Origin of the sequence: Shinella pollutisoli, assembly GCF_024609765.1 — a bacterium.
GTDB lineage: Bacteria > Pseudomonadota > Alphaproteobacteria > Rhizobiales > Rhizobiaceae > Shinella > Shinella pollutisoli.
Genome location: NZ_JANFDG010000007.1, coordinates 55,871 through 110,822, shown reverse-complemented (window position 1 = coordinate 110,822; position 54,952 = coordinate 55,871). Strand labels below are relative to the sequence as shown.

At 67.6% G+C, this 54,952-nt stretch carries 53 protein-coding genes (2 of these 53 cut by a window edge); 17 read left to right on the top strand and 36 right to left on the bottom strand.

From position 1 onward, the window contains the following. The 9 genes from NNZ72_RS07935 to NNZ72_RS07895 all read right to left on the bottom strand — a co-directional run. A protein-coding gene (locus tag NNZ72_RS07935; RefSeq protein ID WP_257314721.1) for an urease subunit beta crosses the window boundary here: on the bottom strand, window positions 1-267 show its 5' portion. 39 nt of this gene lie to the left of the window's left edge; 267 of the gene's 306 nt are visible here — the first part of the coding sequence; it begins with the start codon at window positions 265-267; the stop codon falls past the left edge of the window. 10 nt (window positions 268-277) lie between these two features. After that, window positions 278-580 (bottom strand): urease subunit gamma, encoded by a 303-nt coding sequence (locus NNZ72_RS07930; protein ID WP_257314718.1) that lies wholly within the window; start codon window positions 578-580, stop codon window positions 278-280. A 20-nt stretch (window positions 581-600) separates the two neighbouring features. After that, window positions 601-1,431 carry an urease accessory protein UreD gene (locus NNZ72_RS07925; protein WP_257314717.1) on the bottom strand — a complete coding sequence of 277 codons (831 nt, stop codon included), beginning with the start codon at window positions 1,429-1,431 and terminating at the stop codon, window positions 601-603. A gap of 109 nt (window positions 1,432-1,540) precedes the next feature. After that, window positions 1,541-2,659: a branched-chain amino acid ABC transporter substrate-binding protein gene (locus NNZ72_RS07920; protein WP_257314715.1), complete on the bottom strand. Its 1,119-nt coding sequence runs from the start codon at window positions 2,657-2,659 to the stop codon at window positions 1,541-1,543. Between the two features lie 109 nt (window positions 2,660-2,768). Then, a complete protein-coding gene (locus NNZ72_RS07915; RefSeq protein WP_257314711.1) occupies window positions 2,769-3,113 on the bottom strand; it encodes a DUF6867 family protein in 345 nt (114 codons plus the stop codon). Window positions 3,114-3,137: 24 nt separating this feature from the next. Beyond that, entirely contained in the window at window positions 3,138-3,863 is a 726-nt protein-coding gene (locus tag NNZ72_RS07910; RefSeq protein WP_257314710.1) for an ABC transporter ATP-binding protein, read from the bottom strand. Continuing rightward, window positions 3,863-4,753: an ABC transporter ATP-binding protein gene (locus tag NNZ72_RS07905; protein ID WP_257314709.1), complete on the bottom strand. Its 891-nt coding sequence runs from the start codon at window positions 4,751-4,753 to the stop codon at window positions 3,863-3,865. The genes NNZ72_RS07910 and NNZ72_RS07905 overlap by 1 nt, the downstream gene beginning before the upstream one ends. Then, window positions 4,753-6,147 (bottom strand): high-affinity branched-chain amino acid ABC transporter permease LivM, encoded by a 1,395-nt coding sequence (gene livM, locus NNZ72_RS07900; RefSeq protein ID WP_257314707.1) that lies wholly within the window; start codon window positions 6,145-6,147, stop codon window positions 4,753-4,755. The genes NNZ72_RS07905 and livM overlap by 1 nt, the downstream gene beginning before the upstream one ends. A 5-nt stretch (window positions 6,148-6,152) precedes the next feature. Beyond that, window positions 6,153-7,055 carry a branched-chain amino acid ABC transporter permease gene (locus NNZ72_RS07895; RefSeq protein ID WP_257314705.1) on the bottom strand — a complete coding sequence of 301 codons (903 nt, stop codon included), beginning with the start codon at window positions 7,053-7,055 and terminating at the stop codon, window positions 6,153-6,155. Between the two features lie 319 nt (window positions 7,056-7,374). On the opposite strand from NNZ72_RS07895, the gene cysQ reads away from it, so the two are divergent. The 4 genes from cysQ (at window position 7,375) to NNZ72_RS07875 (ending at window position 11,228) form a co-directional block, all read left to right on the top strand. After that, window positions 7,375-8,193 carry a 3'(2'),5'-bisphosphate nucleotidase CysQ gene (cysQ, locus tag NNZ72_RS07890; RefSeq protein WP_257314809.1) on the top strand — a complete coding sequence of 273 codons (819 nt, stop codon included), beginning with the start codon at window positions 7,375-7,377 and terminating at the stop codon, window positions 8,191-8,193. 140 nt (window positions 8,194-8,333) lie between these two features. Then, window positions 8,334-9,734, top strand: coding sequence for a KpsE/RkpR family capsule polysaccharide export protein (locus tag NNZ72_RS07885; RefSeq protein ID WP_257314704.1), 1,401 nt, complete (start codon window positions 8,334-8,336; stop codon window positions 9,732-9,734). A 22-nt stretch (window positions 9,735-9,756) separates the two neighbouring features. After that, window positions 9,757-10,551, top strand: coding sequence for an ABC transporter permease (locus NNZ72_RS07880; protein ID WP_257314703.1), 795 nt, complete (start codon window positions 9,757-9,759; stop codon window positions 10,549-10,551). Next, window positions 10,548-11,228 carry an ABC transporter ATP-binding protein gene (locus tag NNZ72_RS07875; protein WP_257314701.1) on the top strand — a complete coding sequence of 227 codons (681 nt, stop codon included), beginning with the start codon at window positions 10,548-10,550 and terminating at the stop codon, window positions 11,226-11,228. Before NNZ72_RS07880 ends, NNZ72_RS07875 begins: the two co-directional genes overlap by 4 nt. Before the next feature lie 9 nt (window positions 11,229-11,237). On the opposite strand, the gene NNZ72_RS07870 is transcribed toward NNZ72_RS07875, so the two are convergent. The 3 genes from NNZ72_RS07870 to NNZ72_RS07860 all read right to left on the bottom strand — a co-directional run bounded on the left by NNZ72_RS07870 (window position 11,238) and on the right by NNZ72_RS07860 (window position 17,556). Beyond that, window positions 11,238-13,265 carry a capsule polysaccharide biogenesis protein gene (locus NNZ72_RS07870; protein WP_257314700.1) on the bottom strand — a complete coding sequence of 676 codons (2,028 nt, stop codon included), beginning with the start codon at window positions 13,263-13,265 and terminating at the stop codon, window positions 11,238-11,240. A gap of 56 nt (window positions 13,266-13,321) precedes the next feature. Further along, complete coding sequence (locus NNZ72_RS07865) at window positions 13,322-14,533, bottom strand: polysaccharide biosynthesis/export family protein (protein WP_257314699.1); 1,212 nt, start codon at window positions 14,531-14,533, stop codon at window positions 13,322-13,324. A 695-nt stretch (window positions 14,534-15,228) separates the two neighbouring features. Beyond that, on the bottom strand, window positions 15,229-17,556 hold the full coding sequence (locus NNZ72_RS07860) for a methyl-accepting chemotaxis protein (protein ID WP_257314697.1): 2,328 nt from the start codon (window positions 17,554-17,556) through the stop codon (window positions 15,229-15,231). A 299-nt stretch (window positions 17,557-17,855) separates the two neighbouring features. Between NNZ72_RS07860 and NNZ72_RS07855 the strand changes: the two genes are divergently transcribed. Beyond that, on the top strand, window positions 17,856-18,809 hold the full coding sequence (locus tag NNZ72_RS07855; RefSeq protein WP_257314695.1) for a ring-cleaving dioxygenase: 954 nt from the start codon (window positions 17,856-17,858) through the stop codon (window positions 18,807-18,809). A 74-nt stretch (window positions 18,810-18,883) separates the two neighbouring features. Continuing rightward, entirely contained in the window at window positions 18,884-19,441 is a 558-nt protein-coding gene (locus tag NNZ72_RS07850) for an NADPH-dependent FMN reductase (RefSeq protein WP_257314694.1), read from the top strand. A gap of 133 nt (window positions 19,442-19,574) precedes the next feature. On the opposite strand, the gene NNZ72_RS07845 is transcribed toward NNZ72_RS07850, so the two are convergent. Together NNZ72_RS07845 and NNZ72_RS07840 are read right to left on the bottom strand one after the other, a co-directional pair. After that, window positions 19,575-21,131 carry a VOC family protein gene (locus NNZ72_RS07845; protein WP_257314692.1) on the bottom strand — a complete coding sequence of 519 codons (1,557 nt, stop codon included), beginning with the start codon at window positions 21,129-21,131 and terminating at the stop codon, window positions 19,575-19,577. Window positions 21,132-21,266: 135 nt separating this feature from the next. Further along, a complete protein-coding gene (locus tag NNZ72_RS07840; RefSeq protein WP_257314691.1) occupies window positions 21,267-21,482 on the bottom strand; it encodes a hypothetical protein in 216 nt (71 codons plus the stop codon). 657 nt (window positions 21,483-22,139) lie between these two features. On the opposite strand from NNZ72_RS07840, the gene NNZ72_RS07835 reads away from it, so the two are divergent. Further along, window positions 22,140-23,561 carry an efflux transporter outer membrane subunit gene (locus tag NNZ72_RS07835; protein ID WP_257314689.1) on the top strand — a complete coding sequence of 474 codons (1,422 nt, stop codon included), beginning with the start codon at window positions 22,140-22,142 and terminating at the stop codon, window positions 23,559-23,561. 131 nt (window positions 23,562-23,692) lie between these two features. Here NNZ72_RS07835 and NNZ72_RS07830 read toward each other — a convergent pair whose 3' ends face one another. Continuing rightward, complete coding sequence (locus NNZ72_RS07830; RefSeq protein ID WP_257314687.1) at window positions 23,693-24,367, bottom strand: FCD domain-containing protein; 675 nt, start codon at window positions 24,365-24,367, stop codon at window positions 23,693-23,695. Window positions 24,368-24,471: 104 nt separating this feature from the next. Here NNZ72_RS07830 and NNZ72_RS07825 point away from each other — a divergent pair, with 104 nt between their 5' ends. After that, window positions 24,472-25,314, top strand: a complete 843-nt coding sequence (locus NNZ72_RS07825; protein ID WP_257314685.1) for a fumarylacetoacetate hydrolase family protein — start codon at window positions 24,472-24,474, stop codon at window positions 25,312-25,314. Between the two features lie 42 nt (window positions 25,315-25,356). Here NNZ72_RS07825 and NNZ72_RS07820 read toward each other — a convergent pair whose 3' ends face one another. From NNZ72_RS07820 to NNZ72_RS07810, 3 genes are all read right to left on the bottom strand, one after another. Beyond that, window positions 25,357-25,518, bottom strand: a complete 162-nt coding sequence (locus tag NNZ72_RS07820) for a hypothetical protein (protein WP_257314683.1) — start codon at window positions 25,516-25,518, stop codon at window positions 25,357-25,359. Window positions 25,519-25,621: 103 nt separating this feature from the next. Continuing rightward, the gene (locus tag NNZ72_RS07815) at window positions 25,622-26,242 is read right to left on the bottom strand and encodes a thermonuclease family protein (RefSeq protein WP_257314677.1); all 621 of its coding nucleotides are present in this window, start codon (window positions 26,240-26,242) and stop codon (window positions 25,622-25,624) included. 48 nt (window positions 26,243-26,290) lie between these two features. After that, window positions 26,291-28,531: a putative bifunctional diguanylate cyclase/phosphodiesterase gene (locus NNZ72_RS07810; RefSeq protein WP_257314675.1), complete on the bottom strand. Its 2,241-nt coding sequence runs from the start codon at window positions 28,529-28,531 to the stop codon at window positions 26,291-26,293. 125 nt (window positions 28,532-28,656) lie between these two features. Between NNZ72_RS07810 and NNZ72_RS07805 the strand changes: the two genes are divergently transcribed. Then, complete coding sequence (locus tag NNZ72_RS07805; RefSeq protein ID WP_257314673.1) at window positions 28,657-29,358, top strand: Crp/Fnr family transcriptional regulator; 702 nt, start codon at window positions 28,657-28,659, stop codon at window positions 29,356-29,358. Window positions 29,359-29,850: 492 nt separating this feature from the next. Here NNZ72_RS07805 and NNZ72_RS07800 read toward each other — a convergent pair whose 3' ends face one another. From NNZ72_RS07800 to NNZ72_RS07780, 5 genes are all read right to left on the bottom strand, one after another. Further along, window positions 29,851-32,334 (bottom strand): cadherin domain-containing protein, encoded by a 2,484-nt coding sequence (locus NNZ72_RS07800; RefSeq protein WP_257314672.1) that lies wholly within the window; start codon window positions 32,332-32,334, stop codon window positions 29,851-29,853. Next, window positions 32,310-34,355, bottom strand: a complete 2,046-nt coding sequence (locus tag NNZ72_RS07795; protein ID WP_257314670.1) for a hypothetical protein — start codon at window positions 34,353-34,355, stop codon at window positions 32,310-32,312. The genes NNZ72_RS07800 and NNZ72_RS07795 overlap by 25 nt, the downstream gene beginning before the upstream one ends. Before the next feature lie 121 nt (window positions 34,356-34,476). Beyond that, window positions 34,477-35,577 (bottom strand): hypothetical protein, encoded by a 1,101-nt coding sequence (locus NNZ72_RS07790; protein WP_257314668.1) that lies wholly within the window; start codon window positions 35,575-35,577, stop codon window positions 34,477-34,479. Window positions 35,578-35,835: 258 nt separating this feature from the next. Further along, window positions 35,836-36,273: an NUDIX hydrolase gene (locus NNZ72_RS07785; RefSeq protein ID WP_257314667.1), complete on the bottom strand. Its 438-nt coding sequence runs from the start codon at window positions 36,271-36,273 to the stop codon at window positions 35,836-35,838. After that, window positions 36,270-36,428, bottom strand: a complete 159-nt coding sequence (locus tag NNZ72_RS07780) for a hypothetical protein (protein ID WP_257314666.1) — start codon at window positions 36,426-36,428, stop codon at window positions 36,270-36,272. Before NNZ72_RS07780 ends, NNZ72_RS07785 begins: the two co-directional genes overlap by 4 nt. A gap of 499 nt (window positions 36,429-36,927) precedes the next feature. Between NNZ72_RS07780 and NNZ72_RS07775 the strand changes: the two genes are divergently transcribed. The 3 genes from NNZ72_RS07775 (at window position 36,928) to NNZ72_RS07765 (ending at window position 38,740) form a co-directional block, all read left to right on the top strand. Further along, entirely contained in the window at window positions 36,928-37,446 is a 519-nt protein-coding gene (locus tag NNZ72_RS07775; RefSeq protein ID WP_257314664.1) for a PTS sugar transporter subunit IIA, read from the top strand. Between the two features lie 89 nt (window positions 37,447-37,535). Then, window positions 37,536-38,297: a spermine/spermidine synthase domain-containing protein gene (locus tag NNZ72_RS07770; protein ID WP_257314662.1), complete on the top strand. Its 762-nt coding sequence runs from the start codon at window positions 37,536-37,538 to the stop codon at window positions 38,295-38,297. Beyond that, window positions 38,294-38,740: a CBS domain-containing protein gene (locus NNZ72_RS07765; protein WP_257314660.1), complete on the top strand. Its 447-nt coding sequence runs from the start codon at window positions 38,294-38,296 to the stop codon at window positions 38,738-38,740. Before NNZ72_RS07770 ends, NNZ72_RS07765 begins: the two co-directional genes overlap by 4 nt. Here the strand turns inward: NNZ72_RS07765 and NNZ72_RS07760 are convergent. The 5 genes from NNZ72_RS07760 to NNZ72_RS07740 form a co-directional block, all read right to left on the bottom strand. Then, window positions 38,734-39,819: an NnrS family protein gene (locus NNZ72_RS07760; protein WP_257314659.1), complete on the bottom strand. Its 1,086-nt coding sequence runs from the start codon at window positions 39,817-39,819 to the stop codon at window positions 38,734-38,736. The two genes, NNZ72_RS07765 and NNZ72_RS07760, sit on opposite strands and share 7 nt — an antisense overlap. A gap of 92 nt (window positions 39,820-39,911) precedes the next feature. Next, complete coding sequence (mog, locus tag NNZ72_RS07755) at window positions 39,912-40,445, bottom strand: molybdopterin adenylyltransferase (RefSeq protein ID WP_257314657.1); 534 nt, start codon at window positions 40,443-40,445, stop codon at window positions 39,912-39,914. Further along, window positions 40,445-41,638 carry a cytochrome P450 gene (locus tag NNZ72_RS07750; RefSeq protein ID WP_257314652.1) on the bottom strand — a complete coding sequence of 398 codons (1,194 nt, stop codon included), beginning with the start codon at window positions 41,636-41,638 and terminating at the stop codon, window positions 40,445-40,447. The genes mog and NNZ72_RS07750 overlap by 1 nt, the downstream gene beginning before the upstream one ends. 94 nt (window positions 41,639-41,732) lie before the next feature. Next, entirely contained in the window at window positions 41,733-41,933 is a 201-nt protein-coding gene (locus NNZ72_RS07745; protein ID WP_257314650.1) for a hypothetical protein, read from the bottom strand. A 77-nt stretch (window positions 41,934-42,010) separates the two neighbouring features. Beyond that, entirely contained in the window at window positions 42,011-42,475 is a 465-nt protein-coding gene (locus NNZ72_RS07740; protein WP_257314648.1) for a YbhB/YbcL family Raf kinase inhibitor-like protein, read from the bottom strand. Between the two features lie 104 nt (window positions 42,476-42,579). On the opposite strand from NNZ72_RS07740, the gene NNZ72_RS07735 reads away from it, so the two are divergent. The 5 genes from NNZ72_RS07735 (at window position 42,580) to NNZ72_RS07715 (ending at window position 47,599) form a co-directional block, all read left to right on the top strand. Continuing rightward, window positions 42,580-42,867 (top strand): RNA-binding protein, encoded by a 288-nt coding sequence (locus NNZ72_RS07735; protein ID WP_257314646.1) that lies wholly within the window; start codon window positions 42,580-42,582, stop codon window positions 42,865-42,867. Window positions 42,868-42,873: 6 nt separating this feature from the next. Further along, entirely contained in the window at window positions 42,874-43,461 is a 588-nt protein-coding gene (locus tag NNZ72_RS07730; protein ID WP_257314644.1) for a cysteine hydrolase family protein, read from the top strand. 251 nt (window positions 43,462-43,712) lie between these two features. Beyond that, on the top strand, window positions 43,713-44,951 hold the full coding sequence (gene aztD / locus NNZ72_RS07725) for a zinc metallochaperone AztD (RefSeq protein WP_257314642.1): 1,239 nt from the start codon (window positions 43,713-43,715) through the stop codon (window positions 44,949-44,951). 85 nt (window positions 44,952-45,036) lie between these two features. Next, window positions 45,037-46,245 (top strand): zinc metallochaperone GTPase ZigA, encoded by a 1,209-nt coding sequence (gene zigA, locus NNZ72_RS07720; protein ID WP_257314640.1) that lies wholly within the window; start codon window positions 45,037-45,039, stop codon window positions 46,243-46,245. A 73-nt stretch (window positions 46,246-46,318) separates the two neighbouring features. Continuing rightward, window positions 46,319-47,599, top strand: coding sequence for an ArgE/DapE family deacylase (locus NNZ72_RS07715; RefSeq protein WP_257314637.1), 1,281 nt, complete (start codon window positions 46,319-46,321; stop codon window positions 47,597-47,599). A gap of 95 nt (window positions 47,600-47,694) precedes the next feature. Here the strand turns inward: NNZ72_RS07715 and NNZ72_RS07710 are convergent, their stop codons facing one another. The 8 genes in view from NNZ72_RS07710 to NNZ72_RS07675 are tightly spaced (at most 55 nt apart) and all read right to left on the bottom strand, a layout consistent with a single transcriptional unit that may run on beyond the window. Continuing rightward, on the bottom strand, window positions 47,695-47,883 hold the full coding sequence (locus NNZ72_RS07710; protein WP_257314635.1) for a tautomerase family protein: 189 nt from the start codon (window positions 47,881-47,883) through the stop codon (window positions 47,695-47,697). Beyond that, window positions 47,865-49,253, bottom strand: a complete 1,389-nt coding sequence (locus NNZ72_RS07705) for a flavin monoamine oxidase family protein (RefSeq protein ID WP_257314634.1) — start codon at window positions 49,251-49,253, stop codon at window positions 47,865-47,867. The genes NNZ72_RS07710 and NNZ72_RS07705 overlap by 19 nt, the downstream gene beginning before the upstream one ends. Before the next feature lie 32 nt (window positions 49,254-49,285). Beyond that, a complete protein-coding gene (locus NNZ72_RS07700) occupies window positions 49,286-50,326 on the bottom strand; it encodes a proline racemase family protein (RefSeq protein ID WP_257314632.1) in 1,041 nt (346 codons plus the stop codon). Window positions 50,327-50,331: 5 nt separating this feature from the next. Then, on the bottom strand, window positions 50,332-51,825 hold the full coding sequence (locus NNZ72_RS07695; protein ID WP_257314631.1) for an aldehyde dehydrogenase family protein: 1,494 nt from the start codon (window positions 51,823-51,825) through the stop codon (window positions 50,332-50,334). 27 nt (window positions 51,826-51,852) lie between these two features. Beyond that, on the bottom strand, window positions 51,853-52,935 hold the full coding sequence (locus NNZ72_RS07690; RefSeq protein WP_257314629.1) for an ABC transporter ATP-binding protein: 1,083 nt from the start codon (window positions 52,933-52,935) through the stop codon (window positions 51,853-51,855). Between the two features lie 17 nt (window positions 52,936-52,952). After that, window positions 52,953-53,747 carry an ABC transporter permease gene (locus tag NNZ72_RS07685; RefSeq protein ID WP_257314808.1) on the bottom strand — a complete coding sequence of 265 codons (795 nt, stop codon included), beginning with the start codon at window positions 53,745-53,747 and terminating at the stop codon, window positions 52,953-52,955. A gap of 1 nt (window position 53,748) precedes the next feature. After that, entirely contained in the window at window positions 53,749-54,624 is an 876-nt protein-coding gene (locus NNZ72_RS07680) for an ABC transporter permease (RefSeq protein WP_257314627.1), read from the bottom strand. 55 nt (window positions 54,625-54,679) lie between these two features. Then, window positions 54,680-54,952: the end of an ABC transporter substrate-binding protein gene (locus NNZ72_RS07675; RefSeq protein ID WP_257314625.1), read on the bottom strand. The gene runs 774 nt beyond the window's last position; only the last 273 of its 1,047 coding nucleotides appear in the window; its start codon lies off the right edge, out of view — the gene reads right to left on this strand; its stop codon occupies window positions 54,680-54,682.

The window sequence follows — 54,952 nt, the reverse complement described above, 5'->3', positions numbered from 1 at the left end:
CTTTCGCGCGCCCACAAGCGGCACGAGGCGGACCGTGCGCGTCTGCCCCGGCTCGAAGCGCACCGCCGTGCCGGCGGGAATGTCGAGGCGCAAGCCCCGCGCCTTCTCGCGGTCGAAGGAGAGGCCGGGATTGCTCTCGTAGAAATGATAATGGCTGCCGACCTGCACCGGGCGGTCGCCGGTGTTGGCGACGATGAGCTCGGTGACCGGCAGGCCCGCGTTGAGTTCGATGTCGCCGGCAGCGGCGATGATTTCGCCCGGGATCATGGCGGCCTCCTCAGCGGATCGGTTCGTGGACGGTCACGAGCTTCGTGCCGTCGGGAAAGGTCGCCTCGACCTGGATGTCATGGATCATCTCGGCGATCCCCTCCATCACCTGGTCGCGCGAAAGCACATGCGCACCCGCCTCCATCAGCTCGGCGACGGAGCGGCCGTCGCGCGCGCCCTCGACGACGAAATCGGTGATGAGCGCGACGGCCTCGGGATGGTTGAGCTTGACGCCGCGCTCCAGCCGCCTGCGGGCGACCATGGCCGCCATGGCGATCAGCAGCTTGTCCTTCTCGCGCGGGGTCAGGTTCATGGACGCTCCTTCGTGCGGGACTAGAGACTCCAGACTTTCGGCATAGAGGCCGGATTGTGCAAGTGCGAAATGATCGGGACCAGCGTTTTTCTGAGCGCGAAGCCGTCCTCGGCGACGAGCCGCACGAGGAGCTTGCCGCGCCAGTGGCTGGCGCCGCCGTGGGCGCCCGCAAGCAGGCGGCTGAGCGGCGCCAGATGACCCTCGGCGGCCGCACCGCAGAAGAGCACGGTCGCGAAGGCCCGCGCGCCGGCGAGCACCGCGCGACGGCCCGCCAGCGCGGCGACGTCGCCGGCAAGATGCACCTCCTCGGCATGGATCAGCCGCCCTTCGCGGCGGATGCGCCAGCGGTCGCGCAAAAGGCCTGCGTTCATCGTCTCGCCCATCGCCTTGCGGCCGAGCAGCACGGCCTCGACGGCGAGCAAGGTGGCGTCGGCGGCAAGCTCCACCTCCAGCCGGCGCTCGAGCGCGGACCGGTCGAACAGGATCGTCTCCTGCGGCAGCCAGTCCGTCCGCGCCCCCGCGCCGACGGAAATCCGCGTCTCGACGGCGGCGGCGGTTCCGCCGGCCGCCTTGTAGATGCGCTCGCAGGCCTGCGTCGTCGCCGTCAGCCGCGTGCCGGCCGCCGCCGCAAGGCTCCAGTCGAGCCGGTCGCCCCCCGTCAGCCCGCCGGCCGTGTTGATCAGCACCGCCTCCATCGCCCCGTCGCTGCCGTGCGGCAGCCGGATCTTCGCGCAGCCCTCCTGGAACAGCACGTCGAGGCGCGTGCCCCCCGGCCCCGCCTTCGTGGCGAGCCGGCCGGTACCGCGCGCCCGCTGCGGGCGGGCATTCTCCGTCTCGATGGGCGCGTCCATGGCGGCGCTTCTCCGGTCGCTCCGCGTCGGCAACGAAAAAGCCCGGCGCGAGGCCGGGCAGGATCGGAAAGGCCGGGCGGCGCGTCGGCCGCCCGTGTCCCCGGGACGATTACTCGTTCTCGACGTAGGTGTACTTGCCGTCCTCGCCCTTCTTCCAGGTGTAGAGGACGTAGTCCGGGCGGGTGATGTCGCCCTTCTCGTCGAAGCCGAGCTCGCCGATCGCGGTCTGGAACGGACCCTTGGACTTGATGGCCTCGGCCACGGCCTGCGGGTCGGTGCCGCCGACAGCCTTCGCCGCTTCCGCGATGACCTGGACGGCCGCGTAGGCATAGAGCGTGTAGGCTTCCGGCTCGAAGCCGGCGGCGCGGAACTTCTCGACGAGTTCCTTGGCGGCTTCGTTCTTGCGCGGGTCGGGCGCGAAGGTCATCAGCGTGCCGTCCACGGCGTCGCCGGCGATCGAGGCCAGCTCGTTGGAGACGATGCCGTCGCCCGAGATGAACTGCGCCTTCAGGCCCTGGTCGGCGGACTGGCGCTCGATGAGGCCGAATTCCGTGTGCAGGCCGCCCCAGTAGACGACCGACACGCCGGCTTCCTTCATCTTGGCGATCAGCGCCGAGAAGTCCTTGTCGCCGACATTGACGCCTTCGTAGACGGCTTCGGTGACGCCGGCTTCGTTCATCGCCTTCTTGGTCTCGTCGGCAAGGCCCTGGCCATACGGGGTCTTGTCGTGCAGGACCGCGACCTTGGCGTCCTTGTAGTTGGCGGCGATGAAGGCGCCGGCTACGCCGCCCTGCTGGTCGTCACGGCCGCAGGTGCGGAACGTGTTCCACAGGCCGCGCTCGGTGTAGGTCGGGTTGGTCGAGGCGGGCGAAACCTGCAGGATGCCGTTCTCGGCATAGATTTCCGAAGCCGGGATGGACACGCCGGAGTTGAAGTGGCCCACCACGAACTTCACGCCGTCGGCGACGAACTTGTTGGCGACCGAAACGCCCTGCTTCGGGTCGGAGACGTCGTCGCCGAGCACGATCCTGACCTGCTCGCCGTTGATGCCGCCGGCCGCATTGAGGTCGGCAGCGGCCTGCTCGGCCCCCTTCTGGAGCTGCGCGCCGAAAGCCGCGTTCGGGCCGGTGATCGGGCCGCCGACGCCGATCAGGATCTCGGCCCATGCAGTGCCGCTGAAAGCGACCATCGCCGCGACCGCAACAGCCGACAATAGAGACTTCTTCATCTTGTTACTCCCAAGTTTCCGGCGGGTCGGTTTGAACCGGTCACGACACCCACCTCCGTCGCGCCGGCTTTGTTATGCCGCGGTCGCGCCGGACCGCGGAGTTCCCTCTTTACCTGGCCTTCCAGGAAAAAGGCGAAGCCTTCTCGTAGAGCCAGTAGTACATCCTCGTCATCTGCTTCGTCCGGTAGAAACGATAGCCGGCGACAGCAAACAACAAAAGCACGACGGTGTCCACGACATAGTATTGCACCGTCAGCATGGTGCCGTGGAACAGCGCATGGTGGATGAAGCGGATCGCGCCGCCGAGCAGCAGGACGTAGAGCAGCAGCGTCGCCATGCTCTGCCAGTTCTCCGCGCAGCTCTTGCCCGTGCGCCAGGCGGTCCAGCCGCCCATGATGACGGTGATGAACAGGAACTGCCAGATCGACGGTTCTTCGTAGAGGATTCCCTGCATGTCACATACTCCCTCTCGGCCGCCTCAGTGCCGTCCGCCTTCGAGATAGGCCGCGCGCACTTCCGGATTGGCCAGAAGCTCCTTGCCCGTGCCGCGCATCGTCACCTTGCCGTTGACCATCACATAGGCACGGTCGGAGAGTTTCAGCGCCGCGAAGGCGTTCTGCTCGACGAGGAAGACGGTGAGCCCCTGCTCCTGGTTCAGCACCTTGATGGCGTCGAAGATCTGCTTGACGATCAGCGGCGCGAGGCCGAGCGACGGCTCGTCGAGGAGCAGCAGCTTCGGGCGCGCCATCAGCGCGCGGCCGATGGAGAGCATCTGCTGCTCGCCGCCCGAAAGCGTGCCGCCGCGCTGCGCCTGGCGTTCCTTGAGGCGCGGGAAGAGCGTATAGATCTTCTCCACGTCCTCGTTGAAATATTTCAGGTTGTCGAGGCTCGCGCCCATCTGCAGGTTTTCGTAGACCGTCATGCGCGGGAAGATGCGCCGGCCTTCGGGCGACTGGGCGATGCGCAGCCGGGCGATCTCGTGGGTCGGCATGCGCGTGATGTCGCGGCCCTCGAAGATGACGGAGCCGGTGCGCGCCTGCGGGCTGCCGCAGATCGTCATCATGAGCGTCGACTTACCCGCGCCGTTGGCGCCGATCAGGCAGGCGATCTCGCCCTTCTTCACCTCGACGTCGACGCCGGCGAGCGCGCGGATATTGCCGTAATAGGTTTCGACGCCCTGAACGCTGAGGAGGGTATCGCTCATCAGTGCTTCCCTCCTTCTTCGATTTCCTCGATCTCTTCGATCACTTCCTCGACCTCTTCGTCCTCGACGCCCAGATAGGCCGCGATGACCTTCGGATCGTTCTTCACGTGATCCGGCGTTCCGTCCGAAATCTTCTGCCCGTATTCCAGCACGACCACGTGGTCGGAGATCTCCATGACCACCGACATGTCGTGCTCGATGAGCAGGATCGACGTGCCGGTGTCGCGGCGGATGCCGGTGAGCAGCTCGTTGAGCGCCAGCGACTCGCGCGGGTTGAGGCCGGCGGCGGGCTCGTCGAGGCAGAGGAACTCCGGCCCCGTGCACATGGCGCGGGCGATCTCCAGGCGGCGCTGCGCGCCATAGGGCAGGTCGCCCGCCGGGTCGTCGGCCCGCTCGATCAGGTGCGCCTTCTCCAGCCAGTGCTTGGCAAGCTCGATGGATGCGGCCGAGGCGTTCTTGTAGGCCGGCAGCCCGAGCAGGCCGAGGATCGTGTAGCCGGATGCCTTCATCAGCGTGTTGTGCTGGGCGACCAGCAGGTTTTCCAGCACGGTCAGGCCGGTGAAGAGCCGGATGTTCTGGAACGTGCGGGCGACCTTGGCGTCGCGCGTGATCTCGAAGTCGGGCATGCGCTCGAGCAGGAAGGTCTTGCCCGAGGCCTGGCGCATCGAGATCATGCCCATGGTGGGCTTGTAGAAGCCGGTCACGCAGTTGAACACGGTCGTCTTGCCGGCGCCGTTCGGGCCGATCAGCGCCGTGATCTCGCCGCGCTGCGCTTCGAAGGACAGGTCGTTGATGGCCATCAGGCCGCCGAAGCGCATCGACAGATGCTCGACCTTGAGGATGGGATCGTTCGTCATCGTATCCGTCGCGGTGTTCGTCTCGGGCGCCATCAGCCGTGCCCTTCCTTGGTGAAGCTGCCGGAGACCGCCTTGCGTTCCTTGAGGAATGCGGTCGGCTCACGGCTGCCGACGAAGCCGCGGGGTTTCCACACCATGACGATCACCATGGCGAGGCCGAAGATCAGCATGCGGTAGAGTTCGGGCGTGAAGTCGGGTCCGAAGATCTGCTTGAGGAACTGCATCTCGCGCAACAGCTCCGTGCCGCCGACCATCACCGCCGCGGCGACCGCGATGCCGACGAGCGAGCCCATGCCGCCGAGGACGACGATCGACAGGATGATCGCCGATTCGAGGAAGACGAAGCTCTCCGGCGAGACGAAGCCCTGGCGCACGGCGAAGAAGGAGCCGGCGAAGCCGCCGAACATCGCGCCGATGGAGAAGGCCGTGAGCTTCGTCGTCACCGTGTTGATGCCGAGCGAGCGGCAGGCGATCTCGTCCTCGCGCAGCGCCTCCCAGGCACGGCCGACCGGCATGCGGCGCAGCCGGATCGTCACGTAGGCGGTGAGCAGCGCCAGCGCCAGGATGAGGTAGAACAGGAAGACCTTGTAGTAGGCCGACGACATCGGCAGGCCGAAGACCTTGGCGAAATTGTTCGCCGCGCCGACGTCGAACGACCAGATGCCGAAGACCGAGGCCTTGGGGATCGACGAGATGCCGAACGTGCCGCGCGTCACCTCGGTCCAGTTGATGAGGACGAGGCGGATGATCTCGCCGAAGGCGAGCGTGACGATGGCGAGGTAGTCGCCCTTGAGCCGCAGCACCGGGAAGCCGAGGATCATGCCCCAGAAGGCGGCAAGGATGCCGGCAAGCGGCAACAGGACCCAGAACGAGAAGCCGAAATGCTGCGACAGCAACGCGTAGGAATACGCACCGACCGCATAGAAGGCGACGTAGCCGAGGTCGAGCAGGCCGGCGAGGCCGACGACGATGTTGAGGCCCCAGGCGAGCATCACGTAGATGAGGATCTGGATGCCGAAATTGTCGACCCACTTCAGCGAGCCCTGCACGCCGAAGATCAGCATGGCGAGGATCGGGTAGAGGATCAGCGCGACGATGGCGATCGCGTTGAAATTGCGCTTGAAGAAGCTGTCCGGCGCGGATTCGTCGCGCACCCTGGCGACGGCCGCCGCCTTGCGCGCGGCCACCCAGGGACGGACATAGGCGACGGTCAGGAAGCGCCCGACCGCGGCGACGAGCACGAAGGTGAGCAGCAGGCCCCAGCGCTGGCGCAGCACCAGCTCGTTGCGGATGTTCTGCGTGGTCTCGAGGCCGACGAAGAGGACGAACAGGCCGAGCGAGACGATGCCGGCATAAAAGCCCTCGCGCAGAGCCCGCGCCGTCAGGGACCCGCCGGCGCTCTCAGGGTTGGTGGTGATGTTGGCCATAGAGATCAAACCTTCTCGACTTCCGGTCGTCCGAGGATGCCGGACGGCTTGAAGATCAGGACGATGGCGAGGATGGAGAAGGTCGCGACGTCCTTGTAGTCGATGGTGAAGTAGGCGGACCACAGGCTCTCGATGAGGCCGATCAGCAGGCCGCCGATCACCGCGCCCGGAAGCGAGCCGATGCCGCCGAGAACCGCCGCGGTGAAGGCCTTGACGCCCGGGATGAAGCCGTCCGAGAACACGGCGACGCCGTAGTACATGAGGTACATCGTGCCGGCGACGGCGGCGAGGCCCGCGCCCATGATGAAGGTGATCGAGATCGTGCGGTCGACGTCGATGCCGAGCAGCGCCGCCATCTTGCGGTCCTGTTCGGTGGCGCGCTGGGCGCGGCCGAGCGACGTCTTGTTGACGATGTACCAGAAGACGGTGAGCAGGATGACGGTCAGGAGCACGATGATGATCTGCTTGAGCGCGATCGAGATGCCGAAGACGTTGTAGACCGAGGACACGAGCGGCGGGATCGGCTTGTTGCGCGGGCCCTGCGTGACCTGGATGAAGTTCGACAGCGTGATCGACATGCCGATGGCGGTGATCAGCGGCGCCAGCCGGAACGAGCCGCGCAGCGGCCGGTAGGCGACCTTCTCGATCGTCCAGTTCCACAGGGCCGCGGTCAGCATCGCCGCCGCCATCATGATCAGCAGCAGGATGACGACCGGCAGGCCGACGAAGATGCTGGTGATGACGAGGAAGATGATGAGAGCGGCAAATCCGCCCAGCATGAAGATATCGCCGTGGGCGAAGTTGATCATGCCGATGATGCCGTAAACCATGGTGTAGCCGATGGCTATCAGACCATAAATGGATCCAAGCGTCAGCCCGTTGACGAGCTGCTGGATGAAATATTCCATTGCCTATCCCCCGGATGCGGTTCCTGGACGGCCGCATCTCTTGTTCTTTCGCCCTTTCCGGGCTGTTAGACGATGCGGATTCCATACCGCTTTCGATACAAAAGGGAAGCCCAAAAAGCCTGCATCGACAATTTCTTTAGCGGGTAACGTTAAATGGCGCTTTTGTCGGCAGGCAAGCCGGAACGGCGGCAGAATGCCCGAAAAGCGGGCCGGATTGCCGCAGGCCCCGGCGGAGGGCGGCAGTTGCTTTCGGGCACCGGCGCGTCTAAGCCAGGACCATCCGCACCGGAAGAACGCCATGCCTGAGACCGGCCAGCCCATGTTGCACCTCTTCGAGACCGCGGCGCTTGCGGCCGGACGGGCGATCATGGAGGTCTTCCGCGCCGGCGCCCACGTGTCGTTCAAGGCCGACCGGTCGCCCGTCACCGAGGCCGACCGGCAGGCCGAGGTCCTCATCCTCGCCGCCCTTTCGCGCGCCTATCCCGACATTCCCGTCGTCGCCGAGGAGGCGGTGGCGGCCGGATGCGTGCCGGACATTTCCAGCGGCCGCTTCTTCCTCGTCGACCCGCTCGACGGCACGCGCGAGTTCATCGGCGGACGCGACGAGTTCACCGTCAACATCGCGTTCGTGACCGACGGCGTTCCGCGCGCGGGGATCGTCTACGCGCCCGCCCGCGGCCTCGGCTACCTCGGCGGAGAGGGCGGCGCGGAGCGGTTCGAGACCGGCGCGGGCTTTGCGGTGCGCGCCCGCCGCCCGGTCGGCTGCCGCAGCGCGGGCGCACAGGTCGTCGCCGTCGCCAGCCGCTCGCACGACACGCCGGAGACCGCCCGCTTCCTCGCACGCAACGGTGTCGCGAGCTCTCAGGCGATCGGTTCCTCCCTGAAATTCTGCCTCGTCGCCGAGGGAAGCGCCGACATCTATCCGCGCTTCAGCAGGACGATGGAGTGGGACACCGCGGCGGGCGACGCGGTGCTGCGCGCGGCGGGCGGCGAGACCTGGACGCTCGACGGCCGTCCGCTTGTCTATGGAAAGCGCAACCGGCCCGCTGAGGCCGATTTCGCCAACCCCGATTTCATCGCCGCAGGCCCCGGCTGGCGCGCGAAGGTCGCCGCCGGCCAGCACGACACCATAGAATAACCAGAATCGGCATCCATGGCTGCATCCGGCCTTCTCCCGGGCCGCGTGCATTACGGTTTGAAAACAGACGCAAATTCAACTATCCTGCGAACGAGTACAGGGCCGGCCCGATCCCGCCCGCTGTTGAAAGAGTGACGCTAGTGCAAGACGAGACCGCGACCGCCGCATCCGACAACCCGTCCAGAGCAGAATCCCGGACGAGCAACCTGCTCGACATCGCCAAGGAACGGGCCATGCGCCGGGCCGAGCGCCAGAAGATCAGGCTGATCCGCCAGGCGACCGGGCGGTCGGTGCCGTCCGACATCGACGACGACGAGGAAAACCTGGGCGTGCGCGCCAGGCCCGCCAGGGAAATCGACATCGTCAACACCGTTCTCCGGCTGCCGGAACTGCCGAAGGAACAGCGTTCCCGGCCCTGGGGCATCATCTCGTTCTTCCTGGCAGCGGTCGTGCCGACCGTCCTTGCCGCGCTCTACTACGCCTTCATTGCCAGCCCGCAATACGTGGTGGAATCGCAGTTCGCCGTGCGCGGCGTCGCGCAGAACTCGCTGAGCGCGCTGGGGCTTGCCGCCCTCGTCAGCTCGACGGCCCAGTCGGGCGATTCCTACGTCGTCACCGACTACATCCATTCCGGGCAGATCCTGACGGACATCAAGGAACAGACGGGCGTCGACATCCGCGATATCTATTCGCAGTCCGACATCGACTTCCTCTATCGCCGCGATGCCAACGAGCCGCTGGACGAATTCCGCGACTACTGGCGCAGCATGGTCAACGTCAGCTACAACTCCACGACCGGCAACGTCACGTTGCGCGTCTTCGCGTTCACCTCGTCGGATGCCAAGCTGATCACGGATGCCATCCTGACCGTTTCCGAGCATCTTGTGAACTCGCTGTCCGAGCGGTCGCGCCAGCGGTTCATCAGCGTCGCCGAAGAGCAGGTCGCACAGGCGGAGGAGCGCCTGCGCAACGTCCGCAACCAGATGGCCGAGTTGCGCCGCAGCGAACAGGCCGTCGACCCGGCCGAGGTCGCGGCGACGGAATCCGCCATCATCGGCGGCCTGGAGAAGGAGCTCGCCTCCCTCAAGACGCGCTACAAGGCCCTGGTCGACACGATCAGCCGCGATGCACCGTCCGCAAAGGTCATGGAGCGCCAGATCACCGCGCTCGAGGCGCAGCTTGCCGAACAGCGCGGCCGCATGAGCGGCAATACCGTGGCGGATCCGAACGAGAAGACCTCGCGCAGCGGCGAGAAGACCGGCCGCGCCCTTCCCGAGCTCATCAGCCGTTTCTCGGAACTCGGCGTCGACCAGGAGTTCGCCGTGAAGGCCTATACCGCCTCGCTTGCCTCGCTCGAAGCCGCGATGGTGGAGGCCCGCAAGCAGGATCTCTACTTCGGCGTCTTCGTTGCGCCGCGCGAGCCGGAGGTGGCGCTTTATCCTCTCTCCGTCATGAACACGTTCATCGTCCTGCTCGGATCGAGCTGCCTGTGGCTCATCGGTTACTTCGCATTCCGGTCGGTCAAGGATCACGCGATCTGAATTCGCACGGATAGGACAGGATATGGCGCTGGTCGCAGACAAGCCGCTCAACTATGCCTTGCGGGAGAACATGAGGGTCGTATCGGCCCTGGTGGTTCGCAGCGCCATCTCGCGCTTCGGCGAAAGCCGCTTCGGTTTCGTGTGGATTCTCCTCGAGCCGGCGTTCTATATCGGCGTCTACATCATGGCGCATACCGTGATGAGGGCCAGCATGCCGTTCGGCGACAGCGCGGTCCTGTTCATTCTCGCCGGCATCTTCGGCTTCCGCATGAGCCGGGGCGTGGCACGCAAGGCCGAGACCGCGATCGCCCACAACCTTCCGCTGCTGACCTACCCGCTCGTCCGCCCGATGGACACCATCGTCTCGGCCTTCCTGCTCGAGGCGACGATCTGGCTGATCATCTGCGCCCTGTTCATCCTCGGCCTGTCCTACGCGCTCGACCGCACCATCATCGCCTATCCGGGTGAACTGACGACCTGCCTGCTCGCGATCTTCTTCTTCGCCTTCGCCACCGCGACGTTCAACGCGACGGTCGGCGCGCTGGTCCCGCGCTACATGATGTTCGTCAACATGCTCAACATGCCGTTGATGTTCATCTCCGGGGTGTTCTTCCTGCCGTCAAGCTTCCCGCCGGAACTCCAGTGGTACATTTCCTGGAACCCGTTTCTCCACTGCGTCGAATGGTTCCGCATGGCGACCTATCTCGACTATCATCCCGTTCTCGACAAGAGCTACCTGCTCGCCGTTTCGACCATTCTGCTGACGGTCGGCCTCACGCTCGAGCGCCTTCTGCGCAACAGGATCATCAACGCATGATCATCTTCGACAACGTCAGCAAGGCATTCCCGAGGCCGGACGGCGGGAAGAAGGTCATCCTGGACCGCTTCACCGCCGCCTTCCGCCCCGGCGTCAATATCGGCATCCTCGGCCGAAACGGCGCGGGCAAGACCACGCTGATGAATCTCATCTCCGGCGGCGACCTGCCGGATTCCGGCCGCATCCTGCGCGAGGGCAAGATCTCCTGGCCGCTCGGCTTCAGGGGCGGCGTGCACGGCAAGCTGACCGGCGCGCAGAACACCCGCTTCATCGCCGACATCTACGGCAAGAACCGCAACAGGGTCCTGGACTTCGTCGCCGAGTTTTCCGAGCTCGGCCCTTATCTCGACATGCCCGTGCGCACCTATTCCGCCGGCATGCGGGCACGCCTCGCCTTCGGCATCTGCATGGCGATCGAGTTCGAATATTACCTGATCGACGAAGTGATCGCCGTCGGCGATGCCACCTTCAAGAAGAAGTGCAAGGCGGTGTTCGAGCAGCGCCGCGAGAACGCGACCCTGCTTCTCGTCTCGCACTCCTCCGGACTGCTGCGATCCTTCTGCGACATCGGCGGCGTCCTTCACAACGGGCAGCTCACCTTCTACAACGACATCGAGGAAGCGATCGGGGTGCACGAGGACCTGCTGCGCATATCCGAGGCGCGCAGGCGGGCCTGAGCCGCCTTCCTAGCGCCGCCAGTCGCGCAGGCGAACCTCGACGCGAGTGACCTCCTGCACCACGCCGCGCCATGCCGCCCCGACCAGCGACTGACGGCGGGCGGCGGGACTTGCGGCGATCTCCTCCACCAGGTCCTCCGGCCGGCAGGGCAGACGGCTCAGCGGATGGACGTAGAAGGGATAGAGGATCAGGCTCGCGGCGACCAGCGTGTCAAGGTCGATCCGCCGCCGGCGCCGCGGAATGGCCAGGCGATCGTCCGTCAGCCCCCAGCCCGCGTAGAACGGCGCCCCGTGCGTACCCACCGGCTTGCCGCGCAGCAACGCCTCGAAGCCCGCAAGCGAGGTCATCGTTTCGATCCGGTCCGCCCAGGCGATCCAGTGCAGGATATCGCCGGACCGCGCGACCACGTCCGCCGCGTCGGGAACGGAGCCGCCGCTGCGCATGCCCGACACGACGTCGGGATGCTCCTTGTAGGCGATGAACGCGTCCGGATAGAGCGCCCGGACGGCCCGCACCAGCGCGGCGTTCGAGCGCACGGCCGGCGATCCGAAGCGGATGGAGGCATCCTTCTCCACCTGTCCGGGCACGAGGATCCGCAGGCGGCCATCGGCGACCGCCGGCAGGTCCGCTGCCGTGCCGAGATTGTACTTGGAGACGCCGCGCCGGACGAGCAGGTGCGCGAGCCGGCGGGCGCGCGCCTTCAGCACCTCGTCGAAGTCCCCGTGCGCGATGATTGCCTCGAGCCGGCTTTCCCCGCGGGCGTCGTAGTAGATATGCGGCCCGTCGACGGCGATGGAGGACGGCACCGTCAGCGTCACGCCCAGCCCGCGCGACCGGATGAACCCGTCCTCGATGCGCATGGCGGCGACACTCTCCGGCAGCGGCCTGTCGGAGCCCCAGACGGCGACGATGCCGTCGCCCGCCCGCGCCGCACGGACGGCGGCGCGCAGCGACCGGTGATGAACCGGCGGGCCGCCGAGCCCCGTCAGGAACGGCGTCATCGCCCTGCGTTTCCAGGAGGACAGGCCTGCCGAGAAGACCGGCCTGTCGAGGCGGCAGCGCTGGTCGCGCACCGTCACCGCCTGCTCGATGGCCCGCTCCAGGTTGCAGCGCTCGCGCGTGTGCAGGTCGAGATAGTGGGAATAGTCCAGGAATGCCGCATGGAAGACCTGCTCCAGCGATGCCGGTCTCCGGCCGGGAGGCGATGCCGCATGATCGAGGGTGAGGCCGCGGCCGGAATAGTAGGTCGTGCCGAAGCAGTGGACCGTCCGTCCCGCCATCAGCGCCTCGAAGCCGAGCTGGCTGGAAACCGTGTAGACGCTTTCCGCCGCCTCCAGGAGCGGCCATGGGTTCATGCGCGGCGGCACGACGATGTCGAGGCCGAGCTCGGCGGCCGCGCGGCGCAGCAGGCTGCGCTCGCCCGCCGCCGGATGGGTCCGCACCGCAAGCATCCGGCCGGGATAGGTTTCCGCGGCATGGACAAGCATCTCGCGGAAGCGTTCCGGCCCCGCCCCCGCACCGGCGATGGAGGCGTCGCCGGCCACCTGGTCGACGAGCAGCACGAACGGCCGCCCCTCCGGCAGGCCTGCCTGCTCGCAGGAAAGCAGCGGGCTATTGTTGTATTTGGACAGGCGCTCGCCGCGCAGCAGATCGATGAGGCGACGCGCGCGGGCGAGCGCGGCCTCGTCCCGCACCGGATCGTCCAGCAGGCGTTCCAGCCCGCTCGGCCGCGCCGCATCGAAATAGATGCCCAGCCGGTCGACGACGAAGGAATGAGGCGGATCGGAGCGGCCGGGGGCGAAGCCGCGCAGGAAACCGTCCTCGAGCGTCACGGCCTCCCTGCCTCGCGTCGCCGCGAGACGAAGCGCCCGCAGGCCCGACGGACGCCGGCCCCAGCCGACGAACCCGTCGACCCGTCCCGGCCGGAAGAACGGCCAGGCGACGATCTCGGCATCGAGCACGCGCGCGATATCCGCACGCTGGCGCCAGAGGCCGTGCGAAACGACCGCGTAGGTTTTCCGGCCTTCCTCAGCCATGCCGCCCTCGACCGATCGAACCCGCGGAGGGCGGCCGCGCCCGGCCGCCGTCACACTTATTGGCTGATCCGTTTCACGTTATAAGCCACGGACGACGAGCCGGATACCAGGTTCAGGAACTTGGCGAAGTCCGTCGCGAAGTGGCGGGCGAGATAGATGACGTCCTTGTTGCGGACCGGGAAGGTCTGCGCGACGATATAGCTCTGCGTCTCGGCCAGGTTGAGCCTGTAGACGATCGGATAGCGGCCTTCGCGGTCGGCGCTCATGCCGCGGGCGATGAGATCGCGGAAGCGATCGTCGCCGACGACGCTGCGATAGACGTCCTCATACTCGTAGCGGAAGACGAAATAGCCCTTGGGATCCGCCGTCGCCAGGTTGCCGCCGCCGGCGAGCGCCGCCGCCTCGACGAGGCTCAGGCTGGCAGCCTTGAACGGAATCTTGCCGCTCACCTGTGTCTGGCCGAGCGCCGAGAAGGTCTGCGGATCGTAGGTCACGAAGAGCTGGTCATCCGGCTTGATGATGACGTCTTCCTTGGGATTGTCCACCAGCGACTGCAGCAGCACGGTCCCCGAGCGGCCGTTGCGCTTGAGCGTGACATAGGTGTCGTACGGCGGCTTCGCCGGCCCGCCGGCAAGCGCCAGGACCTCGGTCAGGTGCTGGGCGCTGAGCCCGAGCGGCACGACGGATGCATTACGCACGTCGCCGAGCACGGAAACGGTGCGCGACGCATTCTCGGCCATCGAGACGATGACGTCGGGCTCCACGGCCTTCGCCTTCAGCGCATCGACGATCGTCGCGCGCGCGGCGTCGAGCGTCATGCCGGCGAAACGGACGGAGCCGACATAGGGGATCTGGCCGTGCCCGTCGGGCTGCACGACGACCGGAATGGTCGTCGACTTGTGATCGGCGGTCGAGAAAAGGCCGTCCGGCCCCGCTTCGAAGATCGTCACCTGAAGCTTGTCGCCGATGCCGATGACCGGCGTGCCGCTGCCGCCGCCGAAGCCGAAGGTCCTGGCGAGGCTCGGCTGGCCGAAGGCCGTCACGTTGTTGGCAACCCGCTGGTCGATGTCCACGACGTCGAAGACGATCTTCGTCTTCGGAATTTCATAGGCCCGACCGTCGGCACCGGCCGAGATGACCTCCTGCGTCAGCGGGCCGTCGCTCGGCACCACGCAGCCTGCAAGCGTCAGCACGACCCCGATCGACAGAACGCGCGCGAAAGAACCCAAGCCCTTGAGCGCCCCGCCCAGGTTATCCATTCCGGTCATCACAATGCATTTCCCTTTGGCCGCTCCCCTGCGAGGGCGGGTACCCCGGCGACTGCCCGTCGCCGCGACATGGCATAGGCAACAAGATCGAACGTCCCGTCAAGTCGCATCCAGTAGAATCCCGTCCCGCGCGGCGTTTCCCCGTGGCCTCGCCAGCACCTTGGCGCAAAGGTCTTGCACATTCGTTAGGAGCTGAAAAGACGTATCGCTCTTCATCCTTTAGAATCAAACTTTTCCACGATTCTTTTTCCGTGCGCTGCGGCATAAAAACCGCAGTCCCGGGCGGCAGACCGCCGCCGCGCCGCCGCCGGACGGGCCCTTCTTCCACGAATCAGCCGACGGGGCGCCGCGAAAACAGGAAAGCCGCCGCCGGCATCGAACCTCGCTCGGTTCCGTCATGCCGGCCGGCGGCCTTGCCGGAGCGTCATTCGTTGGACGCTTCTATCTGGATCCCCTCTGGACCCGTTTTTCAGAAAGCAGAATGCGTGCCAGTTCAGAGGCGCCGCGAATAACGAAGCGATATCAAGCCCCCGGGCATGTCCGCGCCCGCGTCGCCCCTGCCGGCGGCGCGACACGATGACGCTTTCCTGGGCAGGCCGCAAAATCGTGCGCCACATTCCGCCTTCGTCGGCGCCAACGGGAAGGCGGCCCGCTTCCGCGGACCGCCGTCCTGCTCCGGTTTGCGGAAATCCGGATCAGAACTCTTCCCAATCCTGCGCGGCGGCAGCGGCGGTTGCCGTCTGCCCTCCCCCGCCGAAGGCGCGGGCGAGCTTGCTGCCGAGGGCACGCGCGCCGGAGACGACCGGGCGCGGCTCGGGCGCCGCGGCGACCGGCGCCGGACGCGCGGAGGTCGAGCCGTCGCCGAGGCGGAACTGGGCGATCAGGGTGTTGAGCGCCGTTGCCTCGTTCGCCAGCGAATGGCTCGCCGCCGTCTGCTCCTCGACCATCGCTGCATTCTTCTGCGTGCCCTGGTCGATGGCGTTCACCGCCGAGCTGATCTCGTTGAGGCCGGTCGACTGCTCGCGCGCCGAGCGCACGATGGCGGCGACGTGCTGGTCGATCTCCTGCACCTGGTTGACGATTTCCGACAGCGACGAGCCCGTTTCGCCGACCAGCGTGACGCCGGTATGGACCTGCTCGCCGGACTTGGTGATGAGCGCCTTGATCTCCTTGGCGGCATTGGCCGAGCGTTGCGCGAGCTCGCGGACTTCCTGGGCGACGACCGCGAAGCCCTTGCCGGCTTCCCCGGCCCGCGCGGCCTCGACGCCGGCGTTCAGCGCCAGCAGGTTCGTCTGGAAGGCGATGTCGTCGATGACGCCGATGATGTTGGAGATCTCGCGCGAGGAGCTCTCGATGCCGCTCATGGCAGTGACGGCGCGGCGGACGACCTCGCCCGACTTCTCCGCGCCGGCGCGGGTGCGCTCGACGAGCTGGCCGGCATCCTCGGCCCGGCGGGTCGCGTCCTTGAGCGAGGTGGTGATCTCCTCCAGCGCTGCCGCCGTCTCCTCGACGGAGGCGGCCTGCTGCTCGGTGCGCTTGGCAAGGTCGTCCGAGGCCGAGCGGATTTCCGCCGACCCGGCCTGGATCGCCTGGGCATTGCCGCCGACGGCCTTGAGCGCCGCCTGCAGCTTCTCGACGGCCGCGTTGAAGTCGTGGCGGGTCTGGTCGAGCGAGCCGGCGAAGGCGACCTCGATGCGGTGCGTCATGTCGCCGTCGGCAAGCTTCTGCAGGCCTTCGGCCAGCGCCTCGACGGCGACGCGCGTCTGGTGCTCGCGCTCGGCGGTCTCCTCGGCGCGCTGGCGCCGCTCCTCCTCGGAAAGGGCACGGCTCTGCTCGGCCTCGCCTTCGAGACGGATCTTGGCGAGCGTGGCATCGCGCAGCACGGCGAGCGAGCGGGCCATCTCGCCGATCTCGTCCTTGCGCTCGGATTCGCTGAGGTCGATGTCAGTGCGGCCGCGCGCGATCTCGCTGGTGGCCGTGATGACGGTCTCGAGACGCTTGCGGAAACGGGCGGCGAGCAGCCAGCCGATCGCCACCATCAGCCCCGCCGCGATCGCGATCACGATGATGGAAATGAGCGCGAGCGAGGTGAGCTTTGCGAACAGCACCGATTTCGGCACGGAGACGACCGTGTACCAGGTCGTGTCCTCCAGCAGCCGGACCGGCATGGCGACCGCGATATGCGCGACGCCGGCCGCATCCGTGATCTCGGACGCCTTCGCCGGATTGGCAAGAAGCCCCTCCCAGGCGGCGACGTCGAGGCCGGAATCCTTCAGCGGCTTGCCGAGCGCATCGGTATCGGGATGGCTGACGATGCTGTGCTCCTTGCTGAGCAGCGCGACATAGCCCTCGCCGAGCGGCCTGATCTCGGCCATGTCGGCCGCAAGGGAATCGAGCGCGACGTCGACGCCGGTCTCGCCCCTGAACACGCCGTCATAGAGCAGCGGCACCATGAAGGAGGTCATCAGCACGGTCTTGCCGTTGATGACATAGCTGTAGGGCTCCGTCAGCAGGTCCTTGCCCGTCGCCTTCGGCACCTGGTAGTAGTCGCCGGCGCCGGGCGTCTCGTAGTCGACCAGCGCCTCCATGCCGACCTTGCCCTCGGAGCGCACGAAATAGGGGATGTAGCGGCCGGTGTCGTCGTGCGCCGGCGCGTTGCGGTATTCCTCGTCCCTGCCGTCGAAGGCGTTCGGCTCCCAGCCGGTGCTGACGCCGAGCGCGAAGGGATTGTCCGCCATCAGGCGGTTGAAGGCGATGTTCATCCTCTCGCGGCTGGGTGCCTCCGTCGCCTTCTCCGCATAGAGCATGGAGCGCATGTTCCAGCTCAGCGCCTTGATGCGGGCGAAATAGGTCTCGACCCTGGCGGCGCTCGCCTCGGCGGCGTTCACCATTTCCGAGAGGGACCGCTCTTCCACGGCCCGGTAGGACAGCCAGAGCAGCACGCCCGCCGTCGCGACGGTGGTGGCAACGCCGGCCGCCACGATCGCAAGCATATTCCGGGCAGTCGCAGTCTTCGGTAGCATGAAACATCTCCTCGCGGTCGGGCGGAAGGCTCCGCGCCGGCCAAGTTCATGAACGAATGGGGACATGCCGGAAACCGGCGCAATACGGACGAAGTCATTTCGCGACGAAGGAAGGTTGGCAGGCGGCGGTTTATGATTCACTAAAAAGTGAGCGGGATTTGTTGCAAAACCGGGCAATTCCGGCCGTTCGACAAAGCTGAACGATCCGTTCGCCGCTCCCGGCCTTTCCGCCGGGTGCCTCAGAGGCGATATTGACGCCCAAGGAAAGGCCCCGACGTCGGCGCCAAGGAGACCGCATCATGACCCTCCATCTCACGGGCATTCACCACCTGACGGCCATCACCGCCAACGCGCCGGAGAACCTGCGTTTCTATACGAGGGTCCTCGGGCTCAGGCTCGTCAAGAAGACCGTCAACCAGGACGATACCAGCGCCTACCACCTCTTCTATGCCGACGGGCTCGCCTCGCCGGGCACCGACCTCACCTTCTTCGACTGGCCCGTCGGCCACGAGCGGCGCGGCACGCACAGCATCTCCCGCACCGGACTGCGCGTCGCAAGCCGCGCGACGCTCGTCTGGTGGAAGGCGCGCTTCAGCGATCACAGGGTGAAGGCCGGCGAGATCCGCGAGATCGGCGGCCGCGCCTCGCTCGATTTCGAGGACGGCGAGGGCCAGCGCTTCCGCCTCGTCGTCGACGAGAGCGGCGCGCCGTCCCATCCCTGGGAGAAGAGCCCGGTGGCGGCAGAGCACCAGATCAAGGGTCTCGGGCCGATCACGCTCAGCGTGCCGGACCTCGCCAATACCGAGGCCGTGCTGCTCCATGTCATGAACATGACGAAGACGTCGACCTATCCCGCGCCGGAGGGCACGGGCGAGGTCCATGTCTTCTCGATGGGCGGCGGCGGGCCGGCGGCGGAGCTGCACGTCGCCGTCGAGCCGGACCTGCCCGTCGCCCACCAGGGTGCCGGCGCCGTGCACCACGTCGCCTTCCGCGCTCCGGACGTCGCGGCGCTCAATGCCTGGACGGAACGGCTGCGCGGCTTCCGCCTGCCGTCCTCGGGCGAAGTGGAGCGCTACTATTTCCGCTCGCTCTATTTCCGCGAGCCGAACGGCATCCTGTTCGAGATCGCCACCGACGGTCCGGGCTTCGCCGTCGACGAGCCGCTGGAGAGCCTCGGCGAGAGCCTGTCGCTGCCGCCCTTCCTCGAGCCGCGCCGCGCGCAGATCGAGGCCCGGCTGAAGCCGCTCCGGTAAACCCGTGGACCGGCCCCGGCGGAACCCGATGGCTCCGCCGGGGTTTTGCTTTTTACATTTTCCAGGAGAGCCGCATGACAAGACTGGTGGGACTTTCGGGCAGCCTGCGCAAGGCGTCGTTCAACACCGCGCTGCTGCGCGCCGCCGTCGGGCTTACGCCGGACGGCGTGGAGATCGTCGAGGCCTCGATCCACGGCATTCCGCTCTATGACGGCGACCTGGAGGCCGAGCACGGCGTCCCCGAGGCCGCCACCCGCCTGAAGGACCTTGTCGCGGAAGCCGACGGCGTGGTCCTGTTCACGCCCGAATACAACAATTCCATCCCCGGCCCCTTCAAGAACGCGATCGACTGGATGACCCGCCCGGCTTCCGACATCCCGCGCGTCTTCGGCGGGAAGCCCTTCGCCATCACCGGCGCCTCGCCGGGCAATTTCGGCACGGTGCTGTCGCAGGAGGCCTGGCTGCCGGTGATGCGCACGCTCGGCACCCGGCCCTGGTTCGGTGCCAAGCTGATGGTATCGAAGGCCGGCTCCGCCTTCGAGGACGGCCGGCTCGTCGATACGGCGACCGAAAAGAAGCTCGCCGATTTCATCGCCGGCTTCGCCGCCTTCGTCGCGGAAGGAAAACGGTGAGACAGGTTACGCTCCTCTCGATAAGGCGGGCCGCAGGCTCGGGTAGGGGTGACGCGGCATACGCAAATGCCGGCGGCTCGCTCCCACCCGCCGCGCCGCGGCGACCTCCCCGTCGAGGAGGAGCCAGGACACCTCAGCCGACCACACCCCGCTTGAAATCCCGCGCCGCCTCGAAGTCGGCGACGCCGATGTCGTGGCCGGCGGGCAGGAGGCGGTTCTCGACGGCCGCACCCGCCGCGGAGAGCCGGGCTTCGAGGTCGGCGGCATAGGGGCCGTAGGGATCGCTGCGGCCGGTCAGCATCAGCACGTTCACGCCGGAAAGATCGGCCGCGGGCACGGTCTCCAGGACGTTCATGCCGCGCAGCAGCACCGCGTTGGGCACGACGCCCGGATGCAGGAACATCACCGCCGCGATCATGTTCGCCCCGTTGGAATAGCCGATGAACACGGTCCTTTCCGGATCGATGCCGTAGGCCGCATTCGCTCCCTCCATGAAGGCGGCGAAGGCCTCGGCCTCGGCGACGATGTCCTTCTGGTCGAAGACGGTGGCGCTCAGCCGGCGGAAGAAGCGCGGATGCCCCTCCTCGACGCTGCGCCCGCGCGGGCTCAGCACCAGCGAGCGCGGCGCGATGCGCACGCCGAGCGGCAGCAGGCTCGTCTCGTTGCCGCCGGTGCCGTGCAGGAGCACGACCGCCGTGCCGTCCGGGTCGTCCGGGCGATGCACCCGGTGGATGAAGGGCAGGTCCCTTTCCGTCATTCTTTCTTCTCCTGGCAGCGAAAATTGCGGAAGCCGCGCCCGGATGTCCTCCGGGTCGGCGTTGAAATGGCCGGGCACGAACAGGGTCCGCCCCAGCGCTTCCAGCGGCTCGTCCACCGTCATGCCGGGACCGTCCGTCGCATATTCGAGGAGCGCGCCGCCCGGCTCGCGGACGTAGAGCGAGTAGAAATAGGTCCGGTCGTGCCTGTTGGTGCCGCCGGCGTCCTCCGCGGCGAGACGCGCGGCGGCCGCATCGACCGCGGCCCGGTCCGGCGCGCGCAGCGCGACGTGGTCGATCGTCCCGGTGCCGGGCGCCGCCGTCCAGAAGCCGTGCGCGTCACGGATGTCGAGGACATCACCCCCCTCTCCGGCGAGCCGGACGATGCCGTCCGCCTCCGCGACGGGACGGAAACCGAAATGCCGGCCGATGAAGCCCGCCGTCTCCGCCGGATGCCCGGAGAGGATCGTCACGCCGCGGATGCGCTGGACCGCGTCGTCCGGCGCGATGCCCGGCACAGCATGCGGCGCGGGGCCGGCGACGCCCGCCTCGCCCACCAGCTTGACGATGATGCCGTCCGGGTCCTTCAGGCGCAGCACCGGCTCGCCGAACTCCTGCGCGGGGCCGGTCATCGGCACGTTCCGCGTGAGCGCGCGCGTCAGCCAGAAGCCGATCGCCTCGGGACGGATGGCGAGCGCGATCTCGGACGGCTGGCCGACGCCGACGCGGCCGGGCGAGCCGTCCTCCCAGGCGAGGAAGGTGACGAGCGAACCGGGACTGCCGGCGGCGTCGCCGTAGAAGAGATGGAGCTGGCCCGCGTCCTCGAAGCCCGCCGTGCGCTTGACGAGCCGGAGGCCGAGGAAGCCGGCGTAGAAATCGACGTTCGCCTGGATCTTCCGCGTGATCGCCGTGACGTGATGGATGCCGCTTGTCATGGAGGCACCTCCTTTCGGAGGTACAGAACCAGCTTTTCGGCAGGGGCGCCAGACCGCGGCTGGTGAATGGATCGTCTCTGAAAAGCGACCGACCGCACCCGGCGCGGGAACGCCGGGTGCGGTTCACGGAACGGGTCAGGCCGCCGCGATATTGGCCGGCGGCATGGCCGGCCGGGCGGACGGGTCGCTCAGGAGGCGGCGGATCGCGGCGCGCGCCTCGTCGGCGGAGGAAAAACGCTGGGAATCGAGATCCCAGACCGAATATTTGACGGCGACGAACTTCAGCCGATCCTCGTCGGGTACGACGACACCGACCGCCTCGCCACCGATTTCGATAACCTGCTTGTGCATGACTACTCCTGCCGTGCCGGAAGGCACAGCCAAATTCCAATGTTGCGTTTCAATCGATTCGCGGGGGCCGCGTCACATTCGGCAAAGGGCCGAACACGGTTTCCCCATCATCGTTTCACGACAGGAGAACGCCACGCACACGGAAGTGCAGTTTTTTCTATAGAACATAGACACTCCCTCTCGTTGGCGCCGAAGGTCGAAATGGGCCTTCGGGTCTGGACCGGGAAAAGACGCATGCGGTCCTCATGCGGGTGATCCAACACATAAGCCTCACTCCTTTTCTTGTCAATGGATTCGGCACTCCATTGGAAAAAATTACCGGCTAATTTGTGTGATAATTCGATTCGAGGAATATTCTTCGCACACGCAGCATCATCCGGAAAAATATGTCGCGAGGACGAAATCTTTAAGGAAATGGCGTGACGCAATCTGACGGCGAGCGGCGGTGCGGAATCGCGCCGTTTGCGAGCAAACACGCCGCGATAAGGGCAATTGCCCGCGGAACACCTGTGTCCTCGCCGCCTCACGAGCTGGGGATAATCGTTGTGGTACCATTCTTTTTTCGGGTGGAGGCTCGATCTTCCGGCCAAACATGAATAAAGAGTGAATCGCCTTTTTATTCAGTCAGCACGCCATGACGGCCCGCAGGGAATGACCATGAGATTCGCCAGGACGCTTCTTCCGCTGAGCATGCTCCTCCTTTCAGGCTGCGTCGTCGGCCCCGATTATGCCACGCCGGAGGCCGCGCTGCCGGCCAAGTTCTCGGAGAGCAAGGCCGTAAGCGCGGGCAAGGTGACGCTCAATCCGTGGTGGGAGTCCTTCCGCGACCGGCGTCTCAACGATCTCGTCCACCAGGGCATGGGCGAGAACCTGACGGTGCTGCAGGCGCTGGAGCGCATCACCGCGGCCGAGGCGGACGTCATCATCGCCGGCGCGGGCGCGCTGCCGAGCATCAACGCTTCGGCCGCCGCGACGGCGAGCGGCCAGGACGGCAGCTACCTGCGGCGCACGTCCGGCCGGGATTCGTCCTCGTCGAAGTCGCTGAACGCCGGCGCGAGCGCCTCCTGGCTGCTCGACTTCTTCGGCCAGTACCAGCGGGCGAAGGAAGCGGCGCACGCCTCGCTCGACGCCGCCTACGACGACGTCAACGTCGCCCGGCTTGCCTACCTCTCCGACCTCGTGTCGTCCTACATCAACGCCCGCTACTATCAGGAAGCGCTGGCGCTCAGCCGCAAGAACCTCGAATCGCGCCGCGAGACGCTGAAGCTCACCAACGAGATCAAGGAGGCGGGCGCCGCCTCCAGCCTCGACGTGCTGCAGGTCGAAGGCCTCGTCAACCAGACGCTCGCCGACCTGCCCGGCCTCGAGACCGGCTTCCATCAGGCGGCGAACCACATCGCCACGCTGCTCGGCGTTCCGGCGAGCACGATCACCGGCAGCCTCACGAAGGGCGCCGCCCAGCCGATGCCGCGCTATTCCACGAAGGTGGGCATCCCGGCCGACCTCATCCGCAACCGGCCGGACATCCGCGCCGCCGAACGCCGCCTGCAGGCGGCGACCGCCTCGATCGGCGTGGCGGAGGCCGACCTCTATCCGAGCATCGAGCTCGGCGGCTCGATCGGCGCCACGCGCAACTTCACCAACGCGGCGACGGGCAACCTGACGAGCTGGTCCTTCGGCCCCTCGCTCGTGCTGCCGATCTTCAACGGCGGCGCGCTCAAGGCCCGCGTCGAGGTCGCCCGCTCGCAGGCCGAGCAGCAGTATCTCGCCTGGAAGCAGACCGTGCTGCAGGCCGTGGAGGAAGTCGAGAACGCCCAGACCGCGCTGATCCGCGACGGCCAGACGGTCGCGGCCCTGCGCAAGGTCGTGCAGTCCTACGAGCAGACGCTGAACCTCGCGCGCGAAAGCTATCGCGGCGGCGCGAGCACCATCCTCGACGTGCTCGACGCCGAGCGCAACGTGGCGACGGCGCGCCTGTCGCTCGCCGCGGCGATCCGCCAGCTCGCCCGCGACTACGTCGCCCTCAACGTGGCGATCGGCGGCGGCGCGGAGATCGGGGCGCCGGCCGCAAGCCAGTAAGGCCTGACAAAACCTCCAAGCAGAGGATTGGCGTGGGATTTTCGTTCCGCGCCAAGAGCCCGGCTGCGGTCGATGCTTCAAGGCTCGGCGACGAAGCGAGGAGCGGAAAACCTCGGGTATTCTGAAAGCGCTCAGGCCGCGAAGAAGGCTTCCAGCGCCGCAGCCGTGCGGCCGTAGTGCTCGCGGAGCGCGGCGGCCGCCCCTTCCGCATCGCGCGCGAGCGCGCGCTCCATCAGCATGCGGTGCTCGCCCGCCACGTCGCGGGCGGCCCCGTCGAGACTGACGGACAGGCGCCGGTAGCGGTCGGCGCGCGAGAAGAGCTTCTCGCAGATCTCGAGCAGGACCGGCGAGCCGCAGGCCGAGATGAGGGCGGCGTGAAAGGCCGCATGCCGCTCCTCCCAGTCCTCGCGCATGACGGAGGGCAGGTCGTCGCGCCCCTGCGGGATCAGCGCGAGCATGTGGTGGGTCGCAAGCACCCTGCCCTCCCACGCCGCATCCCCCCTGGAGACCGAAAGCCGCAGCGCCTCCCCCTCGCAGAGCTGGCGGGCCGCCGTGACGTCGCGCAGTTCCTCGAGCGAGAGGCTCGCGACGCTGTAGCCGCGGTGGTCGTCCACCGTGGTAAACCCCTCCGCCGTCAGCCGCGCCAGGGCCTCGCGCACCGGCGTCACGCTCATGCCGCACAGCGCCTGGAGATCGGCGAAGCGCAGCCGCTCGCCCGGCCGGAATTCGCCGGAGCGGATCTTCTGCCGGATCGCCGCATAGGCATCGCCGGCAAGCGTCTTCCCGCCCGTGCGCTTCTCGTCCATGGTCGCCTCGTGTACAAAATCGGATGGATTTTCGAAAATCGTTGACTCCATGTAGAACCCGTGGAAGGTGGAACGCAACGGAAATCCAACCTCGGAGGACAAGCATGAAACTGGTGCGCTTTGGCGCGGCGGGCGCGGAAAAGCCCGGACTGATCGATGCGGACGGCAAGGTCCGCGACCTGTCGGGCGTCGTGCCGGACATCGCCGGCGCCGTGCTCGGCCGCGACGGCCTCGCCCGCCTCAAGGCGCTCGACCCGGCAAGCCTGCCGCTCGCGCCGCAGGACAGCCGCCTCGGCGCCTGCGTCGGCAGCGTCGGCAACTTCATCGCCGTCGGCCTCAACTATGCCGACCACGCCGCCGAGAGCGGCATGGCGGTGCCGGCCGAGCCGGTGCTGTTCAACAAGGCGCCGTCATGCATCGTCGGCCCGGACGATACGGTGCTGATCCCGCGCGGATCGCAGAAGACGGACTGGGAAGTGGAGCTTGCCGTGGTGATCGGCGAACGCGCCTCCTATGTCTCGGAGGCCGACGCCCTCGACTACGTCGCCGGCTTCTGCGTCTGCAACGACGTTTCCGAACGCGCCTACCAGATCGAGGGGACCGGCCAGTGGATGAAGGGCAAGGGCTGCCCGACCTTCGGCCCGCTCGGCCCCTGGCTGGTGACGCCGGACGAGATCGACACCGCGAACCTCGCGATGACGCTGAAGCTCAACGGCGAGACGGTGCAGAACGGCTCGACGGGCACCATGGTCTTCAAGGTGCCGCACCTCGTGCACTACATCTCGCAGTTCATGATCCTGGAGCCCGGCGACGTCATCACCACGGGCACGCCCCCCGGCGTCGGCATGGGCATGAAGCCGCCGCGCTACCTGAAGCCCGGCGACCGCATGGAGGTCTCCATCGAAGGCCTCGGCACGCAGCGCCAGCTCGTCGCCGCGACGGCCTGAAACACTTAAAAGGGGGCCGACGGCCCCCTTTTTTCTGCGCCGTCAGTGGACGGTCGCGGACCCGATCTCGTCCTCGAGGATGCGGAAAGCCTCGTCGAGCGCCGCGACGAGAATGTCGGTCAGTTCGTCGGAATCGTTTTCGAGAAGATAGAGCGCGACCGCCGTGTTGTCCGGATCGCTGTAATGCTCGATATCGTTCGACATGTCATTGTCCCCTTGCAGCCGGCACCATCCCGGTATCGCGAAGGATAGGACGGCTTGCTTGCGCCGGCCTTGTGCCGGAACGGGACGCGCCACGCAAGCTGTTTCAGCCGCACCAGGACTGGTGCCTGCCGGTCCAGGGCCGTGCGAGCCCCTCGCCGACGAGGCGCGCGCCGACCGACCGGCCGTTGCCGAGGACGAGATGCGGCGCGGCGCCAGTGCGCGCGCCGGCGCCTTTCACCGCCGCAAGGGTCACGCCGCCCTCGTTGAGGATCTCGCGCAGCCTGAGCTTGGCGTCGCCGCCCTTCAGCCGCTCGGCGTCGCAGCGCGCCTCGGCGATCGCCGGCGCGTCGATGTCGGCGAGCCGCACCTTGCGCCCGGCATAGAGGATCGTATTGCCGTCGAGCACGCAATAATCGGTCTGCGTCGTGCAGATGAACCACTTCCCCGCGAAGGGCGGCAGCTTTTCCTCGACGGTTTCCGCCGGCCGCTGCTTCGGACGCGGCAGCACCGCCTGCCTTGTCCGCACCTTTTCGCCGCGCTCGATCGATGCCGTGCGGATCGCCGCGGCCGGCGTCTCCGGCCTGCCGCCGGCATCGCCGAAATAGACCGCCGCCGCGACCACGGCCACGCCGGTGACGTACCACGGCGTCATCCCGCCGCGCCGCGCCGCCGGCGGCCGCTTTGCCGCCACCCGTTTCTTCCGCCTGCCCTTAGCCTTCGCCATTACCCGTCTCCTGGCCCGGACAATGCGCCGATCTCTTGAATATATGGTTTACGGAACGCTCCCGGAGCGCAGGCGGGCCGCCACCTCGTCCTGGGCGAGCGGCTGCGAGAACAGGTAGCCCTGGCCGAAATCGCAGCCGAAGGCCTGCAACTGCGCCAGTTGCTCCGGCGTTTCTATGCCCTCGGCCACCACCGTCATGCCGAGCGCATGGGCGAGGCCGATGATCGCGCGGACGATGGTGCAGGTATCCTGCCCGCCGCACATCCGGGATACGAAGCCGCGGTCGATCTTGATCCGGTCGATGGGAAAGCGGCCGAGATGGGAAAGCGAGGCGTAGCCGGTTCCGAAATCGTCGAGCGCGATCGAGAATCCGGCGGCGCGCAGCGTCTTCAGCGTGCAGGCGATCTCGTCGCCGGCCTCGTCGAGCAGGATGTTCTCGGTGAGCTCGATCTCGACGTCGGCCGGCGTCAGGCCATGCCGGTGCACGGCCGCCTGCAGCATGGCGGCGAAGCCCGCGTGACGGATCTGCGCCGAGGCGATGTTGACGGCGAGCGTGCCTGTCGAAAAGCCCTTCCGCCGCAGGCCGCCGATCGCGTCCAGGGCCTTGTCCAGCACCTGGCTCCCGAGGTCGGCGATCAGGCCGTTCTCCTCGGCGATCGGGATAAAGTCGGCCGGGCTCACCGGCCGCCCCTCGTGGCGCCAGCGCGCCAGCGCCTCGAAGCCGGTGAGCGCGCGGCCGCCGATCGTGAACTGCGGCTGCAGGGCGACGTCGATCGTCCCGCGCGAGACGGCGGCGGCAAGCGCCGTGGCGAGCCGGCCGCGCTGCTCGGCATGGGCGCGCATGGCGCGCGAGAAGACGCGGTAGGTGCCGCGCCCTTCGGCCTTGGCCCGGTAGAGCGCCATGTCGGCCTTGCGCAGCAGTACCTCCAGCGCGTGGCCGTCCTGCGGGAAGCGGGCGATGCCGAGGCTGAGCCGCGGCGTCAGGCTGCGCCGCTGGACGGTCGCCGGACACTGGATCGCCGCAAGCAGCCGGCGGGCGAACGCGTCGATGTCGTCGCGCCGGCCGAGCTGCGGCACGACCACCGCGAACTCGTCGCCGCCGAGCCGGACGACCGTGTCCGAGCGGCGCAGCGTCTCCGTCAGCCGTCGCGCGACGGTGTTGAGCAGCGCGTCGCCCGCCGCATGGCCCATGTTGTCGTTGATCTGCTTGAAGCCGTCGAGGTCCATGACCATCAGCAGGCCGCCGGTGCCGTTGCGCCGGCAGGCCGCCACCGCCTCGTCGAGCCGCTGTGACAGCACGGAGCGGTTCAGCAGCCCGGTCAGGGGATCGTGCTCGGCGAGGAACTTGATCGCCGACTCCGAGCGCTTCAGTTCGGTGATGTCGGTGCGCGTGCCGACGATGTGGCCGGAGGCGGAGCGGCGCTCGCGGATCTGTATCCAGCGGCCGTCGGAGAGCTCCTGCACGGTGCTGCGGCCGGGATTGCGGTGCGCCCGCAGGCGGGCGCGGAGCCAGGACCGGCGCGCCTCCTCCGTCTTGCGCGGCAGGACGTACTGGCCGTTCTCCAACCCTTGGCGCAGGATGGATTCGAAGGTCGCGCCGATCCGGATCGCCTCCGGCGAGCGGGTGTGAAGGTTCGCGTAGGACCGGTTGTAGAGGACGAGGCGGTCCTCCGCGTCGAAGGCGGCGATGCCGTCCGGCACCGTCTCGATGACGTCGACGAGCAGCGCCTCGGCGTCGCGCCGCCGCTCGACCTCCGCCTGCAGGGCCTGCTCGGCCGCCTTGCGCTTGGTGATGTCGTAGCGGATGGAGATATAGGCCTCCACGCGCCCATCGGCGCCGATCAGCGGAACGATGGTCGTGTCGACCCAGTAGAGGGTGCCGCCCTTCGCCCTGTTGCAGATCTCGCCGTGCCAGACATGGCCGGCGGCGATCGTCGCCCACATCGCCTTGAAGAAGTCCTTCGGGTGATGTCCCGAATTGACGAGGCTGTGCGGCCGGCCGACGAGCTCCTCCTCCCGGTAGCCGCTCACCGCGCAGAACTGGCTGTTGACGAAGAGGATGCGGCTTCGCCGGTCGGTGACGGCGACGATGGCGTGCCGGTCGAGCGCCGTCTGGTAGGCGTCCAGCAGCTCCGTCAGCTCGATGCCCTGGCGGCCGGCGCGGCCGTTCTGCCGCAGCATGTCGACGATCACGCTGCCCCGCATTCGGCCCTCGGAACCGGAGGGATAGCCGAACGGAGCGGACGGCGGCATGTCCCCCGGCGACGGATGCAGTAGCAGGTCTTCCATTGGCGGCTCCGGCAGCGAACGGACCGCACTTCGTGGCAGTACGGCGCCGTGCATATGGTTAGGGATTGATTTACGTTACGGGGCTATCAAGATAATCGGACAGTTGAAATTCGGGGGCTGACCCTTTGAAAGAGAGCGACAATTCCATCGGGCTGCTGCGCAACAGGATTCTCGCCTCCATCCGCCCGGCCGCACAGGACTTCTTTCGCAAGCACGCCGAAGCAAGACCGTTGAACACCGGCGACGTCATCTTCGAGGACGGCGCGCCCGTCACCCATGCCGTCTTCCCGCACGAGGGCGTCGTGTCGATCATCGCGGAGATGAACGGCGGGCGCAGCGTCGAGAAGTCCTCCATCGGCCCCGAAGGCTTCCTCGGCTTCAGCCTGATCATGGGCGGCGGCACCTCGTTCGGCCGGTCCGTCGTGCAGGTTCCGGGCCTCGCCTCCTGGGTGGCGATCGCCGATCTCGACATCGCGCTCGACGAATTCCAGTGCGTGCGCGAGATCATGCTCCGCTACGCCAAGTCGCACACGGTCCAGCTCATGGAATCGGTCGCCTGCAACAGCCTGCACACCGCCGAGCAGCGCGTCGCCCGCTGGCTGCTGCATGCGCACGACCGGGTCGAGGGCGACACCTACTACCTGACGCAGGAGGCGATCGCCAAGCTGCTCGCGCTGCGCCGGGCGACGGTCAACGCCATCTGTACCGACCTCATGAACGCCGGCGCGATCTCCTATCACCGCGGCTCGCTGCGCGTGACGAGCCGCAAGGTGCTGCACGCGCGGGCCTGCGAATGCTACGAGCGCATCCGCCGCGCCTCGCTGTGAGGCCGGCCCCGCGACGGCGCTCACAGGCGTCGCGGCATTCCCGCTTCTGCCACGGACACTCTTCATGCCGCCGCCGCCGGCAGGAGGACGGCCTTCCCGCAGGGATCGAAGCGGCCCGGCGCCCCCATCTCCTTCCGCCCGGCCATTCCAGGCCTGATGAAATCGTGTCGCTCGCGCCGCTCCCCGCGCGCCATGCCGTCCCTGGACATCATCTTCCCCACCGAAAGCCAATGAACGATATCGTACGTACGGTATCGTGCATTGCCAGTGGTTAACGTTACGTTACTTATTCCTGGTTGCAATTCGGATGCAGGCGCCGGCGGGCGCTTTTTGCGGGGACCATAGCGGGAGAGGCGGAGACGGCGCCGCAAGCTCTGCCTCCGGCCGTCGCGGTCCGGCACATGGCGACCATGCGGCAACGGACCGCCGGCGCGGCGGCGGACGCCCGGTGCGGCTATGCGGGCATTGACTGGCCGCAAGAAGCGCGTGCCGTCAGCCGATGATGTCGAAATGCCCGGCGGAAAGGGCGAGCCCCTTGTCCAGCGTCGCGAAATGGACGGCGCTCACGCCGCCCTTGCCGTCGGCATCGTAGAAGAGCTTGCCCGTGCCCTTGTCGTAGACGATGCGGTCGCTCTTGTCGTGCGCCGACTTGCCGGTCCAGAAGGCGGAGCCGGCGAGGTCGCCGATCTTGCCCGCCCGGGTGAAGATGTCGTTGTCGAGCCAGATCCGGTCGTGCTTGACCTCGAAGTCGTCGATCCGGTCGACATTGCCGCGCCCGAGCTTCGTATCGAAGACGAAGGTATCGGCGCCGGCGCCGCCGATCAGCTTGTCGCTGCCGCCCTTGCCGTTCAGCTTGTCCTGCTCGCCCGTGCCGCGGATGGTCTCGCCCCGCGACGTGCCGGTCTTCGTGATGCCGAGAGCGTCGCTCACCTTGACGTTGAGGACCTGCGTGTCGAAGAGCGTGCCGTCCGACACCTTGACCTTGACGGTATAGACGTTGTCCCTGTTGGCGTCGCCCGGCTTCTCGAAGTCCGGCGCGCTCTTGAAGCTCAGCACGCCGGTCGCCGCGTCGATGGTGAACTTCGCCTTGTCGGCGCCGTCGGCGATCGAGTATTTGAGATGCGTGCCCGGATCGGCGTCCCGCGCCGCAACCTTGGCGGCGGTCCTGGTGTTCTCCTTGATCGTGAGCGAGGCCGTGGCACCGCCGCCGTTGGAGGTGATCAGGGGCGCCTCGTTCACGTTCTGCACGTGGATCGAGAGCGTCTGGGTATCGGACAGGAAGCCGTCCGATACTCTGACCGCGACCTGGTAGACATTGTCCCTGTTGGTATCCGCCGGCTTCTCGAAGTCCGGCGCCGCGACGAATTCCAGCACGCCCGTATTGGCGTTGATCTTGAACCGCGCCTTGTCGGCCCCGCCGACGATGGACCAGGAAAGCGTGTCCCTGTCCGCATCCGAGGCGCCGAGAAACGCGGCCGGATGCGTGCTGTTCTCCTTGAACGTCCGGCTTGCCGTCGTCCCGCCGCCGTCGGTCGCGATGACCGGGGCGTTGTTGACGTCGGTGAGCCGGATGTGAAGGGTCTGGGTGACGCTCAACGCACCGTCGGAGACGACGACATTCACGTCGAAGGTGCCGTCGTTGTCGATGTCTCCCGGATTGTCGAAGTCCGGCGGGCTCTCGAAGGAGAGATTGCCCTGCTGGTCGATGTCGAAGAAGAAGAAGCCGTCGGCGCTGCTGAAGGAATAGCTGAGATGGTCGTTGTCGGGGTCCGAGGCGACGACCCTGTAGAAGGCGTCGCGCGTTCCCTCCTCCACCGACAGGTTGACCGTCGAGGGGCCGGCCAACACCGGCCGCTCGTTGACGTCCTCCACCCGCACGTCCACGTCCACCGAGGTGGAAAGGTCACCGTCCGAGACGATGACCTTGATGGCATAGACGTTGTCGTGGTTCTTGTCGGCTTTCGCCTCGAAATCGGGGCTGTTCTTGAAACGGATCCTTCCTTCGTCGTCGATGGTGAAGAAGGCCGCGTCGTCGCCGGAAAGGGTGAAGGAAAGCCGGTCGTTCTGCGCGTCCCAGGCCGAGATGAGGGCGGCCGTCGTCGTCGCGGTGTCGGAGTTCTCCTCGACCGTGTATTCTGTGCCGGATGCATCCGGCCCGGTATTGCCGATGCGTGTGAAGTCGCTCACCGTGAGATCTCGCCAGTCGATGCCGAGCAGCGTCATCGTCTGGCCGTCGCCGAAGGTGAGGACGGCATCGGTGGTGTTCGATTTGTTGCCGACCAGCGCGGCGATGTCGGCAAGCGTCTGGATGGCGGGCCGGTCCTCCGTGCCGATCTTGTCGGTACCGAGCGTGAAATCCGTCACCGTCGCGGCGAAGTCCCCGTAAGCCGGCAGGATGAAGGTGTCCGCGCCGCTGCCGCCGACGAGGATGTCCGTGCCATTGCCGCCGCGCAGCAGGTCGTTGCCGCCGCGGCCCTTGAGGATGTTGTCGCCGGCATCGCCCGTCAGCGTGTCGGCGAAGCTCGATCCGGTGAGGTTCTCGATGCCGAACAGCCGGTCGGTACCCTGGCCGCCGCCCACATCCTGCCAGTCCGACAGCGCGAGGCTGACGGTCACGCCGCCCGTCGCGTTGCAATAGCCGGCGGTGTCGTTCCCCTTGCTGCCGTCCAGGACGTCGTCGCCCGCGCCGCTGATCAGCTTGTCGTCGCCGCCGAGGCCGATCAGCCGCTCGCCCGAGGCGGCGGCGATCATGGTATTGTCGTTGTCGTTGCCGTCCCGGGTCACGACGCGCTCGAAGTAGCGCACGCCGCTCGGAAGCTCTCCGAACACGAACTGGCCGATGGAATAGTCGCCCTTGAGGTTCAGCCAGGACAGGTTATCGTAGGTGAAGGCGCGCATGCGCGCACCGCCGGCCGTTTCCTCGAAATCGAGAACGGAACCGCCGGAGCGGATCAGGATGCGGTCGCCGACGCCCATGCCGTAGATGTCGAAATCGTAGTCGGCGTTGCTGCGTTGTCGGTGAGATCGAGCGTATCGTGCGAATTGCCGACGAAGGTGACGTCGAAGTCGACCTCGTCGCTGATCCTGAGCGTGCTGCCGCCGGTGATTTCGAGGCTGCCGCTGCCGACGACCCTGTCCTCGATCACGAGGATGCCGCCGTCGTCCGCGCGCAGCACGCCGTTGTTGGTCACGGTCCGGCCCGTGTCGATCACCAGTTCCTGGCCGTCGACGTTGGCGATCACCTTGCCGTTCGCACCGTTGACGAACTGCAGGCCGGCCTGGTCGCCGTAGTAGTCCGTGATGCCGATCAGGCCCGAACCCGACACGGTGTTGTCGATATTGGTCAGCTTGGCCCCGCCGGAGCCGGCGACGATGGCGGAGGCTTCGAAACCGCCGCGGTCGAGCGTGATGGTCCCGCCGCCGCTCAGCACCGTGTCGGCGAGGATCGCCAGCGTGTTGCGGCTGACGAGATCGATATTGCCTTCGTTGGCGATGGCTCCCTTCAGGCCGAGGAAGGTGCTGTAGCTCACCTTGATGTCCGCATCGAGCGTCACGGCATGGGACGACCCGTCGAACGTGCCCCCGATGGAGGTGATGAGCCCGCCGGCCGCCGTGCGGATCGTTCCGCCGTCGATGACCGTTCCGATCTCGACGACCGACCCGCTGCCGCCCGCGCGGATGAGGCCGCCGTCGTTCTCGACCATGCCGCTTTCGATATTGGCGATCCTGAGCACCCCGCCGTCCGCGGCCTCGAGAATGCCTGTATTGGTGAAGGAGACGAGATGTTCGATGCCGAGGGTGCGGTGCCCGACCTCGTTCGTGGTGCCGTCGGCGGAAATGGTGCCCTCGTTGACGAGCGTGAGCGTGGCGCCGCCGACCAGCCCCCGGTCGCTGCCGATCCATCCCACGCCGTGGATCGTGTTGTCGACATTGGTCAGCACCGCGCCGGGGCCGTCGCCGGCGATGCCGGGATCGTAGTAGCCGCCGATCAGCTTGATGGAGCCGCCGCCCGTGAGCGTCACCCCCTGCGTGGCGATGTTGAGCGTGGCGAGCCCGTTGGAAATGAAAATCTCGCCCTCGTTGTCGATGTCGCCCTGCAGCCGGGTGACGCTGGTGACGTCCACCCGGGCCGTCTCCGTCAGGTGGACGTCGATGAGCCGCGTCTGGAAGCCCTCGGTGCGGATGACGCCGGTGGATTCCGTGTGGAGGGTGCCGCCCGTGACGATGGCGCTGTAGAGCAGCACCGTCGAGCCTTCCAGAGCCTCCAGCCGGCCCGTCGGCGATTGGGTGAGCCAGGTGGAAAGATGGCCGCTGTTTTCCGGATGGGGAAAGGAACCGACGATCTGGAGCGTCCCGCCGTTGCTCGCCCGCAGGATCCCCGCATTTTCGATGGGGTTGTCCGGGCCCATGCCGGTCTGCAGCGCCAGCGCCTTGCCGGCGACGTTCGCGTCGATGGTCCCGCCGTAGTCGTTGTGGATCTCTAGATAGCCACCATCAAGCGGGTAGCGCGCCGCGCCGAATTCCGCCCCGATGAGGCCGTAGCCGGTGATGTGGGCCTGGTTGTGGAACTCCGTGACGGCTCCGCTCCCGCCGTGGCCGGTGACGAAACCGTTCTCCAGCCGCATCTCGCCGCTGCCCGTGAGCGAGAAGCTGCCGGCACCGTCGCCGAGAAGCAGGTAGCCGCCGGAGACGGTCATCCGCCCGTCCACCGCGAGCCCCTCGGTGACGCGGAAGCCCCCCGTCGTCTGGGTGAGGCTGCCATTGGCCGCGATCGTCAGCAGCCCGGCGCCGGCCGTGAAGGCGGGAAAATAATCGTAGCTCAGCGTCGAGACGACGACATTGTAGCCCTCGATCGTCACGTCGGTGCCGGCGACGGGAAAGTCCGTACCGAACTGGGTTGCCTCGAGGATGATGTCGTCGTCCTCGATCCTGACGTCGACCGTCGTCCAGACCCACCCCGCGCTCGTCTGGCCTGCCGTCCCGCTGAAGGAAACCATCTCCGACACCCCCGGTAAAATCTTTCTGATGCAAAGTGTTAACCGAGGTGCAGGCGCACGAGTATCCTTCAAATGGAGGATAACCGGGGCGGTTCATGTCGATTTTTTCACACGGAATGGCCTACCGGGCGCCAATCTGCGGGATGCGCGCGAGGACGGCGACGAGATCCTTCTGGCTCTTGACGCCGACCCGCTCGAACAGTTGCGAAAGCTGGGTGCGCAGCGTGCTGATCCGCACGTTCCGGCGAAGGGCGTATTCCTCGAGCGAGACGCCGTCATAGAGGGCGAGCGCCAGCTCCACCTGTGCGGGCGAGAGGTTGAACATGGCGCGCAGCGTCGCGGGCGCGACGGGCCGCGAGGAGCTGTCGCCGACCGTCACCAGCACCAGCGAGCGCCCTTCCGCAAGGCTCGCCGGCAGCGGCGAGACCAGCACCATCCGGAGCGTGTTCGTGCGCGGATCGCGCACCGAGAACGCGCCGCCGAGCCCCGTCGTGCCGGCGCCGGCGATCATCGCGCGGGCTCTCGCCGCAAGTGCCGGATGCAAGGCCGGCAGGCGCAGCTGCCCGCCCGCAAGCCCGAAGAAACCCGAGCGCTCCAGGGCCTCGGCACCGGCGTTGGCGATCAGGATCCGGCCGTCGCCGTCGCAGACCACGGCGGGCATCGTCCAGGTTTCGAGGAGCGAGCCTCCAAGCGCCTCGTTCAGCCGCGCGAGGCGCAGCGACTGGCGCAGGTCGACGGCGCGGGCGATGTAGGGCGCGAGGACGTCGAGGCGCGCCTTGTCCGGCGCCTCGAAGCGCAGGCGCGAGAAGGGCTGCTCCGCACCGATTTCCAGCGTATGGCCGGCCTGCGTGACGAGATCGGCCGTCATCGGGCGGAACATGCCGATATGGCGGGCATAGTCGTTGTAGAATTCGGTCTTGACGAACTGCTCTTCCGGAAAGATCTCGCTGGCGAGGAACACGCCCCGCACCTTGAGAAGCCGGCGCCGCTCCGCCCAGGGATCGAGCTGCTGGTAGCGCAGATCGTAGCGGTCCTTGAACTCCAGGATGCTCGCCGTCACGGAAACGTCCGGCATGCCGCCGTGGCGGTTGACCACGATGGCGGCCTGGTCGACCCCGAGGGCCCGGGCGACCAGCGAGGCGGCGTTGCGCCATCCCTCGTCCGACAGGGCCGCCTCGAACATGTCCGCCACGAAACCCAAATACCCTGCCAGCTCGATCATCGCATCTTCCGGGAACGGTATTCCTGCTTTTGCTTATAGATCGTCCTGTCCCGGAAAGAGTCAACGGGCATGCAAGCCTGACGTGTGTCTTGACCGAGCGTCCGTCAGGCAAAGAAATTATTATATATATCAGTGATTTACCCGATAGTGATCCGATGAGCGCAGGCCGACGTGGCGACGGGGACATCAAAATTGATGATGATCAAGCCTACGGAAGGCGGTGCGCCCCAGGCGAAAAGCGGCCGCGCCATCGCCGGTTCATGCGGCAATGGTGCGGATGGCCTGCGCGAGCTGCGCGTTGTCGACGGCGCCGGCCGCCTCCTCCGGGTCGAACCAGCGTCGCCGTCGCTCCGCGCGCTCCGGCCAGTTCGTCAGCGTGCCGCGCACCCGCAGCCCGTACAGCGTCACGTGGCGTTGCTGCAGCGAGCCGTCCGCCGCCTCCTTGACGTAGTGGTAGCCGGCGAGCGGATGCGTCATGATATCGCCGATCACGCCGGCCTCCTCGAAGGCCTCCATCGCGGCGGAGAGATACGGCGGCCTGTCTGCGGCCGGCCATCCCTTCGGCACGATCCAGCGACCGCGCCCCCGCGACGTCACGAGCAGCACGCGCATGCGGCCGCGCCGGTCCTTCCGCCACGGGATCGCCCCATATTGGAGCAACGCATCGCCGGCCGCCGCCGGGGCGGCGGCGCTCACGAGCGCTCTCCGGCCGAGGCGGCCCGCCGCATCGGCGCGGCGGCCGCCTCGGCACGCATGACGCTCAGCCGCTTGCACCAAGGGCAGCGGCGGGCGGCGCGCGGCAGGGGACGATTGCAGGAGAGGCAGACTTGCAGGGCATGGGGATGTCTCATGGATACGCTCCATCACGCGACGCATCCGCGTCGCCGAAACGAACCGCAATCTTGGAATTCCCGGAGCGTGCTACGTGCGGCGATCGGAGGTCAAAGGATGCCGCTCCGGGACGAAGAACGTGCTTCGCCGGCGAGCCTCGACATCTTGATGAACGTTTCCATGCACATGGCCCCAATCTAGGCGGCCGCGCCGGGCGATTCAAGGCCTCGGGCGGAGGCATTTTTTCTTTTTTTTCAGTTATTTGACTTTCCGTGCTTCCTGGCCGATAGTGGCCCGCATGAACAAGCACGGCACCTGCCACGAAGCCACGTCGCGCCTCATCACGGGCTCCTAGCCCTGGCCGGCATTCCGCGCCTGCGGAAGCCGCGCCAGGGATCGCTTTCGTCCGCCGTCCGGATTTCCCCAAGCCATCCGCCGCGCCGCGCCCGTTTCCGGGCGTGCGGCCGCTTATGGGCGGGAACCGGACCGGCATGCACCGGATGTCTGCTGGAGATCGACTTGGACAATATCGCACTGCTTCTTGCCATGGATGTGTCGCTCGCGGCCATCGTGCCGCACAGGGAGGCCGCCATCGCGCTCGCCGCCGACCGCCTGGCCGATGGCGCCGGCATGGCATACGAGGAGGTCAAGGCTGCGCTTGCGGCCAGGGAAGCGCTCGGGTCGACCGCGCTCGGGCGCGGCGTGGCCATGCCGCATGCGATCGCCCGGCAATGCCGGCGCCCCGCCGGCGCACTCATCCGGCTGGCGGCCCCCGTCGACTTCGACGCACCGGACGATACCGCCGTCGACGTGGTGCTGGCGCTGATCTGGCCGCAGAGCAGGGTGCAGGACTTCGTCAGGTTCTCCTCCCTCGTCAACCGCATCCTGCTCGATCCCGGCGTCCTGCCGTCGATCAGAAGCATGAGCGCGCCCGATCGCATCCGCAGCCTCCTCCACACCCGCGCCCGCGCCGCCGGGCTTGCGGGCCTGCCGCACGGCCCCACGGCAGGCGATGCCGTCGGGTTGCCGCAACCGTGAGCGCTGCGGCAACCCGCCAGGACCATCCACCGCAAGACAGGGGTTTGCCGGCTGCCGCGGGCGCCGGCCGGAACATTCGGGAAGACGACATGACATTGTGGACGGAGCTGGCGCGGGCCAGCAACGCGGCGGGCGACGACATCGTCCTGCGCAGGAGGGACGGCATCTACGAGATCCGCTTCAACGGGCTGGAGCTGATGTCCAATCTCAACCACCGCTCGGAGACGATCCTCGCCGAGCGGAGCCTGCGGCTTCACGGCCGTTCGGTGCGGCGCGTGCTGATCGGCGGGCTCGGCATGGGCTTCACGCTGCGCACGGCGCTCGACTGGATCGAACGCGAGGCCGAAGTGACCGTCTGCGAGCTCGTGCCCGAGATCGCCGACTGGAACCTCCGGCATATCGGCCATCTGGCGGACCACCCGCTCCGCGACCCCCGGGTCGTGCTCCATATCGACGACGTGCAGCATGTCCTGCGGCAGCGGGGCGACGCCTACGATATCATCCTCATGGACACCGACAACGGCCCCGACGTCACCGTGCGCGAGACCAATGACGCGATCTACAGCGAATGCGGGCTGAGATCGGTGCACCGCCGCCTCGCGCCGGGCGGCATCGCCGCCTTCTGGTCCGCGACCGTCTCGGCGGAATTCGAGGACAGGCTGGCGGCGCTGCCCTGGCGGTGGCGGCGCGACGACGTCTGCCTCGTCGACGGCCGTGCCGACGCCTTCCACCACATCTACCTCGCCGGCGACCGCCTGCCCCTCGTCCGTCCGGGCACATTGGCCGGAACCCTCGGCGCCGTCGCCGGTTTGAAGGAGCGTACATCCGATCGAGAGGAGTTACGGCAATGAAAGTCAGCGAGGTCATGACGCGCAACGTCCGCGTCATCAATCGGGAGGAAACCATTCGGGACGCCGCCCGCATCATGACGGAGATCGACGCCGGCATCGTGCCGGTGGCAAGCGATGGCCGGCTGGTGGGCATGCTGACCGACCGGGACATCGCCGTGCGGGCCGTGGCCGCCGGCAAGGGACCGGAGACGAGGGTCGACGAGGTCATGTCGGCCGAGGTGAAATACTGCTTCGAGGACGAGGACCTCGATGACGTCTGCGGCAATCTCGGCGACCAGCAGGTCCGCCGGCTTCCGGTCCTCGACCGCGACAAGCGGCTCGTCGGCATCCTGTCGCTGGGCGACATCGCGGTCGAGGCGCGCGGGGAAGGCACCGGCGAGGCGCTGGCGGCGATCTCGCGCCCCGGAGGCGCGCATTCCCAGTCGGACGCGCGGCATCACTGAGATGCGGCGCCGGAGCGGCGGGAAGACCGCACGGCGCTCAGCAGGGGAAACGGAGCAGGCCTCGCCAGCGCCGGCACGTGGGCCGACAGGAACATGAGCCAGGCGGCCGACCAGGCGGTCCCCGCGACGGCGAGCCACGGAAATGCCGGCCCGGGCAGTTCCGCCAGCCCGCGCGCGGCGGCGGCAGCGAACGCAAGCACGAAGGCCGCCCAGTGTCGCCGGAGCGGCAGAAGTTCCGCTCCCGCCGGACGGCGCATCGACACGCGCGCGGCGATGGCGATGATCATCGGACCCATGGTCGCCATGGTCAGGACGTGCACCGTCACCAGATGCGGCATCAGCCCCGACCGGGCGGCCGCGATGCCGAGCAGCCCGGGGACGAGACCGGCATAGCCGAGGCACAGCATGCGGTTGGCCGGGCCCAGCCGGAGCCCGTCGAGGCCGATGGAGGCGACCCAGAGCACGGCGGCAAGAAGTGCCCCCGTTCCGATCCATCCGCCGTCAAGAAGGCCGACGCCCAGTGCGGCCACCGCGAGCCACAGCGGCGGCCGCGGCGGTGCATCGAGGCCGCGGCGGCGGCGCGCCTCGTCCAGGAAGGAAGGAACGAGCCGCCCGCCGACGACGAAGACGAGGACCGCCATCGCGACGGGAAGGACCCCGGCGAGGTCTCGATGGCGGAGAAGCATCGCTTCCGCCGCGACGAGCAGCAGCGGCACCGTGGCCAAGGGCGCCTTGTCCCAGCGTCGCGCCGGCACGAGCGGCCACAGGATCGCGAGGGCGACCGGCAGCGCCGGCAGGAGGACCGGCCAGAGAGCCTCCGGCAGGCAGAGGCATGCCGATCGTCCGCCGAGCACCAGCAACCCGGCGCCAAGCGCCGGGACCGGGACCCGGCGCCCCGTCCAGGCCTTCTGCGCCGTCATGACATAGCCGCAGACGGCCGCACCGCCGAAGCCGAATATCCCCAGCCGGACATGTGCCAGCCGCGGGTCCTCGAGCGGGAGGAGCCAGAGCCATGGAAGCGCGGCCGCCATGATCGCGGCGAGCGCGAAGAGCACGCCCGCCGGGTGGAAGGCGAGCATCGGGCGCCGCCCGGGACCGGCCCCGGCGACCGCCGCCGGCTGCGGCGGTCGATCCTCCTCGTGCCGTTTCTCCGAGGGCGCCCGCAAGACGCTCAGCTTGAGGACGGCGGGGTCGGCCGGAAGGCCTGGATGCGGGCGGGATCTGTCTCGATCCTGCCTGCGCCGATGAGGTCGAGGCAATAGGGCACGGCGGCAAAGACGGCATCGAGGCTGAGGCGGATCGAATCCGGCTTTCCGGGCAGGTTGACGATCAGCGTCCTGCCGCGGGTGCCCGCCGTCTGCCGGGAGAGGATGGCGGTCGGCGTCTGGTCCAGGCTCGCCCGCCTGAGCTGCTCGCCGAAGCCCGGCAGTTCCTTGACCAGGACCTCGCGCATGGCCTCGGGCGTCTCGTCGCGCGGCGCAGGCCCGGTCCCGCCGGTCGTGAGGACCAGGTCGACATGCTGCTCGTCGCACAGCGTCAGAAGCGTGTCGCGCACCGAAGCGATGCCGTCCGGAATGATCCGCCGGACGATCTCGAACGGCGTCACGATCGTCGTCCGCAGCCATTCCTCGACGGCCGGGCCGCTCAGATCCTCGTACGCTCCGCGACTGGCGCGATCCGATATCGTGACAACGGCGATCCGCATCACGCCGCCTTCAGGACGAGGGAGGAGAACCCGCTTGCCGGATAGATCGCGCGAACGGGCCCGGTCCCCGGCGCCAGCGAGAACGGTTCGAGACCGTCGAGCACCTCGTCGATGACGGTGTTCAGCTGCATCCGCGCAAGCGCCGCGCCCGGGCAGACGTGGATGCCGGCGCCGTAGAGCAGGTTCTGCGACTGGTCCCGCTCGAGACGGAACTGCCCGGCATCCTCGAAAGCCTCGCCGTCGCGGTTCGCAGATACCCACATCACCGTTATCCGGTCCCCCGCCGCGAACGTCCTGCCGCCCACGATCACCTCCCTGGTGGCGACGCGCCGGTTGGAGACCAGCGGCCCGTGCAGCCGCAGGATCTCCTCGATCGCCTGCGCAAGCCGGGTCCGGTCGCGGCGAAGCAGGTCCTGGACGTCGGGGCGCTCGGCGAGGAAGTGAAGGATGATGCCAACGCAGGCAGCGATGGTCCCGAGCTCGCCGACGGTCCAGTTGCGCAGGATGCTGACGATCTCGGAATGCTGCAGCCGGTGGCCGTCGACGCTCTGGCGCAGCAGGCAGGTGGTGAGGTCGTCGGCGGCGGCATCGCCCGCCCGCTCGCGCACCTCCAGCTGCGACCGGATATGGCCGTCGAATTCGAGGGCGACGGACGCCATGGCCTCCGTGTCGCGGGCGAGCGTCGCCGCGCGATTCCTGTAGACCCATTGCAGCAGGGGCGCGCGCAGGCTTTCAGGCCAGCCGAGGAAGGCGCACTGGATGCGCACAGCATATGGCTCGGCGAAGTGCCGTATGACGTCGCACGGAAGATCCCGGCCGAGCGCGTCCACCAGGTCGCGGGCGATCCCGCGGAAGACGGGCTCGAACGCCGCGATGCGCTCCGGCGCGAAATAGGGCTCTATCATCCGTCGATAGAGCGTGTGCTCCGGCGGATCCATGCCGTTCGGAACCGAAGGATGGCGCGAGACGACGTTGCTGAAGGTCTCGTGATCGGTGATGACCCGCAGGACGTCCTGATGGCGGAAGAGAGACCAGCCGAGATAGTCGCTGCGGGCGACCGGACACCTTTCGCGCATCCGGTCGTAGGCGCCGATCTGGTCGGACAGGACCTCCTGGCTGCGCGGATCCCAATCGGCCGGGCACTCGTGCAAGGCCTCGCCCGGACTGCGGGCCTCCCTCGTTTCCCTTTTCATTCGCTCTCCCCGTTCTGCCGTTCGCCGTCAATAACGCAGCAGACGGGCGCGCGGTCTTTGTTCCCACACAAACAAATCCGCACCTGCCGTTGTCTCATTCGATGCCGAGAGCGGTGGCGAGATAGCCGAGCGCGAACGCCGAGCCCAGCGCATAGACGACGAGCAGGATTTCCAGGAACCCCGCCGACCCGCCCACGACGGCCGGGTTGACGAGCAATATCCCGATCGCGCTTGCGCTTCCCAGAGCGAAGCCGATCGAGAGGCGGGCAAGCACGTAGCGGACGAGAGCGGGCATCGGCCATTCTCCAGCGACGACGATGCGCACCGAACCGGAACGGCCGCACAATGTTCCGCGAGCCGGGCAGGAGGCCCTCAGCGCACCTCGTAGGTGGCCGTCAGCCGGGCTTCCGAGAGCGTGTGCCCGCGTGCGGCATCCCACATCGCCTCGATACCCGCGGCTTCCGGCACGGGGAGGCTCGGGACGTCCAGCGCCGCGAGGCGGATGACGTAGCGATGGACGCCGTGCCCCTTCGGCGGCTGCGGGCCGTCATAACGGGCATTGCCGAAATCGTTGCGCGAGAACCGCGGGCCGCCGCCGGGCGCCGTGTCGGCGCTTTGCGCGAGCTCCGTCCAATCCGCCGGGATGTTGAAGACGCCGCAATGGCGGAACAGGCCCGACGGCGCATCGGGGTCCTCGATCACCAGGGCGAGGCTCTTCGTCCCCTCCGGGACCCCGGTCCACTTGAGCGGGGGCATCAGGTTCTCGCCGAGCCGCGTGAATTTCTCCGGCATGCGCTCGCCCTCGGCAAATACCGGGCTGATGAGGCTCATGGCCATGGTCGTCTCCTTTCGGTCGGTTCCTTCCGCCGGCCGAACCTTTCGACGCGCCGATGGTTCCGTGCGGCGGGAACATCTGCGGCGCCCGCGGGTTCTGGCCGCAAATGAACGCGGAACCGACGAGCAAGGAAGAATTCTACCGGGAGTGCGCTGCGCTGCTCGGCGCCAGGCATGACTTCCGTCCGTGGCGGCAAGGCAGCCCGAACCGCTGGAACAACCGCCGCCCCGGCAACGGACGCTTTCCCGGCTTCGGCATGGTGCGCTACCACAGCCCGAGCCTCGTCCAGGTCGCCCTGCGCCGGCCGGTCGCCTTCCGCGCCACCTTCGCGTCGACGGCCGACGCGATCACCGCGCTCCGGCAGCTCTGCCGCGGAGAGAGCGGACGGGGGTGAGGTCTCATGATCGGCAACTGGCGGCACATCTGCGTCGACATGCAACGGATGTTCGCCGAGGACACCCCCTGGAAAGTGTCCTGGATGGACCTCGTCTCCCCGCAGGTCGTCGACGTCGCCGCGAGATTCAGCCGCCGCACGATCTTCACGCGCTTCTGCCCGCCGGCACGCCCCGCCGACGCCCCGGGCATGTGGCGCGCCTATTACGAGAAATGGTGGATGATGACGCAGGAGCATCTGCCGGCCGAGCTGCTGGGCCTCGTTCCGGAGCTTGCACCATATTGCCCGCCGGCGCTCGTCTTCGACAAGCGGACCTACTCGCCCTGGATGGACGGCCGCCTCCACGCCTGGCTTTCCCGGGAGGCGGTGGAGACCCTGGTGATAACCGGCGGGGAGACAGACGTCTGCGTCCTCGGCACCGCGCTCGGCGGCATCGATCTCGGCTATCGCGTCGTCGTGCTGAAGGATGCGGTGTGCTCCGGCACCGACGAGACCCATGACGCATCGCTGAAATTGCTCGGCAGCCGGTTCTCGGCACAGGTCGAGCTGATGACGACCGAGGAATTTCTGGCGTCGGACCCGCCCGCCGGATAGGCCCGCAGTGAGGCGCCGGATTTCCAACCTTCAGGTAAAATGCAGATCGTCCCGCGCACCGGGTTGACAGCCGGTGCGGAAGTAATGTTATTACGCTCGCCAGCACGAGTAACGTAATAACATATCAATCCTCATGCCAGCCGCCATCGGCTGGGGCACCTGAGGCCGGAACGAGGGAAATACCGGCACGAACCGGCGATCGTCGCCACCAACTGTAACGTTAGCACATTTCGAGAGAAGGGAATGAGACCATGGGAATGAACGTCATCCGCAACCGGCTGATGATGGCCGCCGCGGCGGGGCTCGTCTTCGCCGCGCAGGGGGCTTTCGCCGACGAGGATCACGAATCGAAGGAAGCGTGGCGGCTGTTCGTCGCCGACCATACGCAGCCCGTCGTGCGCGCCATCGATCTCGAAAGCGGCAAGGAGCTCGGCCGATACGACATCAAGGGCTACGCCGCACTGACGGCCAGCGCGTCCGGCCGGACGGTCTTCGCCGTCCAGACGGAAGCCGACATCGTCCACGCCATCGCGACCGGCATCGCCTTCTCCGACCATGGCGACCACCGCGACGTCGAGGTGAAGGACCCTGCCCTGTCGCCGGTGACGTTCGAGGGCAAGCGGCCGGTCCATGCCGTTCCGCACGGCGAGCATGTCGCCCTGTTCTTCGACGGGGAGGGCAAGGCGGCGATCGTCGACGAGGACGCGCTCCTCGAAGGCGAGGCGGAGTCCCGCGTGGTCGACGCCACCGCACCCCACCACGGCGTCGTGGTGACGATGGGCAAGTTCGACCTGGTATCGGTGCCGGATACGGACGTCGAGGTAAAGCCGGACCAGCTGCCGCCGCGCATCGGCCTCAAGGCGCTCGACGAAGACGGCCGGCAGGTCGGCGACACGGCGCCCTGCACCGACCTGCACGGCGAGGCGACCTCCGCCCGGCTCGTCGCCTTCGGCTGCAAGGAGGGCGTGCTGATCGCACGTCCCGGCGGGATGGGCGGACCGAGGCTGGAAATGCTCCCCTACCCCGCCGACTTCCCGAAGGCGCATACCGGCACGCTGCTCGGCGGCAAGGCCATGCAGTTCTTCCTCGGCAATTACGGCGAAGACCGGGTCGTCCTGATCGATCCCGACGGCGACACACCCTACCGGCTCGTGGACCTGCCGACGCGCCGCCTGGATTTCGTCCTCGATCCGGCCGATCTGCGCAACGCCTACATCCTCACCGAGGACGGCGACCTGCATGTCCTCGACGTGATCGACGGCGCGATCGTCCGCAAGGGGACTGTGACGGAGCCCTACAGCAAGGACGGCCACTGGCGCGACCCGCGTCCGCGTCTGGCCGTCGCCGACGGGAAGATCGCCATCACCGATCCGCGCCACTCGCTCGTCCGCCTGGTCGACCCCGCGACGCTGAAGGAGATCGGGACGATCCCGGTCGAGGGCCAGCCCTTCGCCATCGTCGTCGCCGGCGGTTCGGGCGCATCCCACTGACGGACATCAATCTCGGTCCGGGGCCGCCGCTCGACGGCCCCGGATCGCCGGCATCAAAGCGATCCCTAACGACGAAAGACAGCAAATGGCCGCGAAACTCCCCGTCACCGTCCTGTCCGGCTTCCTCGGCGCCGGCAAGACGACGCTGCTCAACCATGTCCTCGCCAATCGCGAGGGTCTGCGCGTGGCGCTCATCGTCAACGACATGAGCGAGGTCAACATCGATGCCGCGCTGGTGCGCGACGGCGGCGCGAACCTCTCCCGCACGCAGGAACAGCTGGTCGAGATGACCAACGGCTGCATCTGTTGCACCCTGCGCGACGACCTCCTGCAGGAGGTCCGTGCGCTCGCCGGGCAAGGCCGCTTCGACTATCTCCTGATCGAATCGACCGGCATTGCCGAGCCCCTGCCGGTCGCCGCCACCTTCGACTTCCGCGACGAGGACGGCCGGAGCCTGTCCGACGTCGCCCGGCTCGACACGATGGTCACGGTCGTGGACGCCGCCAATCTGCTGAAGGACTATGCCTCCTCCGACTTCCTGTCCGACCGCGGCGAGACCGCCGGCGACGGCGACGAGCGCACGCTGGTCGACCTGCTGGTCGAGCAGATCGAGTTCGCGGACGTGATCGTGCTCAACAAGGTCGGCACGGCGTCGCCGCAGGAGCGCGACGCCGCGCGCAAGATCGTCGTCGCGCTCAATCCCGACGCCAGGCTGATCGAGACGGATTTCGGCAGGGTCGATCTGAAGGAGGTGCTCGGCACCGGCCGCTTCGATTTCGCCAGGGCCGAGACGCATCCGCTCTGGTTCAAGGAACTGCACGGCTTCAAGGACCATGTGCCGGAAACGGAGGAATACGGCATCCGCTCCTTCGTCTACCGCGCGAGAAGGCCCTTCGACCCGACGCGCTTCAAGGCCTTCATCGACCGGCCCTGGCCCGGCGTCGTGCGCGCCAAGGGCTTCTTCTGGCTGGCGACGCGGCCGCACCACGTCGGCGAGATCAGCCAGGCGGGCGCGCTGGTGCGCACCGGGCGGATGGGCCTGTGGTGGTCGTCCGTGCCGAGGGAGCGATGGCCGCAGGACCCCGGCTTCCTCGCCATGATGAAACCCCATCTCGATCCGGCCTGGGGCGACCGCCGGCAGGAGATCGTCTTCATCGGCGCGGACCCGATGGACGAGGCGGAGATCCGCGCCGGACTCGACGCCTGTCTGGTCGACGGCGACGGCTTCAGCCCGCACCTCTGGCGCGATCTGGCCGACCCCTTCCCGGGCTGGGAGCGGAGAAGCCATCCCTGATCCGGCTTGCAAAGGGCGGGGGAGCGGCTAGGCTGCCGCAACCGCACCCGCGCAACCTCACGTCAGGCTTCCCATGGACTCCAGGAACGATCGCATCCTCAAGGCCGTCGACCGGCTCTTCGACGACCAGGTCCGGTTCCTGGAGACATTGGTCCGGTTCCCGTCGCTGCGCAACGAGGAGGCGGCGGCGCAGGATTTCATCGAGGCGGCGCTGAGAGCGCGCGGCTTCGCGGTCAGCCGCTTCCGCACCGACGCGTCCAGGATCGGGGAGCATCCGGCCTTCTCCCCCGCCACGGTGGACTACGCGGAAAGCTGGAACGTCGTGGGCCGCAAGCCCGCCGCGGGAAGCGGCGGACGATCGCTCGCCTTCAACTCCCATGTCGATGTCGTGCCGGCGGGAAGCCCCCATCGCTGGACCTCGCCGCCCTTCGAGCCCGTGCGCGACGGCGACTGGCTCTACGGCCGCGGCGCGGGCGACATGAAGGCGGGCCTCGTCGCGTCGATCTTCGCGCTCGACGCCATCGCCGGGGCGGGACTGTCGCTGCGCGGCGACGTGCAGGTGCAGTCGGTCGTGGAGGAGGAGATCACCGGCAACGGCGCGGCGACGGCCTTCACGCTCGGCTTCACGGCCGATGCCGTCCTGAGCCCGGAGCCGACGGACGAGCAGCTCGTGCGCGCCAATGCCGGCGTCCTGAAGTTCCGGCTGGAGACGAAGGGGCGCCCGGCCCATCCCCGCGAGCCGGAATCGGGACAGAGCGCCATCGACCTCATGATCCGCCTGATCGGCCATCTCAGGACCCTGGAAGCGAGGTGGATCGCCGAAAGGCAGGACAAGCGCCTGTTCGGGGACCTTGCCAATCCCGTCGCGCTGACGATCGGCACGATCGCCGGCGGCGACTGGATCGCATCGATCCCGAGCGACTGCGCCGTCGAAGGCCGGATCGGCTTCTACCCCGGCGAGGACCCGAAGGCCCGCGCCGCCGAATTCGAGGCTTTCGTCGAGCGGATCCAGGCGGAGGATCCGGCCTTCGCCGGCGAACGCCTCGTCGGCCTCGACTGGGTCGGGGTGATGCATGCCGGCTACGAACTGCCCGAAGGCGGCGAGGCCGAGACCTGCCTGCGCGCCGCGCACGCGGACACCCATGCCGGAGAAGACCTGAGAGCGTACGTGATGGCCTGTTATCTCGACGCCGCCGTCTTCTCCGTCCACGGCGGCATTCCCGCCCTCGTCTACGGTCCGGTCGCCGAGAACATCCACGGCATCGACGAACGGGTCAGCCTCTCCTCGCTGCGGCGCGTCACCAAGACCCTCGCCCTGTTCGCGGCGGACTGGTGCGGCGTGGAGGACAGCTGACGGCTGGCGCCTCTGCGACGGCTCCCGGCACGAATGGGGCCAGCAGGCCGACACGCCGAAGCTGGTGAAATGACCCGGCCCGGTCCCGTATTCGGCTACCGCTGGCGTGCGAAGGGTTCGCCGCCCACGATCCAGTCCGTCGGCTCCACCTCGATGAAGACGACGGTCGTCGCGGACGGCTTGATGCCGGCGACGCGTTCCAGCGTCGCCGTGATCTCGCGCGCGAGTTCGTGCTTCACCTCGGTCGGGCGACCGGGGAACAGTTCTATTCTGACGATGGGCATGGGTCGTCCTTCCGATTTGCATCCAGCTCCGCGCGGACCAGCCGCGCCGCCTCAAGTCCCGTCGAGGCCGCGATCTCCATGTTTCCGATCTCCGCGAAATAGTCTCCGCAGAAACGGATCGCCTGGACGGCCCTGCCCGTGTGATCGACAACCGGCGAGAAGTCGGCGCCGACCGCGCGGCAGGCGTTGCCGGGCGACCATTTGAACAGCTTGGTCTCGACGACCTTGTCCCTCAGCGCAGGAAAGATGCGCAAAAACGCCGCGAGGTAAAGGGCCGTGATCTCCTCCTCGCTGCGGCCGAGCAGCGATTTCGCCTGCCGTCCGCCGGCATACATCATGTAGCTGCCGTGACGGACGCCGGGCCGGGCGGCCCGGATCGCGTTGGTGTGGTTGAACACCATGTCGAACGGCGCGTCGAGGGCCGTGATCGCGTAGATATCGTTCCAGTCCGGCGCGTCCTTCTCGTCGGTCAGCACGCCGAGCGACACGAAGGGCCCGTATTGCACCTCAAGGAGCGCGCTCCGCACGGCTTCCGGCACGTCGCAGACGGCGGCCGCGGCGGTGGCCGGAACGGCCACGACGGCACGCCGTGCATGAACGGTCTCGACCACGCCGCCGCGCTCGAACGTGACCGCAACGCCGCCGTCCGCCCCGACGACCCGCAGGACGGTCGCCCCGCAGGAGACGGCGCTTCCCAGGGCGGCCTCGACGGCCCGCGGCAGGGCGCCCGTCCCGCCGTCCAGGTTCAGCGCCATCGAGCTCGCCTTGCCCGCCCAGACCGAGGCGAAAAGCGAGATGCCGACGCCCGCGCCCTGCTCGTCGATCTCGACGGAGGCGCGGCGGCCGGAGGCCGCGAAAAGGGCGCGCACGCGGGCCGGCAGCCGGCCGAGGAACTGTTCGAAGGAGCGGTTGCCGCGATAGGACGCGACCTTCTGGCGACGCTCGGTGACGGGAAGTGTGGCACCTTGCGCCTGGAACCGCTTGAACCGCGCGACCTCGCGCATTATGCGCAGCCCGGCAATGCACAGCGCGATCCGCTCGCGCAGCGAGAAATCGAGGAGGAACGGCATCATGGCGACCGAGCGCGGCGCGACCAGCCTTCCGTCGCTCCAGACGGCGAACTTGTTGCCGGGAATTTCGATCGTGCGGAGGCCGAGGTCGGCGAGCATCGACTGGATGCGCGACCCGGGGCCGGGAAAGAGATGCGCCCCGAAATTCATCCAGACGTCGCCGCGCGGCTCGGAATGCATCCGCCCGCCGAGCCTGTCTCCGGCTTCGAGCAGCCGGATCCGCCGATCCCGAAGCTCCCAGGCAGCGCTCATTCCGGCAGGACCGCCGCCTATGATCACGGCATCCAGGAGTTCGGTCATGACGTTTCTCCGCGGCTCGCCTCGGCGGGCCGTTACTGCTTCAGCGAGGGGGTGACGCCCCAGGTGTCGGACAGGACGTAGCCGGCCTGCCAGGGGTCGTCCGGATCGAGCTGGTAGGTGTGGGTACCGGTGATCCAGGCGCGCCCGGTGATCTGGGGGATGATCTCGGTGCGGCCGTTGCGCTCCCGCACGTCGAGGATCTCGCCGCGGAATTCGGAGCCGATGATGGACGAATGGATGAGGACATCCCCCTTCTTCATCAGCCCGCGCGCCTGCAGGACGGCCATCCGTGCCGAGGTGCCCGTGCCGGTCGGGCTGCGGTCGGAGCGGCCCGGCGAGACGATGCAGGTATTGCGCGTGACCTTGCCGCTGCCCTCGAACGGCATCGCGAACTGCACGATCGAGACGCCGCGCACGTTCGGGAAGTCCGGATGCACGACGTCGAACTGCTCGCGCGCCGCCCTGCGGATCTTCTCGCCGAGCAGCGCCAGATCGCGTGCCTCGTCCGGTTTCACGTCGAAGCCGAGCGCCTTCGCGTCGACGATGCCGAAGAACATGCCGCCATAGGCGATGTCGAGCGGAATGGTTCCGTGGCCCTCGACCTCGAGCGCGCCGCCGAGAACGGCCGCGAAGGCGGGCGCGTTGCGGAAGGTGACGGAGCGGCATTTCCCGTTGTCGCAGTGCGCGGTCACCTCGATCACCCCGCCGGGCATGTCGAGCTTGAACCGGGCGACCGGCTCCCGCATGGGCACCATGCCCGTCTCGAGCAGCACGGTGGCGATGCAGATGGTGTTGGAGCCGGACATCGGCACATATTCGGTGGGCTCCATGATGATGGCGCCCGCCACGCAGTCCGGATTGACCGCCGGGACGATCAGGTTGACGTGCCGCGCGACGGAGCCGCGCGGCTCGCAGATCAGCATCCGGCGGATGTGGTCGTGGTCGCGCTCCATGCTGATCATGCGCTCCATCATCGTGCCGCCCGCCGGAGGCAGGACGCCCCCGACGATGACATCCCCCACCTCGCCTTCGGCATGGCACCCGACGACATTGATCGAAAGAAGCGATCGCATGCCGGTCAGCCCAGGTACTTGCCGTAGGCACGGCTGTCCTGGATCACCACGGTCTTGAGGACCTGGAACTCTTCGATCGCGAAGCGCCCGTTCTCGCGGCCGTAGCCCGACTGCTTGATGCCGCCGATGGGGACCTCCGTCGGCAGGTCGAGATAGGTGTTGACCCAGACGATGCCGGCGCGGATTGCGCGCGCCATCCAGATGGCGTTGTCGACGCTGGAGGTCCATATCCCCGACGCGAGGCCGTACGCGGTGTCGTTCGCGATTATGGCCGCCTCCTCGGGCGTGTCGAAGCCGATCAGCGCCATGACCGGCCCGAAGATCTCGTCGGTGGCGATCGCGTCGCCCGGCCTGACGTCGCAGAAGATCGTCGGCTGCAGGAAGTAGCCCGGCAGGCCGGCGACGGGTTCGCCGCCGCAGAGCAGCGTGTTCTGCGCCCTGCCCTTGGCGATGTAGGCCTTTATCTTTTCGAACTGCGTCTCGTTGACGATCGCACCGATGGTACTGTCGGGCGAGAGAGGGTCGCCCACCGTGACGCGGCGCACCTTCTCCAGGAGCCGCGCCTTGAAGTCCTCGAGGATCGAGTACTGGACGAGGACGCGGCTGCCCGCGCAGCATTCGGCCCCCTGGTTCAGGACGACGCCCTTGATCGCCGCGTCGACGGCGGCGTCGATATCCGCGTCGGCGAAGACGATGTTCGGGCTCTTGCCGCCGAGCTCGAGGACGGTCTTCTTCATCGTCGGAGCCGCCGCCGCGATGATCGCCTGCCCGGTCGCGGTGGAGCCGGTGAAGGTGATCACGTCGACCGCCGGATGCGCCGACAGGACCGCGCCGACGTCCTTGCCGTAGCCGGTGACGACGTTGAAGACGCCGGCCGGCAGGCCGGCGTCGGAGAGGTAGGATGCGACGATGAGGGTGGTGCCCGAGGTCAGCTCGCTCGGCTTGATGACGACGGAGCAGCCGGCGGCGAGCGCGAACGGCAGCTTCTGCGAGAGGATGACGAGCGGGAAGTTCCAGGGCGTGATCATGCCGACGACGCCGGCGGGCTCGCGCAGGACCAGGGCCAGCTTGCCGTCGCCGAGATTGCCGTGGCTGTCGCCGTGCTGCGCGCGCGCCTGGCCTGCGGCGTAGCGCCAGATATCCGCGGCCCAGAGCACCTCGTCGGTCGCCTGCGCCAGCGTCTTGCCGGACTCCAGGCTCTCGATGCGGGCAAGCTCGGCCGCGTTGTCGCGGATGCGGTCGGCGACGGCAAACAGGACGGCGGAACGCTCCGCGACGCTGAGGCCGCACCAGCGGCGATCGGCGAAGGCGGCGCGCGCCGCGGCGATCGCGCGCTCGGCATCCTTCGCGGTGCCGGCGGGCCAGGTCGCCACCAGGGCGCCGGTCGCGGGATTGTGCCGCTCGATCACCCGGCCGCTTTCGGAGGCCGCATGGTCTCCGTCGATGAACAACCGGTAGTTACGCACGGCGTTCTCCGCCGTCCCGCCTTGAACATTCATGATCGTCTCCATTCTCGAGAGTTGGTGTCAGCCTTGCAGCACCGTGCCGACGGTGCTCTTCCAGCCGAGCAGGATTTCGCAGCCGCGCTCCAGCGATCGGGCGTCGGCGTCGACGGGATGGGTTATCTGGACCTCGGTGCCGTCGCGCGTCACGGCGAACACGCGGATCCCGGAGCCGAGGTACACCGCGTCGCGGATCACCGCCCGCACGAACGCCCTGTCCGCGGCGGCGTCCGCGCCGGCAAGCCGCGTCATCTGCTCGGGGCGCAGCATGACCTTGACGGGACCGTCCGCCACATTCGGGCCGATGCGGTCGCTCGGGACGGCATAGCGCCACCCGTCGCCCTGCAGGACGGCCTGCCCGCCGCCGCGGGACAGCGTCGCGTTGAGGAAGTTGGATTCGCCGAGGAAATCCGCGGTGAAGACGCTGTTCGGCTCCGCATAGAGCTCGCGCGGCAGCCCGACCTGGGCGAGTTCGCCCTTCCTGAACAGGGCGATGCGGTCGGACATGATCAGCGCCTCCTCCTGGTCGTGGGTCACCGAGATGACGGTGGCGCCGAGCTGGCGGGTGATGCGCAGGATCTCGATCTGCATCTCGGTGCGCAGCTTCTTGTCGAGCGCGCCGAGCGGCTCGTCCAGCAGCACGATGTCCGGATTGAACACCAGCGCCCGTGCCAGCGCCACGCGCTGCCTCTGGCCGCCGGAAAGCTGCCAGGGGCTGCGGTCGACATATTCGGCGAGCCCCACCACCCCGAGCATCTCGGCGGCCTTGTCCCGCCGCGCGCGCCGCGCGATCCCCCTCGCCTCGAGCGGGAAGGCGACGTTGTCGAGGATCGTCATGTGCGGAAACAGCGCATAGTCCTGGAACACCATGCCGATGTTGCGCCGGTTCGGCGCCACATGCGCGATCTCCTTGCCGTGGAGATAGAGATTGCCGCGGTCCGGGTAGTAGAAGCCAGCGATGATGTTGAGTGTCGTCGACTTGCCCGAGCCCGACGGCCCGAGCATCGTCATGAACTCCCCCTTCCTGAGATCGAGGGAGACATCCTTGAGAACGACGTGGCTCCCAAAGCTTTTCCAGATAGCCTCAAGCTGAAGCGCGTAGGTCATCGAGCGGGTCCCAGGGTTCAGGCGGCTTTTCGGGTCCGGAAGATCCAGACGACGACGAAAGCCAGGGCGGTCAACGTGACCATGATGCTGCCGACGGCGGCGATGATCGGGCTGAGGCCGGTCTGCACGCCGCCCCAGATGAGGACCGGCAGCGTCTTGGTGGCGGGGGCGGTGAGGAACGTCGAGATGACGGCCTCGTCCCAGGAGGTGATGAAGGCGAAGACCGCGCCGCTGAAGATGCCGGGCCGCAGCAGCGGCAGCTCGATGCGGAAGAAGACGCGCAGGCGGCTGCCGCCCAGGCCCGTGGCGGCCGGGACGACGTTCGGCGGCATGGTCTGCAGCGCGGTCAGCACGGCGACGATGACGACCGGGATGGCCAGCACGCTGTGCGCGATGATGAGGCCGGGGATCGTGCCGGCGATGCCCCAGCGCGAGAACACCATGAAGACGCCGATCGCCAGCACCACGACCGGCGTCACGATCGGCGACAGCATGTAGCCCTGCAACGGCGCGCGCATCAGGCTGCGGCACTGGAACAGGCCCATCGCCGCCAGCGTGCCGAGCGTGGCGGACACCGCGACCGTGCCGAAGGCGACCTTGGTGCTGGTGAAGAGGGCATGCACCCATACCGGGTCGTTCGCGAAGGCCTCGTACCAGCGGAAGGAGAAGCCCACCGGAGGAAAGCGCAGATCGTTGATCTCGTTGAACGAGATCGGGATCATGACGAGGACCGGGAAGACGAGATAGACGACGACGAGCGCCATGAAGACGACGTAGAGGCCCTTGCCGAAGGTCTGGATGAAACGATCCATCTCAGCCACCCAGCCGTTTCTTCGCAAGGCGCAGCGACAGGGCGAACAGCGCGAAGACGATGCCGGTGAACAGCATCAGCGTCACCGCCAGCGCGCTCGAGAAACTGAAATTGACCTGCCGGGTGATCTGGTCGGCGATCAGCTGCGCGATCATCGTGTCGCGCCCGCCGCCGAGGACGGCCGGAACGATGTAGAAGCCCAGCGACAGCGTCATCACGAGCACGCAGCCCGATATGATCCCGGGCAGCGTCAGCGGCAGGTAGACTCGGAAGAAGCAGCGCAGATAGGAGGCGCCGGAAATGCGGGCCGCCAGCATCAGCTTCGGATCGATCCCCTTCATCACCGAGAGGATCGGCAGCACCATGTAGGGAAGGAGGATGTTGACCATGCCCACCGCGATGCCGAACTTGTTGCGCACGAGCTGGAACGGCGCATCGATCAGCCCGAGGGCGAGAAGGCCCTGGTTGATCAGGCCGGTGTTCTGCAACAGGACGAGCCAGGCGAAGGTCCGCAGCAGCACGCTGACCCAGAAGGGCAGGAGCAGCGCCAGCGTGAGGAACACCTGCAGATATCCGCCGGTGGCCGACAGCGCATAGGCGTAGGCGTAGCCGATCACGAGGCAGCAGACCGTCACGATCAGCGCCATCTCGAAGGTCGTCATCACGACGCGCACGTAGAGCGTCGTGCCGAAGATGCGCTCGTAGTTGACGACGCCGCCCTGCAGGCTGCGCATCGCGATGTCGATCAGCGGATAGACGAAGAAGATGCTGAAGAAGGCAAGCGCCGGCAGGGCGAGCAGGAGCCAGTTGGCCCGTGCCATCCTGCGGAGCAGCCCGCCGCGCTCTCCAGCCGTTTCCGGGTTTGCTGCGATAGTCATCGTCTGCCTTCAGGAGGAAAAGGGGTCCCCGCCCGCAAGAGCGGGGACTGCGGGCTCAGCCCAGGAGCCATTCCTGGAAGCGCGTGTCGACGGCGGCCTGGTTGGCGATCCACCAGGTGTTGTCGATCGCGATCTGGGTGTCGAGGTGATCGGTCGGCAGATTGCCCTTGTAGCGCTCGTCCACCCGCTTAGCCGCTTCGGCATTGGTCGGGCCGTAGGGCAGCAGCGAGGTGAGCTTGATCTGGGGCTCCGTCGACACAGCGAAGGCGATGACCTTGAAGGCCTCCTCTTTGTTCGCGGCACCCTTCGGCACCATGCACCAGGTTCC

What these genes read in the sequence shown, in the direction of transcription:
- NNZ72_RS07860 (WP_257314697.1), bottom strand. Translation starts at nt 17,556, where the DNA reads ATGCTACCGAAGACTGCGACTGCCCGGAATATGCTTGCGATCGTGGCG.
- NNZ72_RS07905 (WP_257314709.1), bottom strand. Translation starts at nt 4,753, where the DNA reads ATGGCGCCCGAGACGAACACCGCGACGGATACGATGACGAACGATCCC.
- NNZ72_RS07925 (WP_257314717.1), bottom strand. Translation starts at nt 1,431, where the DNA reads ATGGACGCGCCCATCGAGACGGAGAATGCCCGCCCGCAGCGGGCGCGC.
- NNZ72_RS07880 (WP_257314703.1), top strand. Translation starts at nt 9,757, where the DNA reads ATGGCGCTGGTCGCAGACAAGCCGCTCAACTATGCCTTGCGGGAGAAC.
- NNZ72_RS07870 (WP_257314700.1), bottom strand. Translation starts at nt 13,265, where the DNA reads ATGGCTGAGGAAGGCCGGAAAACCTACGCGGTCGTTTCGCACGGCCTC.
- NNZ72_RS07730 (WP_257314644.1), top strand. Translation starts at nt 42,874, where the DNA reads ATGATCGGCAACTGGCGGCACATCTGCGTCGACATGCAACGGATGTTC.
- NNZ72_RS07825 (WP_257314685.1), top strand. Translation starts at nt 24,472, where the DNA reads ATGAAACTGGTGCGCTTTGGCGCGGCGGGCGCGGAAAAGCCCGGACTG.
- NNZ72_RS07920 (WP_257314715.1), bottom strand. Translation starts at nt 2,659, where the DNA reads ATGAAGAAGTCTCTATTGTCGGCTGTTGCGGTCGCGGCGATGGTCGCT.
- NNZ72_RS07735 (WP_257314646.1), top strand. Translation starts at nt 42,580, where the DNA reads ATGAACGCGGAACCGACGAGCAAGGAAGAATTCTACCGGGAGTGCGCT.
- NNZ72_RS07845 (WP_257314692.1), bottom strand. Translation starts at nt 21,131, where the DNA reads ATGACAAGCGGCATCCATCACGTCACGGCGATCACGCGGAAGATCCAG.
- NNZ72_RS07800 (WP_257314672.1), bottom strand. Translation starts at nt 32,334, where the DNA reads ATGGGCGTCGGCGACCGCATCCTGATCCGCTCCGGCGGTTCCGTTCTC.
- NNZ72_RS07760 (WP_257314659.1), bottom strand. Translation starts at nt 39,819, where the DNA reads ATGCTCGCCTTCCACCCGGCGGGCGTGCTCTTCGCGCTCGCCGCGATC.
- NNZ72_RS07915 (WP_257314711.1), bottom strand. Translation starts at nt 3,113, where the DNA reads ATGCAGGGAATCCTCTACGAAGAACCGTCGATCTGGCAGTTCCTGTTC.
- NNZ72_RS07705 (WP_257314634.1), bottom strand. Translation starts at nt 49,253, where the DNA reads ATGACCGAACTCCTGGATGCCGTGATCATAGGCGGCGGTCCTGCCGGA.
- NNZ72_RS07750 (WP_257314652.1), bottom strand. Translation starts at nt 41,638, where the DNA reads ATGAAAAGGGAAACGAGGGAGGCCCGCAGTCCGGGCGAGGCCTTGCAC.
- NNZ72_RS07765 (WP_257314660.1), top strand. Translation starts at nt 38,294, where the DNA reads ATGAAAGTCAGCGAGGTCATGACGCGCAACGTCCGCGTCATCAATCGG.
- NNZ72_RS07910 (WP_257314710.1), bottom strand. Translation starts at nt 3,863, where the DNA reads ATGAGCGATACCCTCCTCAGCGTTCAGGGCGTCGAAACCTATTACGGC.
- NNZ72_RS07795 (WP_257314670.1), bottom strand. Translation starts at nt 34,355, where the DNA reads ATGGTTTCCTTCAGCGGGACGGCAGGCCAGACGAGCGCGGGGTGGGTC.
- NNZ72_RS07835 (WP_257314689.1), top strand. Translation starts at nt 22,140, where the DNA reads ATGAGATTCGCCAGGACGCTTCTTCCGCTGAGCATGCTCCTCCTTTCA.
- NNZ72_RS07715 (WP_257314637.1), top strand. Translation starts at nt 46,319, where the DNA reads ATGGACTCCAGGAACGATCGCATCCTCAAGGCCGTCGACCGGCTCTTC.
- NNZ72_RS07810 (WP_257314675.1), bottom strand. Translation starts at nt 28,531, where the DNA reads ATGGAAGACCTGCTACTGCATCCGTCGCCGGGGGACATGCCGCCGTCC.
- NNZ72_RS07740 (WP_257314648.1), bottom strand. Translation starts at nt 42,475, where the DNA reads ATGGCCATGAGCCTCATCAGCCCGGTATTTGCCGAGGGCGAGCGCATG.
- NNZ72_RS07770 (WP_257314662.1), top strand. Translation starts at nt 37,536, where the DNA reads ATGACATTGTGGACGGAGCTGGCGCGGGCCAGCAACGCGGCGGGCGAC.
- NNZ72_RS07930 (WP_257314718.1), bottom strand. Translation starts at nt 580, where the DNA reads ATGAACCTGACCCCGCGCGAGAAGGACAAGCTGCTGATCGCCATGGCG.
- NNZ72_RS07745 (WP_257314650.1), bottom strand. Translation starts at nt 41,933, where the DNA reads ATGCCCGCTCTCGTCCGCTACGTGCTTGCCCGCCTCTCGATCGGCTTC.
- zigA (WP_257314640.1), top strand. Translation starts at nt 45,037, where the DNA reads ATGGCCGCGAAACTCCCCGTCACCGTCCTGTCCGGCTTCCTCGGCGCC.
- NNZ72_RS07820 (WP_257314683.1), bottom strand. Translation starts at nt 25,518, where the DNA reads ATGTCGAACGATATCGAGCATTACAGCGATCCGGACAACACGGCGGTC.
- NNZ72_RS07850 (WP_257314694.1), top strand. Translation starts at nt 18,884, where the DNA reads ATGACAAGACTGGTGGGACTTTCGGGCAGCCTGCGCAAGGCGTCGTTC.
- NNZ72_RS07680 (WP_257314627.1), bottom strand. Translation starts at nt 54,624, where the DNA reads ATGACTATCGCAGCAAACCCGGAAACGGCTGGAGAGCGCGGCGGGCTG.
- NNZ72_RS07855 (WP_257314695.1), top strand. Translation starts at nt 17,856, where the DNA reads ATGACCCTCCATCTCACGGGCATTCACCACCTGACGGCCATCACCGCC.
- livM (WP_257314707.1), bottom strand. Translation starts at nt 6,147, where the DNA reads ATGGCCAACATCACCACCAACCCTGAGAGCGCCGGCGGGTCCCTGACG.
- NNZ72_RS07830 (WP_257314687.1), bottom strand. Translation starts at nt 24,367, where the DNA reads ATGGACGAGAAGCGCACGGGCGGGAAGACGCTTGCCGGCGATGCCTAT.
- NNZ72_RS07700 (WP_257314632.1), bottom strand. Translation starts at nt 50,326, where the DNA reads ATGCGATCGCTTCTTTCGATCAATGTCGTCGGGTGCCATGCCGAAGGC.
- mog (WP_257314657.1), bottom strand. Translation starts at nt 40,445, where the DNA reads ATGCGGATCGCCGTTGTCACGATATCGGATCGCGCCAGTCGCGGAGCG.
- NNZ72_RS07895 (WP_257314705.1), bottom strand. Translation starts at nt 7,055, where the DNA reads ATGGAATATTTCATCCAGCAGCTCGTCAACGGGCTGACGCTTGGATCC.
- aztD (WP_257314642.1), top strand. Translation starts at nt 43,713, where the DNA reads ATGGGAATGAACGTCATCCGCAACCGGCTGATGATGGCCGCCGCGGCG.
- cysQ (WP_257314809.1), top strand. Translation starts at nt 7,375, where the DNA reads ATGTTGCACCTCTTCGAGACCGCGGCGCTTGCGGCCGGACGGGCGATC.
- NNZ72_RS07780 (WP_257314666.1), bottom strand. Translation starts at nt 36,428, where the DNA reads ATGAGACATCCCCATGCCCTGCAAGTCTGCCTCTCCTGCAATCGTCCC.
- NNZ72_RS07690 (WP_257314629.1), bottom strand. Translation starts at nt 52,935, where the DNA reads ATGACCTACGCGCTTCAGCTTGAGGCTATCTGGAAAAGCTTTGGGAGC.
- NNZ72_RS07875 (WP_257314701.1), top strand. Translation starts at nt 10,548, where the DNA reads ATGATCATCTTCGACAACGTCAGCAAGGCATTCCCGAGGCCGGACGGC.
- NNZ72_RS07790 (WP_257314668.1), bottom strand. Translation starts at nt 35,577, where the DNA reads ATGATCGAGCTGGCAGGGTATTTGGGTTTCGTGGCGGACATGTTCGAG.
- NNZ72_RS07840 (WP_257314691.1), bottom strand. Translation starts at nt 21,482, where the DNA reads ATGCACAAGCAGGTTATCGAAATCGGTGGCGAGGCGGTCGGTGTCGTC.
- NNZ72_RS07865 (WP_257314699.1), bottom strand. Translation starts at nt 14,533, where the DNA reads ATGACCGGAATGGATAACCTGGGCGGGGCGCTCAAGGGCTTGGGTTCT.
- NNZ72_RS07710 (WP_257314635.1), bottom strand. Translation starts at nt 47,883, where the DNA reads ATGCCCATCGTCAGAATAGAACTGTTCCCCGGTCGCCCGACCGAGGTG.
- NNZ72_RS07685 (WP_257314808.1), bottom strand. Translation starts at nt 53,747, where the DNA reads ATGGATCGTTTCATCCAGACCTTCGGCAAGGGCCTCTACGTCGTCTTC.
- NNZ72_RS07815 (WP_257314677.1), bottom strand. Translation starts at nt 26,242, where the DNA reads ATGGCGAAGGCTAAGGGCAGGCGGAAGAAACGGGTGGCGGCAAAGCGG.
- NNZ72_RS07695 (WP_257314631.1), bottom strand. Translation starts at nt 51,825, where the DNA reads ATGAATGTTCAAGGCGGGACGGCGGAGAACGCCGTGCGTAACTACCGG.